We start from the raw sequence: 47001 nt of genomic DNA on the forward strand, positions 1-47001 counted from the left end.
ATGCCCTTCGGCGTAGCTGCACAGGCCGTAGTCCGGGTCTTCCAGGGCAAAGCGGCAATCGAGGATTACCAGCCCGCCGGACTTCTGGCGCTCGGCCAGTTGCTGGGGGCTGATCAGTTGGGCAAGCGGCATGACTGACTCCTGTGGCTAGGTTAGCGTTCGGGAAACATCCTACTTCACTTCTTCCAGCGCCTGATTCAACGGCACGTAAAACTCTTTGAACAGTGCATCCACCGCGTCCTTGGCCTTGGGGGTGATAAACCCGGCTTCCAGCACCAGCACCTGATACACCCCGCGCTTGATCGCCTCGGCGCTCAGGTGCGTGGACTTTTCATTGGTGGTGCACAGGAAGCGCACCCACGAGGTGAGGATGATCCAGGCGTTGAGGGTCAGGGCTTCGGTTTGTACCGGGTCCATGTTCAGGATGCCGGCATCGACAAAACCCTGGTAGATGGCTGCGCCCTGGATCAGGCAACGCTGGGAGAACCGCCGGTAGCCGGTGGCCAGCTCCGGGTCGCTTTCCAGCAGGTGTTCGAGGTCGCGGTGCAGGAAGCGGTAGCGCCACATGCCGGCCAGCACCGCCTGCAGGTAGAAGCGCTTGTCTTCCACGGTCACCGCACGGCCCTGGGGCGGGCGCAGGAAGCTGTCCACCAACGCTTCGTACTCACGAAACAGCACTGCGATAATCGCCTGCTTGTTGGGGAAGTGGTAGTACAGGTTGCCCGGGGAAATTTCCATATGGGCAGCGATATGGTTGGTGCTGACACTGCGCTCGCCCTGCTGGTTAAACAGCTCCAGGCTGGTTTGCACAATGCGCTCGCTGGTCTTTACTCGTGGTGCCATGGGAAATCAACTTCTAGACCCGTGATGGCGGCATCTTACGGACTATCCTTGTCCGGATAAATCGGCACGTTGTGCAATGTTATTTGACAATTTAGAGCAATGACTCTAAAAACTGAAGCATTCCAATAACAATCGGGAACTTCGCCATGTCTGCCAACGTTGCCTACCTGCAAGATTCCCAGGCGCTGGACCAGCTCCAGGAACTGTTCGACGCCCAGCGCCAAGCCTACGCCGCCAACCCGATGCCGCCGGCCGCCCAGCGCCAGCAATGGCTCAAGGCCTTGCGCGAGCTGTTGAGTGACGAGCGCCAGGCGCTGATCAACGCCATCAGCAGTGATTTCAGCCACCGCAGCGCCGACGAAACCCTGTTCGCCGAACTGATGCCCAGCCTGCATGGCATTCACTACGCCAGCAAACACCTCAAGGGCTGGATGAAACCTTCCCGCCGCGCTGTAGGCATTGCCTTCCAGCCCGCGTCCGCCAAGGTCATCTATCAACCCCTGGGTGTGGTCGGGGTGATCGTGCCCTGGAACTACCCGTTGTACCTGGCCATCGGCCCGCTGGTGGGTGCATTGGCGGCCGGCAACCGGGTGATGCTCAAGCTCAGCGAATCCACCCCCGCCACCGGCCAGTTGCTCAAGGCGCTGCTGGCGAAGATCTTCCCCGAGGACCTGGTGTGCGTGGTGCTCGGCGAGGCTGAAGTGGGCATGGCGTTTTCCAAGCTGCGCTTCGACCACCTGCTGTTCACCGGCGCCACCAGCATCGGCAAGCACGTGATGCGCGCGGCGGCCGAACACCTGACGCCGGTCACCCTGGAACTGGGCGGCAAATCACCGGCGATTGTTTCCGCCGACGTGCCGCTCAAGGACGCCGCCGAACGCATCGCCTTCGGCAAGGCGCTGAATGCCGGGCAAACCTGCGTGGCGCCGGACTATGTGCTGGTGCCGGAAGACCGTGTAGACGGCTTCGTCGAGGCCTACAGCAAGGCGGTCCGCGGGTTCTATCCGACCCTGGCCGACAACCCGGACTACACCGCCATCATCAACGAACGACAGTTGGCCCGGCTCAACGGCTACGTGAAAGACGCCACCGACAAGGGTGCCACCCTGGTCCCACTGTACGACCAGGGCCAGGACCGCCGCATGGCCCACAGCCTGCTGCTGAATGTCAGCGACGAGATGACCGTGATGCAGGACGAAATCTTCGGCCCGGTGCTGCCGATCGTGCCGTATCGCGGCCTCGACCAGGCCTTTGCCTACATCAATCAGCGCCCTCGCCCACTGGCGCTGTATTACTTCGGCTACGACAAGGCGGAACAGAACCGCGTACTGCACGAAACCCATTCCGGCGGCGTGTGCCTGAACGACACGTTGCTGCACGTAGCCCAGGACGACATGCCCTTCGGCGGCATCGGCCCGTCGGGCATGGGCCATTACCACGGCCATGAAGGTTTCCTGACCTTCAGCAAGGCCAAGGGCGTGCTGATCAAGCAACGCCTGAACGCGGCCAAGCTGATTTACCCGCCCTATGGCAAATCCATCCAGAAGTTGATCCAGAAGCTGTTCGTCCGCTAACAAACCCATCACCGGGATAACAATAAGAATGAACCCTAGCCTGACTGAATCACCCGCGCTGTCACGGCGCGGCGTCTTGAAACTCGGCCTGTGCGCCAGCGCCTTCCTGGCCACCGCCGGGCTGGGCGCCAGCCTCAGCGGCTGCTCCAGCAGCACCCCGGCCAGCGGCTTTGCGATGTTGCGCAGCAGTGACCTGCCGTTTTTGCGGGCAGTGATTCCGGTGCTGCTGGAGGGCGTGGCCAGCGCCGAGATAGTGGTGGCCGGCATCGACGACACCCTGAAAAAGCTCGACTTCAGCCTGCAACACCTGTCGCCCGAGATGTTCAAGCTGACCCAGCAACTGTTCGACGTCTTGGGCATGGCCATCACCCGTGGGCCCCTGACCGGCGTGTGGGGCAGTTGGGAAAACGCCAGCGCCGAGCAGATCCGCAACTTCCTGCACCGCTGGGAAAACAGCTACCTGAACCTGCTGCGCATGGGCCAGGGCTCGTTGCTCAAACTGGTGATCATGGCCTGGTATTTCCGCCCCGAGTCCTGGGCGCATTGCGGCTACCCCGGCCCACCGAAAATCTGATTCGCATCCCGATAAAAACAAGAGACGACCCTGATGCCCGTACCTGATCTGTTCCGCGATGGCATGGCCCGCGGCTGGAAAACCCACAATGGCGCCGCCCTCGACCAGGACCTGACCCTGGAAGCCGACGTCGCAATCATCGGCAGCGGTGCCGGCGGCGGCACCACCGCCGAAATCCTCAGCGCCGCCGGCTACAAGGTGCTGTTGATCGAAGAAGGCCCGCTGAAAACCAGCAACGACTTCAAGCTGCTGGAGGACGAGGCCTACGCCACCCTGTACCAGGAAGGCATCGGACGCATGAGCAAGGACGGCGCCATCACCATCCTGCAGGGCCGAGCGGTCGGCGGCACCACGCTGATCAACTGGACCTCCAGCTTCCGCACCCCGGACCCGACCCTCGCCCACTGGGCCAGCGAATACGCGGTCAAGGGCCACAGCAGCGCCGAGATGGCGCCCTGGTTCGAAAAAATGGAACAACGCCTGGGCATCGCGCCTTGGGCCATGCCACCGAATGCCAACAATGACGTGATCCGCAAGGGCTGCGAAAAGCTTGGCTACAGCTGGCACGTGATCCCGCGCAATGTGCGCGGCTGTTTCAACCTGGGGTATTGCGGCATGGGTTGCCCGGTCAACGCCAAGCAATCAATGCTGGTGACCACCATTCCGTCCACCCTGGAGAAAGGCGGCGAGCTGCTGTACCTGGCCCGCGCCGAACGCCTGAAGTTCAGCGGCGACACCATCACCAGCCTCGAATGTGTGGCCATGGATCAGTATTGCGTGGCACCCACCGGCCGCAAGATCACAGTCAAAGCCAAGCATTACGTACTGGCCGGCGGCGGCATCAACAGCCCGGCGCTGCTGCTGCGCTCGGACGCACCCGATCCCCACTCGCGCCTGGGCAAGCGAACCTTTTTACACCTGGTGAATTTTTCCGCCGGGTTGTTCGACGAGGTGATCAACCCGTTCTACGGCGCGCCGCAGTCGATTTATTCCGATCACTTCCAATGGCAGGACGGCACTACCGGCAAAATGTCCTACAAGCTCGAAGTACCGCCGCTGCATCCGGGCCTCGCCAGTACCTTGCTTGGCGGCTATGGCACGCAGAACGCGCTGGATATGGGTCAACTGCCGAAAACCCACGCCATGCTGGCGCTGCTGCGGGACGGCTTCCACCCCGACAGCCCGGGTGGCACAGTCGAATTACGCGGCGATGGCACACCGGTGCTCGATTATCAGGTTTCGCCCTACGCCTGGGACGGCCTGCGCCGGGCATTCCACAGCATGGCGGAGATTCAGTTTGCCGGCGGCGCCAAGTCGGTCATGCCGCTGCACGGCGATGCGCGCTACGTGAACACCTTGGCTGAAGCCCGCAGCATGATCGACGGGTTGAACCTCGAATTGCACCGAACCCGGCTCGGCAGCGCTCATGTAATGGGCGGTTGCGCGATGGGGGAAGAACCGAAAAGCGCCGTGGCCGACAGCCTGGGGCGCCATCATCAACTGCGCAACTTGTCGATCCACGATGGCTCGCTATTCCCCACCAGCATTGGCGCTAACCCGCAGTTATCGGTGTATGGATTGACGGCGCAACTGGCGACGGCATTGGCCGAACGTCTGAAAACGGCCTGAAAAAACCGGGTATTCGCGGTGTCTATAGTGCTTTCTTCTGAATAAGTTGACTTGGCCGACCGGGATGGCTGCGATACCATCCGGTTCCCCAACGGACTCCGCCAGGACGACGCGATGAACCGAGTGTTGTACCCAGGTACCTTCGACCCAATCACCAAGGGCCATGGCGATCTGGTCGAACGCGCCTCGCGCTTGTTCGACCATGTGATTATCGCGGTCGCTGCCAGCCCCAAGAAAAACCCGCTGTTTCCCCTGGAACAGCGCGTGGAGCTGGCCCGTGAGGTCACCAAGCATCTGCCCAACGTTGAAGTGGTCGGCTTCTCGACGCTGCTGGCGCACTTCGCCAAGGAACAGAACGCCAATGTGTTCCTGCGCGGCCTGCGGGCGGTGTCGGACTTCGAATACGAATTCCAGCTGGCCAACATGAACCGCCAACTGGCGCCGGACGTGGAAAGCCTGTTTCTTACGCCTTCGGAACGTTATTCGTTCATTTCCTCGACGTTGGTCCGGGAAATCGCGGCGTTGGGCGGGGATATCACCAAGTTCGTGCACCCGGCTGTGGCGGATGCGCTGACGCTGCGCTTCAAGAAATAATCCCGGACTGCAGGAGCTGGCTTGCCAGCGATCCAGGCGCCACGGTGCAACTGACCCATCGCCATCGCCGGCAAGCCGGCTCCTACTGTCCATCGCTGTGACTCGCACTGCGGGCGCCAATGCGGCACAATTGCGCGCATTAGTTTTCAGATGCCTTGGCTGACAGCCCTGGCAGGAGTTTCCATGTCCCTGATCATCACCGACGATTGCATCAACTGCGACGTCTGCGAACCCGAGTGCCCGAACGCTGCCATTTCCCAGGGTGAAGAGATCTATGTGATCGACCCCAACCTGTGCACCCAGTGTGTCGGCCACTACGACGAACCCCAGTGCCAGCAGGTTTGCCCGGTGGATTGCATTCCGCTGGACGAGGCTCATCCGGAAACGGAAGAGCAACTGATGGAGAAGTACCGGTTGATTACCGGGAAGGCCTAAGTCCCTTGGCGCTTCATTAAGCCCCTTCGCGAGCAAGCCCGCTCCCACATTCCACTGCATTCCAAAGGTGGAACTCGGTCGAATGTGGGAGCGGGCTTGCTCGCGAAGAGGCCATCAGCAGCACCACAAATTGTCAGCTCTGACACTTCGGGCAAAACACACTCGCCCGCTGCCCCAGCATCACGTTGCGCAATTCGGTCCCACAGACCTTGCACGCCTCGCCACCACGGCCATAGACGAACAATTCCTGCTGGAAATACCCCGGCTGTCCGTCGCCACCGATAAAGTCCCGCAGCGTGGTGCCGCCGCGCTCGATGGCCGCCGCCAGGATGCGTTTGATCTCGATCGCCAGCTTCAGGTAACGCCCACGGGAAATGCCCTTGGCTTCCCGGCGCGGATCAATCCCGGCGGCAAACAGCGCTTCCGTCGCATAGATATTGCCCACGCCCACCACCACCGCGTTGTCCATGATGAACGGCTTCACCGCCATCGAGCGTCCACGGGACAGCTGGAATAGCCGCTCGCCGTCGAACAGGTCGGTCAACGGCTCCGGCCCCAGGCGGATCAGCAGCTCGTGGTTCAGCGGGTCGAGGCTCCAGAGCATCGCGCCAAAGCGTCGCGGGTCGGTGTAGCGCAGGGCCAGGCCCGACTCCAGCTCGATATCCACATGCTCATGCTTGGCCGCCGGGCTGCCGGCCTCCACCAGGCGCAGGTTGCCCGACATGCCCAAGTGGCTGATCAGGGTGCCGACCTCGGCATTGATCAACAGGTACTTGGCCCGCCGTTCCACCAGCACGATCCGTTGCCCGGACAGCCGCACATCCAGGTCTTCCGGGATCGGCCAGCGCAGGCGCCGCTCACGCACCACCACACGGCTGACCCGCTGGCCTTCCAGGTGCGGCGCAATTCCGCGCCGGGTGGTTTCGACTTCCGGTAACTCGGGCATGTGTACCTCTTGGAAAAAGGGTTAGTGCGCGCCCAGCTCGCGGATCGACAACTTCAAGCTCTCGAAGTCGTAGTCCGACAGGCCGATATGGTCCAGCACCAGCGGGCCGATGGCGTTCCACTCATGGTCATCCACCTGGTTGCCCAGCACGCGGTACGACGCACAAATGTGCTCGGCCATCTTCAGGATCGCCAGCAGGTTTTTCAGCTGCGGCTTCTGGTTGGACTCGTCGCTGAAAATCGCCAGGGCATTGTGGTGATTGGCGATGGCATCGGTCACATGTTCCGGCAGGCGCCAGGATTTGGCGGTGTAGTAACCCACCACGGCATGGTTGGTGTTGAACGCCTGGTTCTCGGTGTCGACCACACGGCACTCCGGGCCGGCGTTGGCATAGGCCTCTTCCAGCACACTCATGTAGTTCGGGAAACGCTTGAGCATCAACGGCACGCCACAATCGTGGAACAGCCCCAATGCGTAGGCTTCATCGACCGCCTGGCTGCCGGTGCGCTTGGCCAGGGCCAGGCAGGTCATGGCCACGTCCTGGGCGGTGTCCCAGAAACGGTTGAGGGTGACGATCGTGTCGTCGCTCATCTCGCCCTTGATCGACTGCGCGTTGATCAGGTTGACGATGGAGCGGCTGCCCAGCAGGTTCACCGCGCGCTGGATCGAGACGATCTTGTTGCTCAGACCGTAATACGGCGAATTGACGATCTTCAGCAGCGAGCCGGAGAGGCCCGGGTCCTGGGCGATCAACCGGGCGATCACTTCCAGGTCCGGATCGGGCATGTACTGCTCCATCTGCAAATCCACCATGATTTGCGGTTGAGGCGGCACACTGATGCCTTGGAGGCTCTGTTGGATCTGTTCGGCGGATAGCTCTTGGGACATAGGGGGCACACTCTGGACTAGGCGGCGATTCTAACCTTTATGGCAACCAGGCTGACACCTCAAAAACCCGAACTGAACCGCTTCCACATGTCCGGCGGCACCGCCAAGTACTGCACAACACGGTATACTCCCGCTCTTTTTTCCGGAGCGACGTCATGTCCCTGCCAAGCCTGCGTCTCAAAGCCAACGCCGATCGTCGTTTGCGCAACGGCCACCTGTGGGTCTACAGCAACGAAATCGATGTGGCCGCCACACCTCTTCACGGCTTCCAGGCAGGCGACCAGGCGATCCTGGAAGCAGCCGGCGGCAAGACCCTCGGCATCGTGGCCATGAGCCCGAACAACCTGATCTGCGCCCGCCTGCTGTCCCGCGACATCAAGTTGCCGCTGGACAAGTCGCTGCTGGTGCACCGCATCAACGTCGCCCTGTCCCTGCGTGACCGCCTGTTCGACAAGCCGTTCTACCGCCTGGTGTACGGCGATTCCGACTTGTTGCCAGGCCTGGTGGTCGACCGTTTCGGCGACATCCTGGTGGTGCAGATCGCTTCGGCGACCATGGAAGCCCACAAGGAAGACGTGATTGCCGCACTGACCCAAGTGCTCAAGCCAAGCGGCATCCTGTTCAAGAACGACTCCGCTGCGCGTGATGCCGAAGGCCTCAACCGCTACGTCGAAACCGTATTCGGCCTGGTGCCGGAGTGGGTTGCCCTCGAAGAAAACGGCGTGAAGTTCGAAGCGCCGGTGATCCAGGGCCAGAAGACCGGCTGGTTCTACGACCACCGCATGAACCGCGCCCGCCTGGCCCCGTATGCCAAAGGCAAACGCGTACTCGACCTGTACAGCTACATCGGCGGCTGGGGCGTGCAAGCGGCCGCCTTCGGTGCCAGTGAAGTGTTCTGCGTCGACGCCTCCGCCTTCGCCCTCGACGGCGTGGAGCGCAACGCGGCACTGAACGGCGTTGCCGAGAAAATGACCTGCATCGAAGGCGACGTGTTCGAAGCCCTCAAAGAGCTGAAAGCCAGCGAAGAGCGTTTCGACGTGATCGTGGCCGACCCGCCTGCCTTCATCAAGCGCAAGAAAGACATGAAGAACGGCGAAGGCGCCTACCGCCGCCTGAACGAGCAAGCCATGCGCCTGCTCAGCAAGGACGGCATCCTGGTCAGCGCTTCGTGCTCGATGCACTTGCCGGAAGACGACCTGCAAAACATCCTGCTGACCAGCGCCCGTCACCTGGATCGCAACATCCAGATGCTGGAACGCGGCGGCCAGGGCCCGGACCACCCGGTGCACCCGGCGATTGCCGAGACCCGGTATATCAAGAGCATTACTTGCCGGTTGTTGCCGAATAGCTAAGTTATTCCCGCGATGCTGCCCGACTGGCTCCGGGCAGCATCAATTCACAAAGCCGCGCCTTCAAATAAAAGCAAACTTTTTAATTTCTTGTACAACGTCAAAAACCACATATAGCTTCATCGTTACAGCAAAAACATACTACAACGCCAGCAGAATCCTCCTACGCCTCCTGACTAGATAAATCTAAAACCAGCGCCTAGCCTAGTTTCTGTCACAATCATTTTGTGTGACAGCCATTTAACTTAATGAAATGGAGAGCTGATATGAAGGCAATCGTTCTTGAGTCAAAAGCACTGGCAGCATTCGCATTGATTGGAATGCCTAAATAAGTCGTTGATGACAAGCTGGGTTGTACGCCAACCCAGCCCTAAGAACGGGAAGAAAACAATGCACATAAATCCCAACTTATTTTTCTTAACCAAATCACAACATCTGATCATCTGGAACTACAAAACTCATGAGCAATTTGAATTAGATCGCGCGCACTCGCAGCGACTGCTAGAACTAATATACGACCTTTCGCTTTATAACCCTGAGTTTGAGATCGACTCGACGTTCACTCACCATGCAATTATTCAACAAGGTGCGCCAACGTTAGATAACCAGTGGGGGTGGGATGACTTGTCGAGGATATTCCACATCGGTACAAAAGACTTATCAGACGCTGATCAACCTACAGACAGCGTCAGTTGGGCAGCTCATTATTTGGCCCACTGCCAGGGCGCAATGCGCAAGAGTCCTCCTGACTCGAATCGGTTCGCCCATCTCCAATCAGAAGACTTTATCAGTCTGCCGCAACCCTCACCAAACGAATCTCTCAGAACATACCCGTTACTGCAACACACGTTAATTAAGCGAAAAACCTGCCGCACCTATTTAAACAAAAGCATTTCTTTAGAAGACCTGAGTACGCTGCTCTACCTGTCTCTAGGGCACTTGAAAGAACGCCTGCAAGACACCTCACATTTAACGCCCCCCTCTTTCCGCGCTAGACGAAGCAGCCCGTCAGGTGGTGGATTAAGCTCCAGCGAAGGTTATGTGTATGCGTACAACATAAGAGGCGTAAATCCCGGACTTTATTATTACCACCCGGAGTTACACGCACTCAGGCTGATTCGTCGAATACAAGAGCCTCTTGGAAACTACCTTAACGGCCAGCACTTCATCGACAATCTTCCGTTTGGTATTTTCATTACATCACGATTCGACAAACTGTGGTGGAAGTACCCACACTCCAGAGCCTACCGAGTTGCCCTGATAGAGGCCGGACACATCTCACAAACCGCTCAGCTCATTTCAACCGCCATGGGGCTTAATACTTGGATTTCCTCCGCTCTCAACGATACCAAGATCGAGAAAGCCCTTGGCATACAGGACCTTAAAGAGCAGTTGGTACTTTTCGTAGGCGCCGGTTACAGCGACGGTCAGGTTTTCAGCGATGAATTCGAAAAGCTTTTGAGGACTGATTGAGGCCTTGGCGATGCAGCCTTTTACAGCATGCCTTTGGAAGAGAATGGCTCCACCTTTATTGATTGAATTCTCGCCACCCAAGGCTAATATCGGTTTTTGGCACCCCACCGGAAATAAAAACAATGTCTGAGTCTTCCTGCTCGCCCTTACTCGGCAGCGAGATAAAACGCCACCAATTCTCACGCTTCATCCTCATCACTTGCATCTCACTTATCAGCTTCTTCCCGATCAACATCCTGCTGCCCTCCTTCCCCGCCTTGGCTGAAAGGTTCGATACACCCACCGCCGATGTGGCGCTGTCCATCAGCCTGTTCACCCTGGTTTTTTCGATTTCCCAACTGGTCGCCGGACCGCTGTCGGATAAATGGGGCCGCAAGGAAGTCCTGCTCGGTTGCATCACGCTGTCGATCCTGGGTGCGATAGGTTGCGCATTATCGACGGACTACCTGAGCTTCCTGCTGTTTCGCTCGGTCCAGGCCATGGGTTGCGGCTTCTTCGTACTGGGCCACGCGTTAGTGGAGGACCTGTTCGAAGAACAGGATCGCGCCCGTGTGCGCCTCTACTACATGACCCTGAGCGGCTCGTTCGTCGCCTTGTCACCGCTGATCGGCTCCTGGTTGCAAACCACCTTCGACTGGCAAGGTAGTTTCTATGGGTTCGCACTGATGGCGTCGGGCATGTTGATCCATGCGTTCTGCATACTGCCCTCCAAGTCCGCCAGCCCGCACCGCACGCAGGTGTCGATCATCGGCACGCTGAAAGATGTCGCAACCAATCGCGACTTCCTGCGTTACTGGTGGATCGCCGCGTTGGTGTTCGCCTGCTACTTCGCCTTGATCAGCGTGACACCGTTGATTTTCATGGACTCGCTGAAACTCTCCGAATACCAGTACGCACTGGTACTCATGGTGTATGGCGTGGCCTATCTGCTCGGTGGCTTGGCGGCGTCGTATCTTCAAAAACGCATCTCGCTGTCCCGGCAAATCAACATCGGCCTTGGATTGCTGCTTGTCGCAGGCGTGCTTCTGATGCTGATCGTCGGTCTTGGAGCTATCACCACCATCACCCTGCTGATCCCGATGCTGATCAGCGCCCTGGCCGTGACCCTGGTACGCCCCGCCGCGATTTCCGCGGCCATGTTGCTGTTCTCCAGCAGCGCCGGCACCGCCGCGTCGGCCGGCAACAGCATCATGTTCATCACCGCCGCCGTCAGCAGCGCCGCCCTCGCCCAAGCCGGGGCAAACCTGCTGATGACCATCGCCATCAGCTTCATCGTGTTCAGCGTTTGGGGCGTGGTGACGAACGCCCGGGTCGGTCGCTGACCATGAAACTTGCACACCCACACGTCTCGTAAGCGCTATCTACACGCTGGCGGCCATTCCCTCCGGCCGCCAGCGGTGTAGAATCGGACCTATTCATCGCCAGTCATCCCCCGGCGGGTTTATGAGCTCGAGGCCCAAGCAAGCGGCGATCCCGCGACGCGAGTGGCAACTTCCGGACACACGGCCATTTATCGGGTGTTCCAGTCGTCAATTAGAAGCTCACTCCCCTTTAGTACTTGATTAGCCGCCCGGAGTGCTCCAATGCCTGATTACCGCTCGAAAACATCCACCCACGGCCGCAACATGGCCGGCGCCCGCGCACTGTGGCGCGCCACGGGGATGAAAGATGACGACTTCAAGAAGCCGATCATCGCGATTGCCAACTCGTTCACCCAGTTCGTACCCGGCCACGTCCACCTCAAGGACCTGGGCCAACTGGTCGCCCGCGAGATCGAACGCGCCGGCGGTGTAGCGAAAGAATTCAACACCATCGCCGTGGATGACGGCATCGCCATGGGCCATGACGGCATGCTGTATTCCCTGCCGAGCCGCGAGATCATCGCCGACTCCGTGGAATACATGGTCAACGCCCACTGCGCCGACGCCATCGTGTGCATCTCCAACTGCGACAAGATCACCCCCGGCATGCTGATGGCCGCCCTGCGCCTGAACATCCCGGTGATCTTCGTCTCCGGCGGCCCGATGGAAGCCGGCAAGACCAAGCTCGCCTCCCACGGCCTCGACCTGGTGGACGCCATGGTCATCGCCGCCGATTCCAGCGCTTCTGACGAGAAGGTCGCGGAATACGAGCGCAGCGCCTGCCCTACCTGCGGTTCGTGCTCCGGCATGTTCACCGCCAACTCGATGAACTGCCTGGTGGAAGCCCTGGGCCTGGCGTTGCCGGGCAACGGCTCCACATTGGCCACCCACAGCGACCGCGAGCAGCTGTTCCTGCAGGCCGGCCGCACCATTGTCGAGCTGTGCAAGCGTTACTACACCGAGAACGATGAGTCGGTGTTGCCGCGCAACATCGCCAACTTCAAGGCGTTCGAAAACGCCATGACCCTGGACATCGCCATGGGCGGTTCCACCAACACCATCCTGCACTTGCTGGCCGCCGCCCAGGAAGCCGAGATCGACTTCGACCTGCGGGACATCGACCGCCTGTCGCGCCACGTGCCGCAACTGTGCAAAGTCGCGCCGAACATCCAGAAGTACCACATGGAAGACGTGCACCGCGCCGGCGGGATCTTCTCGATCCTCGGCTCCCTGGCCCGTGGCGGCCTGTTGCACACCGACCTGCCGACCGTGCACAGCAAATCCATCGCCGAAGGCATCGCCAAGTGGGACATCACCCAGACCACTGACGAAGCCGTGCATCACTTCTTCAAGGCCGGCCCGGCCGGCATCCCGACGCAGACCGCGTTCAGCCAGTCGACCCGTTGGGAAACCCTCGACGACGACCGTGAAAACGGCTGCATCCGCAGTGTCGAGCATGCCTATTCGAAAGAGGGCGGCCTGGCCGTACTGTACGGCAACATCGCCCTCGATGGCTGCGTCGTGAAAACCGCCGGTGTCGACGAATCGATCCACGTGTTCGAAGGCCGCGCCAAGATCTACGAAAGCCAGGACAGCTCGGTACGCGGCATCCTCGCTGACGAAGTGAAGGAAGGCGACATCGTCATCATCCGTTACGAAGGCCCGAAAGGCGGCCCGGGCATGCAAGAGATGCTCTACCCGACGTCGTACCTGAAATCCAAGGGCCTGGGCAAAGCCTGCGCCTTGCTCACCGACGGCCGCTTCTCCGGCGGTACCTCGGGCCTGTCCATCGGCCACGCTTCGCCGGAAGCCGCTGCGGGCGGTGCCATCGGCCTGGTGCAGGATGGCGACAAGGTACTGATCGACATTCCGAACCGTTCGATCAACCTGTTGATCAGCGATGAAGAACTGGCGGCACGCCGGGTTGAGCAGGACAAGAAGGGTTGGAAACCGGTTGAGAAGCGTCCGCGCAAAGTTACTACCGCGTTGAAGGCTTACGCCCTGCTGGCCACCAGTGCCGACAAAGGTGCTGTGCGTAACAAGGCGATGCTTGACGGTCTGTAAACCTCGCCCATAAAAATGCCCCGCCATGTGCGGGGCATTTTTTTGCCTGGAGATAATTCCCCAAACAAAGGAGATCAACTGTGGGAGCGGGCTTGCTCGCGAATTGCGGTGTGCCAGTTACTGAATAAGCTGGCTGATCCACCGCCTTCGCGAGCAAGCCCGCTCCCACATTTTTGACCGAGTCCAGCCGTACTTACTGAATCTCGTCCGGCTTGACGATCACCCAGTTTTTATCCGCCGTCACCGGCAACCCTTCCTTGGCCTGGGCCGCAGCGTGCTTGGCCATCATGCCGTTGAGCTGGGTCATGTATTTGTCTTTACGGTTGATCCACAGGTGGATGCCGCCCTTGGCCACGTCCACGTCATGGAACAGCATGTAGCCGTCACTGGTCGGCGTGTCGCCACCGACGATCACCGGTTTTTTCCACTCGTCGATATAGGTCAGGATCGCTGCGTGCTTGCCGGCCATCCAGGTGGCCGGGGTCCACAGGTACGGGGTCAGCTCCAGGCCGAGGTTGGCCTTCTCGTCATACTTGCCGGCGGCAATCTGCTTGCGGGCGGTGGTCAGCTCGCCGGTCTTGCGGTCCTTGAGCAAGGTGCTCACGCCGATGACATTCTCGGGTTTGACGTTGTAGCCGTACTTCGGATCGGCCGCGACCATGCGCACCAACTCTTCGGACGCGGCGGTCATCACGTAGACCTCGATGCCGTTTTCCATCAGCTTGTTGAACAGCTCAGCCTGGCCGGTGAAGACCTTCGGCGGCTGCACTTCCATGTTCTTGACCACGTCACCGTCGTAATAGGTGACCGGCACCGGCTTGCCCGACGCCATCATCTCGTCGACGTAGCCCTTGAGTTCCTTGAGGGTGAAGCCGGAGAAAATCTGCGCGACCCACGGGTAGCAGACCATGTCGTCGACTTCGCAGAGGCGGTAGTAGTAGCTGAAGAGGCTTTCCTTGTGGTCGGCGGTGTCTTTGAACGGGATCAGCTTCAGGGAAGGGTCCATGGTGTCGCGGGTGATCAGGCCCTTGTTTTCCAGGTACGGCAGCAATGACTCTTCAAGGTCGTAGCGATAACTGGTGTTGTCCATGTCGAACACCGCGAAGTTGCCCTTATTGGCATTGGCAGCAATCATCGTGTCCAGTTGCTTGGCGGCAGCCGCAGGCCAATGTTTCAACTCGGTGGCGGCAAAGGCCTGGCTCGCGAGGCCCAGGCACAGCGCGGCGGCAAACAGTTTCGGCGCTAGCTTCATGTGCGTTTTCTCCCTGAGTGAAAGACATCGACGCTAACAAATCTGTATGACAGTTATCGCCCGAGCGCGACCGCTTTCGTCGTGATCGCGCCAATGCCATACGCCTGCGCGTCATCCGCTTATTCCAAAAACGACAGTCACCATGCGATAACGTTATTAAATCAATATATTTCAAGCTGTTAGGCTTGCCGGTTCGCAATCGCAGGCTCCTGCGATTGGCTGCCTTCTCAACGGAGCTTCAATGAATCTGCCCCTGATTCTCAACTTACTGGTGTTCGTGGCCTTGCTGCTGGGCCTGGCACAAACCCGCCGAACCAACTGGAGCCTCGCCAAGAAGGTGTTGTTCGCGTTGGTACTCGGCGTGATCTTCGGTGTGGTGCTGCACGCGATCTACGGTGCCGGCAACCCGGTGCTCAAGGCCTCGATCGGCTGGTTCGACCTGGTCGGCAACGGTTACGTGCAGTTGCTGCAAATGATCGTGATCCCGCTGGTGTTCGCCTCGATCCTCAGCGCCGTGGCCCGTCTGCATAACGCCTCGTCCCTGGGCAAGATCAGCTTCCTGACCATCGGCACGCTGCTGTTCACCACGGCGATTGCGGCGCTGATCGGTATCGGCCTGACCAACCTGTTCGGCCTCACCGCCGAAGGCCTGGTGGCCGGCACCCAGGAAATGGCGCGCCTGCAAGTGATCCAGAGTGATTACGCGGGCAAGGTCGCCGACCTGAATATCCCGCAACTGCTGCTGTCGTTCATCCCGCAGAACCCGTTCGCCGACCTGGCCCGGGCCAAGCCGACGTCGATCATCAGTGTGGTGATCTTTGCCGCATTCCTCGGGGTTGCCGCGCTGCAACTGCTCAAGGATGACGTGGAAAAAGGCCAGAAAGTCCTCAACGCCATCGACACCCTGCAAGCCTGGGTGATGCGCCTGGTGCGCCTGGTGATGAAGCTGACCCCGTACGGCGTATTGGCGCTGATGACCAAAGTGGTCGCCAGCTCCAACCTGCAAGACATCATCAAGCTCGGCAGTTTTGTGGTGGTGTCGTACCTGGCCCTGGGCCTGATGTTTGTGGTGCATGGCCTGCTGCTGTCGCTGGCCGGGATCAACCCGCTGCGGTTCTTCCGCAAGGTCTGGCCGGTGCTGACGTTTGCCTTCACCAGCCGCTCCAGCGCCGCCAGCATCCCGCTGAGCATTGAAGCGCAGACCCGTCGCTTGGGGATTCCGCAGTCCATCGCCGGCTTTGCCGCCTCGTTTGGCGCGACGATTGGCCAGAACGGTTGTGCCGGCCTTTATCCGGCGATGCTGGCGGTGATGGTTGCGCCGACCGTGGGTATCAACCCGCTGGACCCGCTGTGGATCGCAACACTGGTGGCGATTGTGACCTTGAGTTCGGCCGGTGTGGCGGGCGTGGGCGGCGGTGCGACGTTTGCCGCGCTGATCGTGCTGCCGGCGATGGGCTTGCCGGTGTCACTGGTGGCGCTGCTGATTTCGGTTGAGCCGCTGATCGACATGGGCCGTACGGCATTGAACGTGAACGGTTCGATGACGGCCGGGGCGATTACCAGCCAGATCATGCAGCAGACGGATAAAGAGCTGCTCAATGCCGATGAGCATGCGGAACTGGCGCAGGCCTGACAGACCGCTATCGCAGGCAAGCCAGCTCCCACATTGAACCGGTTTTTTCAGTAATACTCGGTCAACTGTGGGAGCTGGCTTGCCTGCGATGCTCTTAGGCTTTTTCCCAGACTTCGAAGTTGTACGCCGGCTTGTCACCCTCAGCCGCATTCTCGACATTCGACACCAGCTTCCACTGGTTCAAATCAAACTCGGGAAACCACGCATCCCCGTCCGGGCTCAACGCCACCCGCGTCAAATACAGACGATCCGCCTGCTCCAGCCCCTGGGCATACAACTGCGCGCCGCCGATCAGCATCAGCTCATCCACGCCCTGCGCCTTGGCCCATTCCTCAGCCCGCTCCACGGCCGCGTCCAGTGACGGAAAAACTTCCGCACCTTCCAGCGCCAGATCGGTCTGACGGCTGACCACAATGTTCAACCGGCCCGGCAACGGTCGCCCCAGGGAATCCCAGGTCTTGCGCCCCATGATGATCGGCTTGCCCAAGGTGGTGGCCTTGAAATATTTGAAATCCCCCGGCAAATGCCAGGGCATGCTGTTGTCGACGCCGATCACACGGTTTTCACCGAGGGCTGCGATCAGGCTTAAAGGGAGAGTTTTTTTCATGGCGACGAGAATACCAGAGGCGCGCGCGGCATACCCCAACCGGCGTTCCAGCGGTTATGCTCCAACCTCACTGGCTCAACAGGACGGCGCGTGACAGCTCTGAATCCCCTGCAAACACTCTGGCTGACCGAAACCGTGCGCCTGCGCGAGGAACACGCGGGCGCCCTGGAAGACCAGGAAGCCAATCGCCTGGCCCGCAGCGTCGGCGGCGATTTGCCCACGCGCATTCAAAACCGCGCGCTGTGGCTGGCCGAACGCGATGGCCTGACCGCCGCCCTGACCCGCTGGCTGCAAGGTGCGCGCCTGGCGCTGATCCTGCTGGCGGCAGTCGCCATTATCAGCGGCGCCGGCCTGGCGTTTGCCGCGCTGGGCAACGGGTTGGCGCCGGTCAATGTGTTCTGGGCCCTGGGCAGCCTGCTGGGTTTGAACCTGATCCTGTTGTTGAGCTGGGCCCTGGGCCTGTTGTTTGCCGGCGAACACGGCGCCAGTCTTGGCCGCCTGTGGTTATGGCTCAGCGAAAAACTCGCCCGCGACGCCAAGGCCGCGCAACTGGCGCCCGCCCTGCTGCTGTTGCTGCAACGGCGCAAGCTCAATCGCTGGGCCGTCGGTGTGCTGGTCAACAGCCTGTGGCTGCTGGCCCTGCTCAGCGCCCTGGTGATCCTGCTGACGCTGTTGGCCACCCGGCGCTACGGCTTTGTGTGGGAAACCACTATCCTGCGGGCCGACACCTTTGTCGCCGTGACCCAAACCCTCGGCGCCCTGCCCGCCTTGCTCGGCTTCAATGTGCCCACTGTCGAGATGATCCGCGCCAGCGGCGATGCCGCCCTGAATATCGAAAGCGCCCGCCAGGCCTGGGCCGCCTGGCTGGTGGGCGTGCTGCTGGTATACGGCATCCTGCCGCGCCTGATCCTCGCGCTGCTGTGCCTGTGGCGCTGGAAACGCGGGCGCGCCGCCCTGAGCCTCGACCTTAACCTGCCCGGCTACAGCCAACTGCGTGAACGGCTGATGCCCAGCAGCGAACGGCTTGGGGTCAATGATGCGGCGCCCGAACAATTGCACCACGTGACCGGCGGCGTCAGTGAACTGGAAAGCAACGGCGCCCTGCTGGTGGCCATCGAGCTGGACGACCAGCGCCCATGGCCGCCGAAGCTCCCGGCCAGTGTCAAGGACGCCGGCATCCTCGACAGCCGTGAATCCCGCAAGAAGCTGCTGGAGCAACTCACCCGCTTCCCGCCCGCGCGCCTGGCCATCGCCTGCGACCCACGCCGCTCGCCGGATCGCGGCAGCCTTGCGCTGATTGCCGAACTGGCCCGCAGCGCCACCGCCACTCGGGTCTGGCTGCTGCAAGCGCCCGCCGGCCAAGCCCTGGATGCTGAGCGCCTGGGTGATTGGCACACGGCCTTGCAACAACTGGAGATACCGTTCGCCGATTGCGCGCCGCTCACCTGGCTGGAGACCGGTCATGACTAAGCCCCTGAAACTTGCGGTGGTCGGCCACACCAACGTCGGCAAGACCTCGTTGCTGCGCACGCTCACGCGAGACGTCGGCTTTGGTGAAGTCTCCCATCGTCCCAGCACCACCCGGCATGTCGAAGGTGCGCGCTTGTCGGTGGACGGCGAAGCCTTGCTGGAGCTGTACGACACGCCGGGCCTGGAAGATGCCATCGCCCTGCTCGATTACCTCGAACGCCTGGACCGCCCCGGCGAACGCCTCGACGGCCCGGCACGGCTGGCGCGTTTTCTGGAAGGCAGCGAGGCCCGGCAACGCTTCGAACAGGAAGCCAAGGTGCTGCGCCAACTGCTCGCCTCCGACGCCGGGCTGTATGTGATAGACGCCCGGGAGCCGGTGCTGGCCAAGTACCGCGATGAGCTGCAAGTGCTCGCCAGTTGCGGCAAACCGTTGCTGCCAGTGCTCAATTTTGTCAGCAGCGCCGACCACCGCGAACCGGACTGGCGCGAAGTCCTCGCCCGCCTCGGCCTGCATGCGCTGGTGCGTTTTGACAGCGTGGCGCCGCCGGAAGACGGCGAGCGCCGCCTCTATGAAAGCCTCGCCCTGCTGCTGGAAAACTCCCGTGGGCAACTGGAACGGCTGATCCTTGATCAGGAAGCCCAGCGCCAGGCCCGCCAGCAAAGTGCGGCGCGGCTGATCGCCGAACTGCTGGTCGACTGCGCCGCCTGCCGCCGCAGCGTGGTCAGCGAAGCCGAGGTAGAACAGCAAGCCATCAGCGAACTGCGCAAAGCCGTGCGCCAGCGCGAACAGCGTTGCGTGGAAGCCTTGCTCAAGCTGTTCGGCTTCCGCCCGCAGGACGCCGCCGCCAGCGATTTACCGCTGCTGGACGGGCGCTGGGGCGATGACCTGTTCAACCCCGAGACCCTCAAGCAACTGGGCGTGCGGGTCGGTGGCGGTATCGCAGCCGGCGCGGCGGCCGGTGCAGGTGTGGATCTACTCGTAGGCGGCCTGACCCTCGGCGCCGCCGCCCTCGCCGGAGCCATCGCGGGAGGCGCGCTGCAAACTGCCCGCAGTTATGGCAGCCGCCTGCTGGGCAAGATCAAGGGCCAGCGCGAGCTGACCGTCGACGACAGCGTGCTGCGCCTGTTGGCCCTGCGCCAGCGGCAACTGCTCAAGGCCCTGAACCTGCGGGGCCATGCGGCGATCCACAGCATCAAGGTCGACACGCCACAGGACAAGACCTGGCGCGAAGGCAAATTGCCCGAAGCCCTGAACAAGGCCCGCGCCCATCCGCAATGGTCGTCCCTCAACCCGCACCCCAGGTTGAGCCAGGCCGAACGCCAGGAACAGATCGAAGCCCTGGCCCAGCGCCTGGACGAGACCTAAGCCGCCAACAGTTGCCGGGCCTTGGATTTCAACACTTCAAGGTCCAGCACCGGCACGTGCATTTCCTTGGCTTGTTCATCCCAGTGACGCATGCGCAGGCTGACGGCGCACAACGGGTCCTGCTCGAACGCCCGGGCTTCCTCGGCGGTCATCACGCCGCCCTGGTAACCCAGGGTGCGGCGGCTGGCCTCGCTCAACCGCGCATAGTAGTCCGGCTGGCTGAAGGTCAGGTAACGCTTGGCCTGCACGTGGTATTCCACCAGTTTTGCCAGGCGCTCGCTGAAGCCCGCCCGGCGCAGATAATCGGCGCCCAGCCGTTCATGGCTGACCACACCATAACCGCCCATGTTCTCGCCACCTTGGCCGCAGATATGCCCGATATCGTGGAAGAACGCCGCCAGCACCACTTCATCATCGAAGCCTTCAGCCATGGCCAACTGCGCGGCCTGGGACATGTGTTCGATCTGCGAGACCGGCTCGCCAATGTAATCGGCGGTGCCGTGTTGTTCGTACAGGCCGAAGACCTCGGCGATTGCCTGCTCTGCTTTCATCACGCACTCCCCCACAGCTCAGTGATATTGCGCTCGGCCATCGCCGGCCCGACGCTCATGCCCACGCCGGTGTGCATCAACGCCGCGCTCACCCCCGGCGCCGCCCGCGTGAACGAGAACGGCCCCGGCCCACGGGAACCATAGACGCCCTGCCAGCGCTCCACGACCTGGATCTTGCAGCCCAGGGTATGTTCGGCCAGTTCGATCATCCAGTTGTCCACCTGTTCGGCGTTGAACGGTGAAGGATCGCTGCCGTAATGGTGAGAATCCCCGATGATCAGTTCGCCATAGGGTGTCGGGCTGATCAGCAGGTGAATACCGTTTTCATGCAGGTGCGGTACATCCCGCAGGATTTCGGCCTGCACCGGCGCGGCTTCCGGCAAGTCAGCGAAGGCGCCGTAGTGCACGCAGCTGAGGCCGGTCAGCAGCGCGTGTTGCAGGTTCAACGCCACCGCAGGCCGGGCGCGCAGCATTTGCAGGCGGCAGATTTGCGGGTTGAGTTCGGCAATCTCCTCGGCCAGCAGCGTCTGGTAGTCGTGACCGGAGCAGACAATGATCTGCTCGCCGCGAAAGGAGCCGGCAGTGGTGTGCACCTGGCCGGGTTCGATGTCGCGCACCAGGGTGGAGAAATGAAACTCCACGTTCAGTTCGCGGCTCAGGTAGTTGATCAGCGCCGGGATGGCTTCGCGGGAATACAGTTGTTGATCATCCAGGCCGTGAAGCGCAGCGCGGTGATGGGCGAACCGGCCACCGTACAGCTCGTGCAGGGCGGCGCCTTGCAGCAACTTGACGCGATAACCGTGTTCTTGCGCGCGACCGGCGCAGAAGGCTTCAAGCAAGTGCTCTTCGGCTTCGGTGCGGGCGAACAAATAAGAGCCGTTGCGCTTGAGCTGGATGCCGGCGAGTTGCGCCCACTGGCCCCAGATCTCGCGGCTTTCCCGCGCCAGGTCGAGCATCGGCCCGGGCGGCTGGCCGGTGACCAGTGCCTGGCCGAAGTTGCGCACGGAAGCACCCAGCGGTGTGGCGCTACGCTCGAAGACCTTGACCTTGAGGCCGCGTTTGGCGGCCGCATAAGCGTGGGACAGGCCGAGGATGCCGGCGCCGATGATCAGCAGTTGTGTCATGAAGACCTCTCGTTCCCACGCTCCGCGTGGGAATGCATCCTGTGACGCTCCGCGTCACGACTACAAAAGCGGACGCAGAGCGTCCAGAGCAGCGTTCCCACGCAGCGCGTGGGAACGATCGGTGGTTATTGTTTTTCCGACTTGCCGTCATAGCGCTTGCGCCATTCGGTCAGGATGCTGTCGCGGTTTTTCGACGCCCAGGCAAAGTCATTCTTGATCAACCGCTGCTCGTAGTCCGCCGGCAACTCGGTCTGCGGCTTGGCGATGCCCGGCTGGGCCAGTACCGCGAAGTTTTCCTTGTACAGCTCCATCGCCGCGGGGCTGGCGGAGAAGTCGGCGAGTTTCTGTGCCGCGTCTGCGTGGGCAGTGCCCTTGATCACGGCAGTGGCTTCGATATCCCAGCCCAGGCCTTCTTTCGGCAGGATGATGTCCAGCGGTGCGCCCTGGCGCTTCAGCTGAACGGCCGGGTATTCGAAGGAAATGCCGATCGGGAATTCACCCGAGGCCGCCAGCTTGCAGGGTTTGGAACCGGAGTGAACGTACTGGCCGATGTTCTGGTGCAGGTCGTCCATGTACTGCCAGCCCTGCTTCTCGCCGAAGGTCTGCAACCAGGCACTCACATCCAGGAAACCGGTGCCGGACGAGGCCGGGTTGGGCATCACGATCTTGCCCTTGTATTCAGGCTTGGTCAGGTCCTGCCAGCTCACCGGCTTGCTCAGGCCCTGCTTTTCGGCTTCGACGGTGTTGAAGCAAATGGTCGCAGCCCACACGTCCATGCCGACCCAGGCCGGCGGGTTGGCGGCGTCGCGGTAGTTCGCACCGATCTTGCTCAAATCTGCCGGTGCGTAGTTTTGCAGCATGCCCTGCTGATCGAGAATCGCCAGGCTGGAAGCCGCCAGGCCCCAGACCACGTCAGCCTGCGGGCGGGCTTTTTCGGCCAGCAGCTTGGCGGTGATGATGCCAGTGGAGTCGCGCACCCATTTGATATCGATGTCCGGGTTAGCCTTTTCGAAGGCTTGTTTGTAAGTCTTCAATTGCTCGGCTTCGAGGGCCGTGTACACGGTCAACTCGGTCTTGGCGGCAAAGGCATTCAGGCTGAACGCAGTGAGCACAGCAGCGGCTAACGCCAGGGGCTTGAACATGGTGCAGTTCCTTTATGGGTGAATTATTGGCCGGGCGCGGTTTGGCGCCAGGCCTGGGAGCGGCGCAACAAGCCGCGTGAGGCCCACGCCAGCAGCAAGGACACGCCCGCCGAGGTGAACAGGATCAGGGTCGACATGGCCGCCGCACCGCCGACGTTGCCGGCGTCGTCCATGTTCAGTACGGCGACGGCGGCGAGGATGGTGTCGGGGCTGTAGAGGAAGATCGCGGCGGAGACGGTGGTCATCGCCGAGACGAACAGGTAGCGCACGATGTCCAGCAGCGCCGGCAGGCAGATCGGCACGGTGACCCGCAGGTAATGGCGGTACAGCGGCGCCTTCAGCGACAGCGCGGCGGCTTCGAATTCCGCGTCCAGTTGGCGCAGGGCCGTGGTGGCGGTCATTTGGGCGGTGGTCAAATAGTGAGCAATGGTGCACACCACCAGCAACGTCATGGTGCCGTAGAGCACATGCAGCGGGTTGCCGTTGAGGTTGAAAAAGAACACGTAGCCTAGGCCGAGCACCAACCCCGGCACCGCCATCGGCACGAAGCTGAGCATGCGCAGCGCCAGGTTCAGGCCCTTCTGGCCCTTGGTCTTTTCCATCAGGTAGGCGCCGGTGAAGATCAGCACGCTGCCGATCAACGCGGTGCACAGGGCCATGGTGATGCTGTTGCGGTAGGCCAGCCAGCCGCCGCCGGCCGTATCTTCAAACTGGTAGTGGGCCAGGGACAGCGACAGGTTGTAGGGCCAGAATTTCACCAGGGATGAGTAGACCGCCATGCCGAACACCAGCAGCAGGATCGCGCAGATCAGCAGGACGATGGCCAGGTAGCAGCCGTCCCGCAGCTTCGACGGTGCCGGCTGGAACACCTGGGCGCGGCCGCTCATGGAGTCGCCATGGCGGCGGCGCAACCAGGCGTCGACACCGAAGCTGAACAGCGCCGGCAGCAGCAGGACCATGCCGATCAAGGCGCCCCGCCCGAATTGCTGCTGGCCGACCACGGCTTTGTAGGCTTCCAGCGCCAACACTTGGTAGTCGCCGCCCACTACAACAGGCACACCGAAGTCGGTGATGGTCAGGGTGAACACCAGGCAAAACGCGGCAAACACGGCCTGGCGCGTCGCCGGCCAGGTGATGCTGCGAAACGCCCGGGCGGGACTCGCGCCCATGCTCGATGCGGCATCGAACAAACGTGCATCCGCCAGGGAAAGCGCCGACAACAGGATCATCAAGGCATGGGGAAAGGTGTAGATCACTTCGCCGAGGACGATGCCCCAGAAGCCATAGATGTTGTCCGACAGCAGCCCGCGCAACATGCCCTGGTTGCCGAACAGGTAGACCAGCGCAATCCCGGGCAACATCGACGGCGCCATCAACGGCAGCAGCGACATGCCGCGCCAGATCGCCTTGCCCGGAATAAGCGTGCGTTGCAAAGCGTAGGCAAACAGATAAGCCAGTGGTACGACGATGGCGGCAACGCTGCCGGAAACCTTCAGGCTGTTACCGAGCAGCCAGTGGAAATTGTCGCTGGTGACCAACTCCCGCGCCGCCACCAGGCCACCGCCCTGCCCGGCTTCACTGCTGAAGCCGCGCCAGAAGATCGCCAGCAGCGGCAGCAGTACCGCAACGCCCAGCAGGCACAGCCATAACAGCTTGCCGCCGACCACAAAAATACGGTCGCCGACTTCGGCACGGGAAACCTGACGAGCCACGTTATCGGGTATCGGCAGAGTCATATCGCGGGCCATCTCAGGCAAACACCTGCAGGCTGCGCGGGGGCAGCGCGACCCAGATGTCCTGGGCGCCAAGGCGCGGCATGGCTTCCGGGGCCAATTCGGCCAGCAGCGGATGGCCGGGCAGTTGGTCCAGCTCGAAGCTCATGCGGCAGCGGTTGCCGAGGAAAGTGATCTCGCGGACCTTGGCCGGGAACAGGTTTTCTTCATGCACCGGCGGGTTGACGCTGATGGCTTCCGGGCGGCAGAACAGACGGCCCGATTTCGCGACGCCTGCGTTGTCCGCCAGGCGCATATTCATGCCGCCAACCTGAGCGTGGCTGGCGCTGTTGCGACTGAACGGCAGCCAGTTGCCCTGGCCGACAAACTCGGCCACGAACGGTGTGGCCGGGCGGTCGTAGATTTCCTGGGGCGTGGCGTACTGCTCGACCTTGCCGTTGTTCATCACGGCAATGCGGTCGGCCATCAGCATGGCCTCGTCCTGGTTGTGGGTGACCATCAGGGTGGTGATGCCCAAGCGGCGCTGCAATTGGCGCAGCTCGGTGCACAGATGCTCGCGCACCCGGGCGTCGAGGGCCGACATGGGTTCGTCCAGCAGCAGCAAGGACGGCGCCGGCGCCAGGGCGCGAGCCAGTGCTACACGCTGTTGTTGGCCGCCGGAAAGTTGGCCGGGGTATTTCTTTTCGCTGCCCACCAGGCCTACGAGTTCCAGCATCTGCCCGACGCGCTTGCGCACTTCATCGCGGCCACTGCCGGTGAGGCCGTAGCCGATGTTCGCTTCGACGGTGAGATTGGGAAACAGCGCGTAGGACTGGAACAGAATGCCGTAGTCCCGAGCCTGGGGTGCCAGTAGGGAAACATCGCGGTCGCCGAGGTACAACTCGCCGCTGTCCTGGCGCTCCAGGCCGGCGATGCAGCGTAGCAAGGTGGTCTTGCCGCAGCCCGACGGGCCCAGCAGGCACACCAGTTCGCCAGCGGCGACGTCCAGGGACACGTTATCCAGCGCGGTGAAGGCGCCGAAGCGTTTCTGTACACCGCGCACCTTCATTGGCGCGCCGGGGTTTGTCATGGCTGTGTTCATGGAGGCACCTCATCAAACTGATGAAGGTCATCCTAGGCAGGCAATGCGTCCCTCTTGTGGCAGAAAGGCAAAACGTGGCGATAGTGGTATTGGTGGATTTGGGTTGTGCCAACAGATTGTTCCTACGCTCTGCGTGGGAATACATCCTGTGACGCTCCGCGTCACGACCTTAAGAGCGGACGCGGAGCGTCCAGGCCGGCATTCCCACGCAGAGCGTGGGAACGATCAGAGAGGAGACATTTCCTGCGCCAACCCCAGGAAAGCCGCCGGCAACCGGGCGCCCTTTCGCTCTTTGAGGCAGTACAAATACTCGGGAATCTGCGGCGCATTTTCGATGGTCAGCACGCGCAATTGCGGGTCGTGGGGCACTTCCTGGCGGGCAATGATGCTGATGCCGATATTGCGCAACACCGCCTCACGGATCGATTCCCGGCTGCCGATCTCCAGCAACGGCCCGTAACTCACACCGGCGCCCTGCAACATCTCTTCAGTCAATCGACGGGTGGTCGACCCCGGCTCGCGCATCAGCAAGGTATGCCCGGCCAGCGCGGTCAGCGGTACATGTTCAAGCACCGCCAGCGGATGATTGCGATGCACCGCCAGCACCAGCGGGTCCATGCCCAGTACCCGCCGGATCAGGCGCGGGTCTTCAAGCAATTGGGACGAGGCGGCGACGTCGACGCGGTAGTCATCCAGCGCTTCCAGCACCTGCTGGGAGTTGCCGATCTCCACCGAAACCTCGACCTGCGGCAGCCGCTCGCGGAAGGTCTTGACCAGGTCGAGGATGTAATAAGGTGCCGTCGCGGCAATCCTCAAGGCCCCTTGTACCTGGCCACTGTTGCGCAGGAAAAACTCGATATCCGCTTCCTGCTGCAACAGCGCCTTGACCATCGGCAACAGCCGCGCACCTTCATCACTGACGGTCAGGCGGCGCCCGCCTCGGTAGAACAGCTCCACCGAGTACTGGCTTTCCAGGTGACGAATCTGGGTGGTCACGGTGGGCTGGCTCAGCCCGAGCTTTTTCGCCGCCTGGGTAATACTGCCCAGGCGGGCGACCATGTAAAACGCCTTCAGCTCGGCACTCAGCACGCCACCCTCTCATCGACTATTTGCGCAACAGGCGCAGACCATTGAATACCACCAGCAGGCTCACGCCCATGTCGGCGAACACCGCCATCCACATGGTGGCCATTCCAAGGAAGGTCACCGCGAGGAAGATCGCCTTGATCACCAAGGCCAGGGCGATGTTCTGCTTGAGGATACTCGACGTTTGCCGCGACAGCCGAATGAATGCCGGAATCTTGCGCAGGTCATCATCCATCAGGGCCACGTCGGCGGTCTCGATGGCGGTGTCGGTACCGGCCGCCGCCATGGCAAACCCGATCTCGGAACGGGCCAGGGCCGGGGCGTCATTGATACCGTCGCCGACCATGCCCACCCGGTGGCCCTTGGCGTAGAGCGCTTCGATGGCTTGCAGTTTGTCGGTGGGCAACAAGTCGCCCTGGGCCTGGTCGATGCCCACCTGATCGGCGATCGCCTTGGCCGTGTGGGTGTTGTCGCCGGTCAGCATCAGGGTCTTGATGCCCAGGTCATGCAACTGCTGGATGGCTTCGCGGCTGGTGTCCTTCACGGTGTCGGCCACGGCGAACAGCGCCAGCGGGCCGGACTTGTCCAGCAGCAGGACCACGGACTTGCCTTGTTTTTCCAGGGCGAAGAGCTTCTTCTCCAGGGCCGGCGAGCACAGGTTCAGCTCTTCCACCAGACGGTGGTTGCCCAGGTAGTAGACCTCGCCATTGATTTCACCCTTCACACCGCGACCGGTCAGGGCCTCGAAGTTATCCACCGTGTGAACGGCGAGATTCTTATCCACAGCCGCGTTGGCGATGGCCAGGGACACCGGGTGATCGGAACGCCCGGCCAGACTGGCGGCCAGGGCCGGCGCGCTGTCTTCCATGTTCGGGAACAGCGCCAGGTAATCGGTTTGCACCGGCTTGCCGTGGGTAATGGTGCCGGTCTTGTCGAGGGCCAGGTAGTCGAGTTTGTAGCCACCCTCCAGGTACACACCGCCCTTGATCAGGATGCCTTTGCGCGCCGCGGCGGCCAGGCCGCTGACGATGGTCACCGGGGTGGAAATCACCAGTGCACATGGGCACGCGACCACCAGCAATACCAGTGCGCGGTAGACCCATTCAAACCACACACCGCCCATGAACAGCGGCGGAATCAACGCCACACCCAGGGCAAAGATGAACACCGCCGGGGTGTAGACCTTGGCGAAGGTGTCGACAAAACGCTGGGTTGGCGCGCGGGCGCCCTGGGCCTGTTCCACGGCGTGGATGATCCGCGCCAGGGTGGAGTTGTTGGCGGCTGCAGTGACTTTGTATTCCAGGGAGCCGGCCTGGTTGATGGTGCCGGCGAAGACTTTGTCGCCCACGGTCTTTTCGATCGGCAGGCTTTCACCGGTAATCGGCGCCTGGTCGATGGTGGACTGGCCGGAGGTGACTTCACCGTCCAGGCCAATGCGCTCGCCGGGACGAACCCGCACGATAGAGCCCAATTCGATAACTTTAACGTCCTGTTCAACCCAACTGCCGTCCGCTTGACGGACCGTGGCCTGTTCCGGCGTCATCTGCATCAAGCCGCTGATGGCATTACGTGCGCGGTCCAGGGACTTGGCCTCGATCAACTCGGCCACGGTGAACAGGAACATCACCATCGCCGCTTCCGGCCACTGGCCGATCAGGATCGCGCCGGTGACGGCGATGCTCATCAGGGCGTTGATGTTCAGGTTGAGGTTTTTCAGGGCGATCCAGCCCTTTTTGTAGGTGGTGAGGCCGCCACTGAAGATCGAGATCAGCGCGACCAGGGCAATCACCCACGTCGGGGCTGCGTTGGTGAAGTGCAGCACTTCAGCCCCCAGCGCGCCCACGCCGGACACGGCCAGCGGCCACCAGTGCTTCTTCGCCGGCGGCTCAGCCGGGGCGACGCCTTCTTCGATGGGGTCCGCCTGCATGCCCAGGGACTTGATGGCGTCGATGATCGGCGCGGTCGTCGGCAGGTTGTGAGTGACGCCGAGAATGCGGTTGATCAGGTTGAATTCCAGCTGCTGCACACCCGCAAGCTTGCCCAGTTTGTTCTGGATCAGCGTCTGCTCGGTGGGGCAGTCCATGGCTTCGATGCGGAAGGTGCTCAGCCGCGAGCCCGCTGTCGGGGCTTCAGTCAGCTTCACCAGCGCCGGCGCGGCCTTGCTGGAACAGCAGGAATCGCCATGGCTGCCATGGTCGTGCTTCTGCACAGGTTTGAGCTTGGGGCCGTGATCGTGCGCGTGGTCATGATCATGGTCGTGCTTGTGCGGGGTGTGGATGGAATCGCTCATTCTGTCGCGTCCGTAAAGGTGCCTGTTGCCAAGTAAAGACCCTGTAGCCACTATAGGGTCAAGCATCCTTTTGGAGATTGCTGCGATGAAGATCGGCGAATTGGCAAAATTGACGGATTGCCAGGTGGAAACCATCCGTTATTACGAGAAAGAAGGCCTGCTGCCGCCGCCTGCGCGCAGTGACGGTAATTACCGGCTGTACACCCAGGCGCACACCGAACGGCTGGTGTTTATCCGCAACTGCCGCAGCCTGGACATGACCCTTGAGGAAATTCGCAGCCTGCTGGGCCTGCGTGACAGTCCTCAGGACCAGTGCGAAAGCGTGAATGCATTGATTGACGAGCACATCCACCACGTCAAGGCGCGGATCGACGGGCTGCTGGCGTTGCAGGAACAGTTGCTCGACCTGCGCCAACGCTGCGGCGGCGGGCCGGATCTGGATCAGTGCGGGATTTTGCAGCGACTGGAAGTCAGCGGGAGTGTCGCGGCCAGCGAGGCTGAGCCCTCACATGTGGGCAGAAGCCACGGCCATTGATGTGTACACAAAAAAATGTGGGAGCGGGCTTGCTCGCGAATACGGTGTGTCAGCCACTGAATGTGTTTCTGATACACCGTATTCGCGAGCAAGCCCGCTCCCACATTTGGACCGAGATCGCTTTTAGATCGCTACATCGGCCTTGATGCTCGGATCAGCGTCATAGCCCACGATTTCAAAATCTTCGAATTTGTAATCGTAGATCGACGCGGGTTTGCGCTTGATCACCAGTTCCGGCAGCTTCTTCGGCGTGCGCGCCAGCTGGGTCTGGATCTGTTCCATATGGTTGCTGTAGGCGTGGGTGTCGCCCGTGGTGACGATGATCTCGTGAGGGATCAGGTCGCACTGCTGGGCCAGCATATGGGTGAGCAACGCCAGGGCAGCGGTGTTGTACGGCAGGCCGAGGAATACATCTGAGCTGCGGATGTACAACTGCATCGACAGATGACCGTCATGCACAAACGCCTGGTACAGCAGGTGGCAAGGTGGCAGCGCTTGCTTGCCGTCCCGGGCGTTCTGCTGCGGGCTTTTGGTCTCGTCCGGCAGGTACTCGACGTTCCAGCCGTGAAACAGGATGCGGCGGCTGTTGGGGTTGGTCTTCAGCGTCTCGACCATGTAGTCGATCTGGTTGATCTTGCCGCCGTCCTTGGTGGGCCAGGCGGTCCACTGCTCGCCGTACACCGGGCCCAGGTCGCCGTCTTCGGTGGCCCATTCGTCCCAGATACGCACGCCATTTTCGTTCAGCCACTTGATGTTGGTGTTGCCACTCAACATCCAGATCAATTCATTGGCGATGCTTTTGAAGTGAAGCTTCTTGGTGGTCAGCAGCGGGAAGCCGTCGGCCAAGCTATGCCGAAACTGACGGGCAAACACGGCCTTGGTGCCGGTGCCGGTGCGGTCGCCCTTGGTCAGGCCATTGGTCACGACATCGTTCAGTAGTTCGAGATATTGCTTCATGTGTATACCTGTATCGTTGAAGCAGGGACCCTCGGGCCCCGGCGTTCGAATTTAAAGCGCGGTGTTCTTGATGCCTTGCGGGCGATTGTAAGCCCACCACAGCAGGCCCAGGCCGGCGATGATCATCGGCAGGCTGAGAATCTGACCCATGGTCACCCAGCCCCACGCCAGGTAGCCCAGCTGCGCATCCGGCACCCGTACGAACTCGACGATAAAGCGGAAGATCCCGTAGAACAACGCGAACATCCCCGAAACGGCCATGGTCGGGCGTGGCTTGCGCGAGAAGATGTAGAGGATCAGGAACAGCGCCACGCCTTCCAGGGCGAACTGGTACAGCTGCGAGGGGTGGCGCGGCAATTGCGCCGGGTCGCTGAACGGCGGGAACACCATGGCCCACGGCACGTCAGTCGGCTTGCCCCACAGTTCGGCGTTGATGAAGTTACCGATGCGCCCGGCACCCAGGCCAATCGGCACGAACGGTGCGACGAAGTCCATCAACTGGAAGAACGACTTGCCGTTACGCCGGCCAAACCACCAGGCGGCGATCATCACCCCCACAAACCCGCCGTGGAACGCCATGCCGCCCTTCCACACCTCGAAGATCAGCGTCGGGTTGGCGATGTAGGCTGGCAGGTCGTAGAACAGCACATACCCCAGGCGTCCGCCGACGATGACCCCCATCGACATCCAGAACACCATGTCGGAGAGCTTCTCCTTGGTCCAGGTCGGGTCGAAACGGTTCAGGCGCCGGGAAGCCAGCAGCCAGGCACCGCCGATGCCGATCAGGTACATCAACCCGTACCAGTGGATTTGCAGCGGACCGATGGCCACGGCCACCGGGTTGATCTGCGGGTAAGGCAGCATTGCGACTCCTCGTTAAATCAATAGTCATGGCGCATCGGACCATGCCGGTGCGCGATTAAGCCTGCGTTACAGCAAAAAATTCAGCCCTACGCAAAACAGCAGCCCGGCGAACAGCCGCTTGAGCAAGCGCGGCGACAACCGGTGCGCCAGGCGCGCGCCGAAACGGGCCGCCACCATGCTGGTCAGGGCGATGCCCAGCAGCGCCGGCAAGTACACAAAGCCGAGACTATGATCGGGCAGCAGCGGATCATGCCAGCCCAGAATCATGAAACTTAACGCACTGGCCAGGGCGATCGGCAAGCCGCAGGCCGACGAAGTGGCCACTGCCTGCTGCATCGGCACGCTGCGCCAGGTCAGAAACGGCACGGTCAACGAACCGCCGCCGGTGCCGAAAATTGCCGACGACCAGCCGATCACGCCACCCGCCAGGGTCAGGCCAAGCTTGCCCGGCACCTGGCGGCTGGCCTTGGGCTTGAGCTCCAGAGTCATCTGCACGGCGATCACCAGGGCGAACACACCGATGATCTTCTGTAGATGCGGCCCGGAGATCGCCTCGGCGGTCAGCGCGCCAACGCCCGCGCCCAGCAGGATACCCACGGCCATCCATACGAAGATCGGCCAGCGCACGGCGCCGCGCCGATGATGCTCACGCACCGCATTCACCGACGTGAAGATAATAGACGCCAGGGACGTGCCGACAGCGAGGTGGGTCAGCACCGCGGGATCGAAGCCCTGCAAGGTGAAGCTGAACACCAGCACCGGCACAATAATGATGCCGCCGCCCACGCCGAACAGCCCGGCGAGCATGCCCGCGCAGGATCCCAGCAGCAAATACAGCAGAAATTCCATGGGAGCCCCCGAAAACAGACCGGCATGTTAACGGATGCAAAGCACAGGGTTCTATGGGTAGAGTGGGCAAAACACAAAGGGATCGCCTTATGTGCCTGATTGTTTTCGCCTGGCGGCCGGGCCACGCCCAGCCGCTGATCGTCGCGGCCAACCGTGATGAATTTTATGCCCGGCCCAGTTTGCCGTTGGCCCAGTGGCTGGATGCGCCCCATGTTTACGCGGGCAGGGACCAGGAAGCGGGCGGGACCTGGCTGGGAGTTGGCGCAGACGGGCGCTTTGCGGCGCTGACCAATATCCGTGACCCGCACCAGCCGCCGGCGCGTAAGTCGCGGGGTGAGTTGGTGGCGCGCTTTCTCAGCAGTTCGCTGTCGATTGACGACTATTTGACCGACGTTAATGGCAGATCGATTGAATATGCCGGGTTTAACCTGCTGGTCGGGACGCGGGACGAGCTTTGGCATTACAACGCCAAGGAATCTGCGCCGACACCATTGGTGGCGGGGGTTTATGGGTTATCCAATGCAGGGCTGGATACGCCGTGGCCGAAGTTGTTGAAGGCCAAGGCGGCGCTGACAGAAGTGCTGGACGATCCGCAGCCTGAAGCCTTGCTGGGGATTTTGAGCGACCCGCAGACCGCGCCGTTTGCTGACTTGCCGGACACCGGCGTGGGCTTGGCGACGGAGAGTTTGCTGTCGAGTGTGTTTATTGCCAGTCCCAGTTACGGGACGCGGGCGAGTACGGCGCTGATTGTGAATGCCGACGGGACGCGGCATATCGTGGAGCGCAGTTTTGGGCCCTATGGCGGACAGTTGGGTGAAGTTGAACTCAAAATCTGAACCTCACGCAAACCAAATGTGGGAGCGGGCTTGCTCGCGAAGGCGGCGTGTCAGCCAATACATAAGCTGACTGATGCACCGCTTTCGCGAGCAAGCCCGCTCCCACATTTCGATTGGGGACAGGCTCTGAAATCCGGTTAGAGGCTCTTTGCAGACGCCGGGTTGATCATCCGCGCCAACCCAAGGTTCTTCAGCGCCAATTGCAGCGAGCTGTGGATAACTTGCGGGTTGTCGATAGTCATCAACTCCGCCAGCAGCTCCTTGGCCCGGCTCAGGTTGATCTGGCGCAGCATCCATTTCACCTTCGGCAAGTTGGTGGCGTTCATCGACAGGCTGTCAAAGCCCATCGCCATCAACAGCACAGCCGCCGCCGGGTCACCGGCCATCTCGCCGCAGATACTCACCTGCTTGCCTTCGGCATGGGCATCGCGCACCACGTTCTGCAAGGCTTGCAGCACCGCCGGGTGCAGGTAGTCGTAGAGGTCGGCCACCCGCGGGTTGTTGCGGTCCACGGCCAGCAGGTACTGGGTCAGGTCGTTGGAGCCCACCGACAGGAAGTCCACCTGCCGTGCCAGCTCCTTGGCCTGGTACACCGCCGCCGGAATCTCGATCATCACGCCAATCGGCGGCATCGGCACGTCGGCGCCTTCGTCGCGCACTTCGCCCCAGGCCCGGTGGATCAGGTGCAGGGCTTCCTCCAGCTCGTGGGTGCCGGAGATCATCGGGAGCAGGATGCGCAGGTTGTTCAGGCCTTCGCTGGCCTTGAGCATCGCGCGGGTCTGGACGAGGAAGATTTCAGGATGGTCGAGGGTAACGCGAATACCGCGCCAGCCAAGGAAGGGGTTGTCTTCCTTGATGGGGAAATACGACAGTGACTTGTCGCCGCCAATGTCCAGGCTGCGCATGGTCACCGGTAACGGATGGAAGGCGGACAGTTGCTCGCGATAAATTGCCAGCTGCTCCTTCTCACTCGGAAAACGCTGGTTGATCATGAACGGCACTTCGGTGCGGTACAGGCCCACCCCTTCGGCGCCGCGCTGTTGTGCACGTGCCACGTCCGCCAGCAGGCCGGTGTTGACCAGCAGCGGTACGCGGTGGCCGTCGAGGGTCACGCACGGCAGTTCCCGCAGGGCGTCGAGGCCCTGGGACAGCTGGCGTTCTTCTTCCACCACTTCGGCGTATTGCTTGCGCAGCACTTCGCTGGGGTTGGTGTAGACCTCGCCGTGGTAGCCGTCGACGATCATTTCGATGCCGTCGACCTTGGAATACGGCAGGTCCACCAGACCCATCACCGTCGGAATGCCCATGGCCCGCGCCAGGATCGCGACGTGGGAGTTGCCCGAACCCAGTACCGAGACCAGGCCCACCAGTTTGCCTTCCGGCACTTCGCCGAGCATGGTGGCGGTCAGTTCTTCACTGATCAGGATGGTGTTGTCGGGGTACACCAACGTGGTCGAGCGCTCTTCCTGCAGGTAGGCCAGCAGACGGCGACCGAGGTCCTTCACGTCCGAGGCGCGCTCGCGCAGGTAGGCGTCGTCCATCAATTCAAAACGGTTGACGTGATCGGTGACCACCTGGCGCAGCGCGCCCTGGGCCCACTGGCCGGTCTTGATCACGTCCTTGACTTCGCTGCCCAGGGACGCGTCGTCGAGCATCATCAGGTACACGTCGAACAACGCCCGCTCTTCAGGCCGCAGCTGGGTGGCCAGCTTGGTCGAGAGGGTGCGCATGTCATTGCGTACGCCTTCGAGGGCGGTCTTGAACAGGATGATTTCAGCGTCGATGTCGGTGACGGTCTTGTCCGGCACCACGTCCAGGTCGGCGGGCGGCAGCATGACCACGGCGGTACCGACAGCAGCACCCGGCGAACCCGGCACGCCGACGAACTTGGCTTCCTGGATGCCCTTGCCCTGGCGCCCCAGGCCGCGAATCGAACCGGTGGCCTCGGCGTGGGCGATAACCCCGGCGAGCTGCGCGCTCATGGTCACAAGGAAGGCTTCTTCACCTTCGTCGAACTGGCGGCGTTCTTTCTGCTGGATGACCAACACGCCGACAACGCGGCGGTGGTGAATGATCGGCGCACCGAGGAACGAGGCGTAGCGCTCTTCACCGGTTTCGGCAAAGTAGCGATAACGCGGGTGATCGGCCGCGTTTTCGAGGTTCAGGGGTTCTTCACGCGTCCCCACCAGGCCCACCAGACCTTCATTGGGCGCCATGCTGACCTTGCCGATGGAGCGCTTGTTCAAGCCCTCGGTGGCCATCAGGACAAAACGGTTGGTCTCGGGGTCCAGCAGGTAAACCGAGCAGACCTGGCTGCCCATGGCTTCCTTGACGCGCAACACAATAATCCCCAACGCCGCCTTGAGATCCTTGGCGGAGTTAACTTCCTGGACGATCTTGCGCAGCGTATTGAGCATGGCTCGGGGTCGAACTCCGTCGTCAGTCGCGCGCTAAAAGGCGCGGGGCAAGCTCTTTAAGAGCGCGACGATAAACCTCGCGCTTGAATGTCACCACCTGGCCCAACGGATACCAATAACTGACCCAGCGCCAGCCATCGAACTCCGGTTTACCGGTCAAATCCATCCGCACCCGCTGCTCATTGGAGATCAGGCGCAGGAGAAACCATTTCTGTTTCTGGCCGATGCACAGCGGTTGGCTGTGGGTACGCACCAGACGTTGCGGCAAACGATAGCGCAACCAGCCTCGGGTGCAGGCCAGAATTTGCACATCTTCACGTTCAAGGCCTACTTCTTCGTTCAACTCACGGTACAAGGCGTCTTCAGGGGTTTCGTCGGGGTTGATTCCGCCTTGAGGAAACTGCCAGGCATCTTGGTTGATACGGCGAGCCCATAGCACCTGTCCGGCATCATTCGTAAGAATAATCCCGACATTAGGACGGAAACCATCGGGGTCGATCACGGCAACAACCTCGCAAACGCATGTCACCGCATTGTTCCACAAAGATTGATACAGCGGCAACGAGGCTGCTTACCTTATGTGCACTCTTGTGAAAAGACCGTATTCTGGACGCCTTTTTACAGACTTTTCAGCGAGTAACTGCAATGCGCCTGGCTTTATTCGACTTGGACAACACGCTTTTGGGGGGTGACAGCGATCACGCCTGGGGCGATTACCTCTGTGAACGCGGGATTCTCGACGCCGTGGCCTACAAGGCCCGCAACGACGAGTTCTACCAGGACTACCTGGCCGGCAAGCTGGATAACGCCGAGTACCTGAACTTCTGCCTGGAAATCCTCGGCCGCACCGAGATGGCCCAGCTGGATGAATGGCATCGCGACTACATGCGCGACTGCATCGAGCCGATCGTGCTGCCCAAGGCAGTTGAGTTGCTGGCCAAGCACCGGGCGGCGGGCGACAAGCTGGTGATCATCACCGCGACCAACCGTTTTGTGACGGCGCCGATTGCCGAGCGGCTGGGGGTTGAAACCTTGATTGCGACGGAATGCGAGATGCAGGATGGCCGTTACACCGGGCGCAGTACGGATATCCCGTGCTTTCGCGAGGGCAAGGTGACGCGCTTGAATCGCTGGCTGGAAGAGACCGGGTTTAGCCTGGAGGACAGTTACTTCTATAGCGATTCGATGAATGACCTGCCGCTGCTGGAGCAGGTGACGCATGCAGTGGCAGTGGATCCGGATCCGAATCTGCGGGCTGAGGCTGAGAAGCGTGGTTGGCCGGTGATTAGCCTGCGCGGCTGATAAAGCTTTCGCGAGCAAGCCCGCTCCCACATTTGCTCGAGTTCCACCTTTGGAATGCAGTCAAATGTGGGAGCGGGCTTGCTCGCGAATGGAGGCAACTCGGTCTCAAGCCTTAAACCGGCTTGGCCCCCATCAACCCGGCAATCGCCACAAACCCCACCAGGCTCACCACCGCCAACGCCACGGTAAAGTTCAAACTCCCCGCCCCGCCCAGCCGCAGTCGATTAAGCCGCACCACCAGCCAGAACCAGCTCAGCGCCGCCACGGTGTAGATCACGCTGGAACCCAGGATCCAGGTTTGCCCCAGCGGCCAGCCGATCAGGTGCGCCAGCCACCAGCCGGTGAACGGCATGCTCACCACGCAAATGCCCATCAACAACCACACAAACACCCACGGCCGCTGCACGGTATAGGCCGGCCCGGCACTGCGTTTGCGCCAGGCCAGCACCGCCAACGCGACGCCGCTGAGCAGCAGCAACACCGTGGCCGCGATGTGGATAACTTTAAGGGTGGTCAGCGTTTCCATGTTCTCGATTCCTTGAAGGCCGCCCAGTCAGCGTAGTCGCTCAACCGAGGAACAGCTGGTAGGCCGGGTTATCACTTTCATCCCAGTACGGGTAGCCAATGGCCTCCAGCGCCGCCGGCACCAGGTGACGCTCGTCCGCCGGTACTTGCAGGCCCGCCACCACGCGCCCATCGGCGGCGCCGTGGTTGCGATAGTGGAACATCGAGATGTTCCAGCGCCCGCCCAATTTGTTAAGGAAGTTGAACAGTGCCCCCGGACGTTCCGGGAATTCGAAGCGGAACACCACCTCGTCGCTGACGTGCGCCGCATGGCCGCCGACCATATGGCGGATGTGCAGCTTGGCCAGTTCGTTTTCCGTCAGGTCCAGCACCGGGAAACCCTGGCTGGTGAGGCTGGCGATCAGCGCGCTGCGCGGGTCGTTTTCCGGGTGGGTCTGCACGCCGACAAAGATGTGCGCCTCGCGGCCTGAGTGGTAGCGGTAGTTGAATTCGGTAATCTGGCGCTTGCCCACGGCTTCGCAAAAGGCCTTGAAGCTGCCCGGTTTCTCGGGGATGGTCACGGCGATGATGGCTTCGCGGCCTTCCCCCAGCTCGGCGCGCTCGGCCACATGGCGCAGGCGGTCGAAGTTGACGTTGGCCCCGGAATCGATGGCCACCAGGGTTTGCCCGGTGATGCCACGGGTCTCGACGTATTTCTTGATACCCGCCACGCCCAGGGCGCCAGCAGGTTCTGTGATGGAGCGGGTGTCGTCGTAGATGTCCTTGATCGCCGCGCAGATTTCATCGGTGCTGACGGTAATCACTTCATCCACGTAATCCTTGCAGATGTCGAAGGTGTGCTGGCCGATCTGCGCCACCGCCACGCCGTCGGCGAAGATGCCCACGGTCGGCAGTACCACGCGCTCGCCCGCCGCCATGGCGGCTTGCAGGCAGTTGGAGTCGTCCGGCTCGACGCCGATGATCTTGATTTCGGGCCGCAGGTATTTCACGTAGGCCGCGATACCGGCAATCAGGCCGCCGCCGCCCACCGGGACGAAAATCGCGTCCAACGGCCCCGGGTGCTGGCGCAGGATCTCCATCGCCACGGTGCCCTGCCCGGCAATGGTGTGCGGATCATCGTAGGGGTGAATGTAGACGTAGCCTTTTTCGTCGACCAGCTTCAGCGAATACGCCAGGGCTTCCGGGAAAGAATCCCCGTGCAGCACCACTTTGCCGCCACGGGAACGCACGCCTTCGACCTTGATCTCGGGGGTGGTCTTGGGCATCACGATGGTGGCCTTGACCCCCAGCACCTTGGCCGCCAGGGCCAGGCCCTGGGCATGGTTGCCCGCCGAAGCGGTGACTACGCCGCGCGCCCGTTCTTCGGCGCTCAGTTGGGTCAGCTTGTTATAGGCACCGCGAATCTTGAACGAGAACACCGGCTGCAAGTCTTCGCGCTTGAGCCAGACCTTGTTGCCCAGCCGCTCGGAGAGCTGGCGGGCGGTCTGCAGCGGGGTTTCTACGGCAACGTCGTAAACGCGCGAGGTGAGGATCTTTTTGACGTACTGTTCAAGCATCGGAAAGCATCACTGGGCGGGTTGGGCAGGGCCAAGGAGTCTAACCCAGCGTTTGGCCGGGCGACCACACGAAAACCGAGGTTTTGTTGGGTTATACTCGCGCCCCTCTTTACTCCCCGCCCGTTCCGGAGCCCGCATGACCCAGGATCAACTCAAACAGGCAGTGGCCCAGGCCGCCGTCGATTTAATCCTTCCTAAACTCGACGATAAAAGCATCGTCGGTGTCGGCACCGGTTCCACCGCCAATTGCTTTATCGATGCGCTGGCCCTGCACAAGGGCGCGTTCGACGGCGCGGTTGCCAGCTCCGAAGCCACCGCTGCGCGGCTCAAGGGCCACGGTATTCCGGTGTACGAGCTGAACACCGTCAGCGACCTGGAGTTCTATGTCGACGGCGCCGATGAAAGCGACGCACACCTGAACCTGATCAAGGGCGGCGGCGCAGCCCTGACCCGCGAGAAGATCGTTGCGGCCGTGGCCAAGACCTTCATCTGCATCGCCGACGCCAGCAAACTGGTGCCGGTACTCGGCGCGTTCCCGCTGCCGGTGGAAGTGATCCCGATGGCCCGCAGCCACGTGGCCCGCGAACTGGTGAAACTGGGCGGCGACCCGGTGTACCGCGAAGGCGTGCTGACCGACAACGGCAACATCATCATCGACGTGTTCAACATGCAGATCACCAACCCGGTGGAACTGGAGCGCCAGATCAACGCGATCGTCGGCGTCGTCACCAACGGTTTGTTTGCGGCCCGTCCGGCTGACGTACTGCTGCTGGGCACCCCGGAAGGCGTAAAAACGCTTAAGGCGTAATGCAAAACCCGTGTGGGAGCGGGCTTGCTCGCGAATGCGCAGTGTCAGTCACTGAATATGGCGCCTGATACACCGCATTCGCGAGCAAGCCCGCTCCCACATTTGTTCTGCACATGACTCAAGACTTGGTTTTTTTGAATACATAGAAAAGATTGGGCTCACTGACCATGTACAACGTGCCGTCGTTGTCCATGGCGATCCCCTCGGCCTGAGGCACGCGCTGCTTCAGGCCATGGCGCCCCTTGAGCAGCGACAGGCTGCTCAGGGGGCGACCGTCGATATCCAGTTCCAGCACCAAAAATGACTCATCCGACAGCGCCAGCAGATGACCGCTACGCTCGTCGTATTGCAGGCTCGACAGGTCGCGCACAAACAACCCGGCATCGCGCTTGGGGTTGTTGATCACGTGCACCGAGTAGGTTTTTTCCGGTTTGAAATGCGGAAAGCCGTGGACCTCGTAGATCAGCATCGGGTCGCGTTCCTTGGCCACAAACAGGCGCTTGCCCACCGAGTCATAGGCCAGGCCTTCGAAGCCCTTGTTGCCGCCCAGGTGCACGCCGAGGGTCATTTGCTCGGCGTCGGCGGCATCGAGGAATTGGGTGTCGTCATCCACATGGACCTTGATCAGCCGCTGCTGGCGTTCGTCGCTGATCACGTAGGTGTTGTCGCTGATGTACTCCACGGCCTCGGCATCGCCAAACCCCACCAGCGCAATGCGCCGCAGGATTTTGCCGTCCAGGGACAGTTCGACCAGCTCAGCGTTCTTGTTGGTCACGGTAAACAGGCTGTTGCGCACCGGATCAAAGGTCAGTGCCGAGACATCATCGTTGAGGCCGTCGATCACCTGCGCCTCCAGGGCCACCCGGTAATCCCCAAGGCCAATGGAGTGCTCCCCGGCGGGATTGCGCCAGGATTGCCAGTTGAACCAGGCACGCTCGAACAGGCGCAATTGCTGGGCAACCACACCGCACGCCACCAGGGCGATCAGGATCAGGATAAAAAAAGCAGGTTTGGGGCGGGCAAGTCGACGCATCGGGCGGGGCTCAGAGTAAAAACTGGCGAATGAATATCACGGTCGCCTGAATTTAAACTTAAACGCCCCGGGTGTCTGGCTTATGCCGCAGATAGAGAAAAATCTGACGTAATCGAACTACTGCGCCTGCTTCTCGAAGCGATAGAACAGGTTCGGCTCGCTGACCATATACAGCGTGCCGTTCTCGTCCATGGTCACGCCTTCGGCACGCGGGATGGTCTTTTTCAAGCCATTGAAGCCACCCAGCAAGGTCATGAAGCTGACCTGCTCGCCCTTCTCGTCCAGTTCCAGCAACAGATGGGAGTCCGCCGACAGCGCCAGCAGGTGGCCGGTACGCGGGTCGACGGTCAGCGCCGACAGGTTGCGCATGTCCAGTTCAGTGCTGGCGAGCTTTTGCTTGGCGCCGGAGAGGGTCTGGCTGCCGTCGCTTTTCCAGGTGAACAGGGCCGGTGGGCGTTCTTCGCCGAGGATCAGCTGTTGGTTGCGCTTGTCCCAGGTGACCGCCTCAAAGGCTTTGTTCTGGTCCTTGGACGGGCCCAGGTCATAGGACGGGAAGTCGGCTTTGTTCAACTGCTGGGTCTGCGGGTCGACCTTGACGATGGTCAGGCTGTGCTGGCGCTCATCGACCACGGCCATCAGGCCGTTTTCCATCATGGTCACGCCTTCCGGGTTGTTCCAGCCGTTGAGCGGCATCTTGCGCAGCACGTCGCCTTGCAGGGTCAGTTCAACCAGGAACGGGTTCTTGCCCATCACCGAGAACAGGGTCTTGGTCAGCGGGTTGTAGGTGAGGTCCGAGGCTTCGTCCTTCTCCATGCCGGGCAGCAGCTTGGCGTCGATCACCGCGTGGTAGTCCGGGAGCCAGACGCTTTCCAGGCGCTCGGCCGGGGTTTCGAAACCCTCCGCCAGCCACAACACACCGCGGTCGTCCCAGTGCATCGCCCAGGCCACGCCGTAAATGATCGCGCCGGCGAGGAACAGCCAGGAATACCAGCGCATGGCAAGGCGTGAACGAAACGTGGGTTTTACGGATGGGAGAGGCACGGCCATTACGCTTTCCAGAAAGTCAGCTTTAGGGGATAGCACAGGATCAAAAGGTCCGCGCGCAGGAGGCTGAGGATTATCCGGATGGGGTGTGAAAAAAATGCAAAAACCCGATTGGGTGGCAGTACACAGATCAAATGTGGGAGCGGGCTTGCTCGCGAATGCGGAGTATCAGTCACTGAATCTGTCACTGATACACCGCTTTCGCGAGCAAGCCCGCTCCCACATTTTTGACCGCGTTTCGCCAGGTATTCAGCGAACGCTGCTTTCGAAGCGGCTCACACCCGGCAATTCCAGCACCAGCTCGTCACCCACATTCAGCGGGCCCACGCCTGCCGGCGTACCGGTGAGGATCACATCCCCGGCCTGCAACGAGAAGCAGCCGGCCATGTACTGGATCATCGGGATGATCGGGTTGAGCATGATCGCGCTGTTGCCGTCCTGGCGCACTTCGCCATTGATGGTCAGGCGAATGCCGATATCCGTCACATCCGGGAAGGTGCTGCCGACCACGAACGGGGCAATCACCGCCGCACCGTCAAACGACTTGGCGATTTCCCACGGCAGGCCCTTGGCTTTCAGCTCGGCCTGTTTGTCCCGCAGGGTCAGGTCCAGGGCCGGGGCGAAGCCGGAGATGGCGTCCAGCACTTCCTCGCGGCTCGGTTTGGCCGACAACGGCTTGCCGATCAACACCGCGATTTCCGCTTCGTAATGCACCGAACCGCGCTCGGTAGGGATGGCAAAACCGCCTTCCAGTGCCACTACGCAACTGCCGGGCTTGATAAACAGCAGCGGCTCGGTGGGTACCGGGTTATCCAGTTCCTTGGCGTGTTCGGCGTAGTTACGCCCGATGCACACCACCTTCCCCAGGGGAAAGTGAATATTGGTGCCGTCGACATACTTGTGCTGGTAGCTCATGGACCGACTCCTTCAGGGACTGTTAAACAGCGAAAATCTTGCCCGGGTTCATGATCCCGTTCGGGTCGAACACCGCTTTCACTGCCTTCATGTATTCAATTTCAACCGGCGAACGGCTGTAGGTCAGGTAATCGCGCTTGGTCATGCCCACGCCGTGTTCGGCGGAGATCGAGCCGTTGTACTTCTGCACGGTCTCGAACACCCACTTGTTGACGGTGGCGCACTTGGCGAAGAACTCGTCCTTGCTCAGGTTTTCCGGCTTGAGAATGTTCAGGTGCAGGTTGCCGTCGCCGATGTGGCCGAACCAGACGATTTCGAAGTCCGGGTAGTGTTCGCCGACGATCGCGTCGATTTCCTTGAGGAAGGCCGGTACTTTCGACACAGTCACCGAAATGTCGTTCTTGTACGGCGTCCAGTGGGAGATCGTCTCGGAGATGTACTCGCGCAGCTTCCACAGGTTGTGCAGTTGGGTTTCGCTCTGGCTCATCACGCCGTCCAGCACCCAGCCCTGCTCGACGCAGTGTTCGAACGTGGCCAGGGCATCGTTGGCCACTTCTTCGGTGGTCGCTTCAAATTCCAGCAGCGCGTAGAACGGGCAGTCGGACTCGAACGGCGCCGGCACGTCGCCGCGACCGAGGACTTTGGCCAGGGCCTTGTCGGAAAAGAATTCGAAGGCGGTCAGGTCCAGCTTGCTCTGGAAGGCGTGCAACACCGGCATGATCGAGTCGAAGTCGGTGGTGCCGAGCACCATCGCGGTAAGGTTTTTCGGCGCACGGTCCAGGCGCATGGTCGCTTCGACCACAAACCCCAGGGTGCCTTCAGCGCCGATGAACAGCTGGCGCATGTCGTAGCCGGTGGCGTTCTTGATCAGGTCTTTGTTCAGTTCCAGCAGGTCGCCCTTGCCGGTGACGACTTTCATACCGGCGACCCAGTTACGGGTCATGCCGTAGCGAATGACCTTGATCCCGCCGGCATTGGTGCCGATATTGCCGCCAATCTGGCTGGAACCCGACGAGGCGAAATCCACCGGGTAGTACAGGCCTTTTTCTTCGGCGACGTTCTGCAATTGCTTGGTGACCACACCCGGCTGGCACACGGCGGTGCGGTCGGTGAGGTTCACGTCGAGAATCTGGTTCATATAGTCGAACGACACAACCACTTCGCCATTCGCAGCGACGGCAGCGGCCGACAGGCCGGTACGACCACCGGACGGCACCAGCGCGACCTTGTGCTCATTGGCCCAACGGACGATGGCCTGCACCTGCTCGGTGGTCTTCGGGAAGACGATGGCCACCGGGGCCGGCGCGAAATGCTTGGTCCAGTCCTTGCCATAAGCCTCAAGGGAGTCAGCATCGGTCAGGACCTTGCCAGGCTCAACCAGGGTCTTCAGCTCATCAATCAGGGCAGGATGGGTCATCGACAGAACTCTCGAACAATTCATGGTCATCCTGAGAACGCTTCACGTCGCAGGAATGGGTGTTTAGCGGGGCACGTATGCTAGCATACCGCCCCCGCAGGATAGTGCCCAAGGGCGTTCTGCGGTGACGGCTTTCCTGCCGTCCGGGTCAGCTTACGTGATCCGATTCCCTGCCATTTTTCTCCGGGATACAGGTTTACGCAGATGAGCAAGACTTCTCTCGATAAGAGCAAGATCAAGTTCCTTCTTCTGGAAGGCGTCCACCCATCGGCCGTCGAAGTCCTGAAGGCCGCCGGGTACACCAGCATTGAGTACATCACCAGTTCTCTGCCGGAAGCCCAGCTCAAGGAAAAGATCGCCGACGCGCACTTTATCGGCATTCGCTCCCGCACTCAGCTGACCGAAGAGATCTTCGATCACGCCAAGAAGTTGGTAGCTGTCGGCTGTTTCTGCATCGGCACCAACCAGGTCGACCTCAACGCAGCGCGCGAGCGCGGCATCGCGGTGTTCAACGCACCGTACTCCAACACCCGCTCCGTTGCTGAGCTGGTATTGGCCGAGGCGATCCTGTTGCTGCGCGGTATTCCCGAGAAGAACGCTTCCTGCCACCGTGGCGGCTGGATCAAGAGCGCAGCCAACTCCTTCGAAATCCGCGGCAAGAAGCTGGGTATCGTCGGTTACGGTTCGATCGGTACTCAACTGTCGGTATTGGCCGAAGGCCTGGGCATGCAGGTGTTCTTCTACGACACCCTGACCAAGCTGCCATTGGGTAACGCCACTCAGGTGTCGAGCCTGACCGAGCTGCTGGGCATGTCCGACATCGTGACCCTGCACGTACCGGAAACCGCTGAGACCCAGTGGATGATCGGCGAGAAGGAAATCCGCGCCATCAAGAAGGGCGGGATCCTGATCAACGCTGCACGCGGCACCGTGGTCGAGCTGGACGCCCTGGCCGACGCGATCAAGGACAAGCACCTGATCGGCGCCGCCATCGACGTGTTCCCGGTTGAGCCGCGCTCTAACGACGACATCTTCGAAAGCCCGCTGCGTGGCCTGGACAACGTGATCCTGACCCCGCACATCGGCGGTTCCACCGCTGAAGCCCAAGCCAACATCGGCCTGGAAGTGTCGGAGAAACTGGTCAAGTACAGCGACAACGGTACGTCGGTGTCCTCGGTCAACTTCCCGGAAGTGGCTCTGCCGGCGCACCCTGGCAAGCACCGTCTGCTGCACATCCACCAGAACATCCCTGGCGTGATGATGGAGATCAACAAGGTCTTCGCGGAAAACGGCATCAACATTTCCGGTCAGTTCCTGCAGACCAACGAGAAAGTCGGCTACGTGGTTATCGACGTAGACGCCGAGTATTCGGACCTGGCGCAAGAGAAGCTGCAGCACATCAACGGCACTATCCGTAGCCGCGTGTTGTTCTAATCGCTAAACGCGCATAAAAAAGGGAGACCCTCGGGTCTCCCTTTTTTTGTCTGAACAAATCTTACTTGACGTTAACCGTGATGACTTTCGAGGCTACAGTCGGGTTGAACTGCATGTGCAGTTTGTCGCCGGCTACCAGTTGCAGCGTGTGCTTGCCTGGGGTGAGGGTCAGCTCGGTTTCGGTCTGGGCCTTGCCGTAGTGGATCACGGTGTCGGTGGCCGGGATCGGCACGCTGGCATCCGGCAATTCTTTCTGGTCGATCAGCAGGTGGTGGTGGCCGGTGCCCGGGTCCTGGCTGGTTGCCGGGGCCAGTTTCAGGCCTTCCATGCCGAATTTGACGGTGAAGGTTTTATCGACGGTGGCGCCATCTTTGGGCGACACGATGAACACTTTGGCACCTTCTGGTGGAGCGCTGCGCGGGATGCCATCAGCAGCGGTCGCCAGCATCGAAGCGCCCAGCAATAGGCTGGCCAGGGTTGCACGGGTCAAAAAGGCTTTCATTCACTTCTCCAGTTTTTCCGGGAAATCTGTAGGGTTATGACAACTTCGCGACAAATTGCTGTCCAAGGCATTCAACACCATAGCAAAGCGAGCCTGAACAACGCTTCGCTCATTCGAATTCTTTAGGAGCGACCATGCGTTTCCTGCCTGGCCTGTTACTTTTACTGCCCCTTGCAAGTCCCTTGGCCCATGCCGAACTGATCGACGATGTATTTGACCGCGGGGAACTGCGCATCGCAATGGAAGCCAACACCCCGCCCTTCAACTTCAAGGAAGGCGACAAACTCACCGGTTTTGAAGTGGAGCTGGGTGAGTTGCTGGCCAAGGAAATGGACGTACGCCCCTCCTTTATCACTGTCGATGCCGCCGAGTTGCTGCCCGGCGTGGAAAGCGCCAAGTACGACGTGGCCATCAACCATATCGCTATGACTCCTGAACTGGCGGATCGTTTCGACTTCAGCGAGCCCTACAGCTACTCCAGCGCACAGCTGATCGTGCGCAAGCAGGAACAGCGCCCGTTGGGCAGCTTTGCGGCGCTCAAGGGCAAGGCGTTGGGCGTGGCCCAGGGCAGCCAGTTTGTGGAGCAGGCGCGCACCGCCGAGGGCGTTGATTTGCGCAGCTATGCCGATGCCAGGCAGCCGCTCAAGGACGTTGCCGATCAACAGATCGATGCCGCCATCAGTGACCGGCTGCTGATTCCCTACGCGATTCGCGACAGCCAGCTGCCGGTGAAGGAAGGCGCAGACGTCGGCCCGACGCTGAGCCTGGCGATTCCGTTCCAGAAGGGTAACCCGGCGTTCAAGGCCAGCCTGGACAAGGCCTTGCAACGAGTGAAGGCCGATGGCCGGCTGGCGGCGTTGTCGGAGAAGTGGTTCGGGATGGATGCGAGCAAGCCGGTGAAAAAGGCCGAATAAACGACTCGGTCAATGTGGGAGCGGGCTT

General features: G+C 61.2%; 43 protein-coding genes (1 of these 43 running past the window's edge). 18 read left to right on the forward strand and 25 right to left on the reverse strand.

Translation table 11 applies throughout. The features are described 5' to 3' along the window. Together HX801_RS15470 and HX801_RS15475 are read right to left on the reverse strand one after the other, a co-directional pair. Positions 1 to 132: the 5' end (the start) of a sulfurtransferase gene (locus HX801_RS15470; RefSeq protein WP_087693253.1), read on the reverse strand. The gene continues 723 nt to the left of window position 1, outside the view; the window shows 132 of its 855 coding nt (coding positions 1–132); the start codon lies at positions 130 to 132; its stop codon lies off the left edge, out of view. A gap of 39 nt (positions 133 to 171) precedes the next feature. Next, positions 172 to 843 (reverse strand): TetR/AcrR family transcriptional regulator, encoded by a 672-nt coding sequence (locus HX801_RS15475; protein ID WP_003213791.1) that lies wholly within the window; start codon positions 841 to 843, stop codon positions 172 to 174. A 146-nt stretch (positions 844 to 989) separates the two neighbouring features. Between HX801_RS15475 and HX801_RS15480 the strand changes: the two genes are divergently transcribed. From HX801_RS15480 to HX801_RS15500, 5 genes are all read left to right on the forward strand, one after another. Then, entirely contained in the window at positions 990 to 2417 is a 1428-nt protein-coding gene (locus HX801_RS15480; RefSeq protein WP_134327473.1) for a coniferyl aldehyde dehydrogenase, read from the forward strand. 28 nt (positions 2418 to 2445) lie between these two features. After that, positions 2446 to 2991, forward strand: coding sequence for a hypothetical protein (locus tag HX801_RS15485; RefSeq protein ID WP_003213794.1), 546 nt, complete (start codon positions 2446 to 2448; stop codon positions 2989 to 2991). 33 nt (positions 2992 to 3024) lie between these two features. After that, the gene (locus HX801_RS15490) at positions 3025 to 4620 is read left to right on the forward strand and encodes a GMC family oxidoreductase (protein ID WP_177022337.1); all 1596 of its coding nucleotides are present in this window, start codon (positions 3025 to 3027) and stop codon (positions 4618 to 4620) included. 114 nt (positions 4621 to 4734) lie between these two features. Further along, complete coding sequence (coaD, locus tag HX801_RS15495; protein WP_003176711.1) at positions 4735 to 5214, forward strand: pantetheine-phosphate adenylyltransferase; 480 nt, start codon at positions 4735 to 4737, stop codon at positions 5212 to 5214. A 183-nt stretch (positions 5215 to 5397) separates the two neighbouring features. Then, on the forward strand, positions 5398 to 5649 hold the full coding sequence (locus HX801_RS15500) for a YfhL family 4Fe-4S dicluster ferredoxin (RefSeq protein ID WP_003213796.1): 252 nt from the start codon (positions 5398 to 5400) through the stop codon (positions 5647 to 5649). Between the two features lie 133 nt (positions 5650 to 5782). Here the strand turns inward: HX801_RS15500 and mutM are convergent, their stop codons facing one another. Together mutM and HX801_RS15510 are read right to left on the reverse strand one after the other, a co-directional pair. Further along, positions 5783 to 6595 (reverse strand): bifunctional DNA-formamidopyrimidine glycosylase/DNA-(apurinic or apyrimidinic site) lyase, encoded by an 813-nt coding sequence (gene mutM, locus HX801_RS15505; RefSeq protein WP_008438968.1) that lies wholly within the window; start codon positions 6593 to 6595, stop codon positions 5783 to 5785. A gap of 21 nt (positions 6596 to 6616) precedes the next feature. Continuing rightward, on the reverse strand, positions 6617 to 7429 hold the full coding sequence (locus HX801_RS15510; RefSeq protein WP_174717803.1) for an HDOD domain-containing protein: 813 nt from the start codon (positions 7427 to 7429) through the stop codon (positions 6617 to 6619). Between the two features lie 209 nt (positions 7430 to 7638). Here HX801_RS15510 and HX801_RS15515 point away from each other — a divergent pair, with 209 nt between their 5' ends. The 4 genes from HX801_RS15515 (at position 7639) to ilvD (ending at position 13730) form a co-directional block, all read left to right on the forward strand. Further along, complete coding sequence (locus tag HX801_RS15515) at positions 7639 to 8835, forward strand: class I SAM-dependent rRNA methyltransferase (protein ID WP_003213799.1); 1197 nt, start codon at positions 7639 to 7641, stop codon at positions 8833 to 8835. A gap of 387 nt (positions 8836 to 9222) precedes the next feature. Then, positions 9223 to 10305, forward strand: coding sequence for a SagB/ThcOx family dehydrogenase (locus HX801_RS15520; protein WP_177022338.1), 1083 nt, complete (start codon positions 9223 to 9225; stop codon positions 10303 to 10305). A gap of 122 nt (positions 10306 to 10427) precedes the next feature. After that, the gene (locus HX801_RS15525; protein ID WP_177022339.1) at positions 10428 to 11627 is read left to right on the forward strand and encodes an MFS transporter; all 1200 of its coding nucleotides are present in this window, start codon (positions 10428 to 10430) and stop codon (positions 11625 to 11627) included. 261 nt (positions 11628 to 11888) lie between these two features. After that, on the forward strand, positions 11889 to 13730 hold the full coding sequence (gene ilvD / locus HX801_RS15530) for a dihydroxy-acid dehydratase (protein ID WP_003213802.1): 1842 nt from the start codon (positions 11889 to 11891) through the stop codon (positions 13728 to 13730). A 193-nt stretch (positions 13731 to 13923) separates the two neighbouring features. Here ilvD and HX801_RS15535 read toward each other — a convergent pair whose 3' ends face one another. Then, complete coding sequence (locus HX801_RS15535) at positions 13924 to 14982, reverse strand: phosphorylcholine phosphatase (RefSeq protein WP_003213803.1); 1059 nt, start codon at positions 14980 to 14982, stop codon at positions 13924 to 13926. A 241-nt stretch (positions 14983 to 15223) separates the two neighbouring features. Between HX801_RS15535 and HX801_RS15540 the strand changes: the two genes are divergently transcribed. Beyond that, positions 15224 to 16615: an L-cystine transporter gene (locus HX801_RS15540; protein WP_003213804.1), complete on the forward strand. Its 1392-nt coding sequence runs from the start codon at positions 15224 to 15226 to the stop codon at positions 16613 to 16615. 94 nt (positions 16616 to 16709) lie between these two features. Here the strand turns inward: HX801_RS15540 and HX801_RS15545 are convergent, their stop codons facing one another. After that, positions 16710 to 17222: a dihydrofolate reductase gene (locus HX801_RS15545; protein ID WP_008438965.1), complete on the reverse strand. Its 513-nt coding sequence runs from the start codon at positions 17220 to 17222 to the stop codon at positions 16710 to 16712. Between the two features lie 90 nt (positions 17223 to 17312). Here HX801_RS15545 and HX801_RS15550 point away from each other — a divergent pair, with 90 nt between their 5' ends. Together HX801_RS15550 and HX801_RS15555 are read left to right on the forward strand one after the other, a co-directional pair. Beyond that, positions 17313 to 18692 (forward strand): DUF2868 domain-containing protein, encoded by a 1380-nt coding sequence (locus HX801_RS15550; RefSeq protein WP_177022340.1) that lies wholly within the window; start codon positions 17313 to 17315, stop codon positions 18690 to 18692. Continuing rightward, positions 18685 to 20058, forward strand: coding sequence for a DUF3482 domain-containing protein (locus tag HX801_RS15555; RefSeq protein ID WP_177022341.1), 1374 nt, complete (start codon positions 18685 to 18687; stop codon positions 20056 to 20058). The genes HX801_RS15550 and HX801_RS15555 overlap by 8 nt, the downstream gene beginning before the upstream one ends. Here HX801_RS15555 and HX801_RS15560 read toward each other — a convergent pair. From HX801_RS15560 to HX801_RS15590, 7 genes are all read right to left on the reverse strand, one after another. Continuing rightward, on the reverse strand, positions 20055 to 20609 hold the full coding sequence (locus HX801_RS15560) for a phosphonate degradation HD-domain oxygenase (protein WP_102604113.1): 555 nt from the start codon (positions 20607 to 20609) through the stop codon (positions 20055 to 20057). The genes HX801_RS15555 and HX801_RS15560 overlap by 4 nt on opposite strands. Further along, positions 20609 to 21733 carry a TIGR03364 family FAD-dependent oxidoreductase gene (locus HX801_RS15565; protein WP_177022342.1) on the reverse strand — a complete coding sequence of 375 codons (1125 nt, stop codon included), beginning with the start codon at positions 21731 to 21733 and terminating at the stop codon, positions 20609 to 20611. The genes HX801_RS15560 and HX801_RS15565 overlap by 1 nt, the downstream gene beginning before the upstream one ends. Positions 21734 to 21858: 125 nt before the next feature. After that, entirely contained in the window at positions 21859 to 22875 is a 1017-nt protein-coding gene (locus HX801_RS15570) for a putative 2-aminoethylphosphonate ABC transporter substrate-binding protein (RefSeq protein WP_177022343.1), read from the reverse strand. 23 nt (positions 22876 to 22898) lie between these two features. Further along, positions 22899 to 24623, reverse strand: a complete 1725-nt coding sequence (locus HX801_RS15575; protein WP_063026460.1) for a putative 2-aminoethylphosphonate ABC transporter permease subunit — start codon at positions 24621 to 24623, stop codon at positions 22899 to 22901. 1 nt (position 24624) lies between these two features. After that, positions 24625 to 25689, reverse strand: coding sequence for a putative 2-aminoethylphosphonate ABC transporter ATP-binding protein (locus HX801_RS15580; RefSeq protein WP_023659299.1), 1065 nt, complete (start codon positions 25687 to 25689; stop codon positions 24625 to 24627). A 225-nt stretch (positions 25690 to 25914) separates the two neighbouring features. Next, complete coding sequence (locus HX801_RS15585; RefSeq protein ID WP_008438952.1) at positions 25915 to 26778, reverse strand: LysR family transcriptional regulator; 864 nt, start codon at positions 26776 to 26778, stop codon at positions 25915 to 25917. 16 nt (positions 26779 to 26794) lie between these two features. Continuing rightward, positions 26795 to 29065, reverse strand: a complete 2271-nt coding sequence (locus tag HX801_RS15590) for a heavy metal translocating P-type ATPase (protein WP_177022344.1) — start codon at positions 29063 to 29065, stop codon at positions 26795 to 26797. An 85-nt stretch (positions 29066 to 29150) separates the two neighbouring features. Between HX801_RS15590 and cadR the strand changes: the two genes are divergently transcribed. Continuing rightward, on the forward strand, positions 29151 to 29600 hold the full coding sequence (cadR, locus tag HX801_RS15595; protein WP_017476559.1) for a Cd(II)/Pb(II)-responsive transcriptional regulator: 450 nt from the start codon (positions 29151 to 29153) through the stop codon (positions 29598 to 29600). 123 nt (positions 29601 to 29723) lie between these two features. Here the strand turns inward: cadR and HX801_RS15600 are convergent, their stop codons facing one another. The 3 genes from HX801_RS15600 to HX801_RS15610 all read right to left on the reverse strand — a co-directional run bounded on the left by HX801_RS15600 (position 29724) and on the right by HX801_RS15610 (position 32270). Beyond that, positions 29724 to 30557, reverse strand: coding sequence for a thymidylate synthase (locus tag HX801_RS15600; protein ID WP_003213821.1), 834 nt, complete (start codon positions 30555 to 30557; stop codon positions 29724 to 29726). 51 nt (positions 30558 to 30608) lie between these two features. Then, complete coding sequence (lgt, locus tag HX801_RS15605) at positions 30609 to 31421, reverse strand: prolipoprotein diacylglyceryl transferase (RefSeq protein WP_003213823.1); 813 nt, start codon at positions 31419 to 31421, stop codon at positions 30609 to 30611. Between the two features lie 66 nt (positions 31422 to 31487). After that, positions 31488 to 32270 carry a sulfite exporter TauE/SafE family protein gene (locus HX801_RS15610; protein ID WP_003213825.1) on the reverse strand — a complete coding sequence of 261 codons (783 nt, stop codon included), beginning with the start codon at positions 32268 to 32270 and terminating at the stop codon, positions 31488 to 31490. Between the two features lie 89 nt (positions 32271 to 32359). Here HX801_RS15610 and HX801_RS15615 point away from each other — a divergent pair, with 89 nt between their 5' ends. After that, positions 32360 to 33106, forward strand: coding sequence for an NRDE family protein (locus tag HX801_RS15615; protein ID WP_177022345.1), 747 nt, complete (start codon positions 32360 to 32362; stop codon positions 33104 to 33106). Between the two features lie 137 nt (positions 33107 to 33243). Here HX801_RS15615 and ptsP read toward each other — a convergent pair whose 3' ends face one another. Both ptsP and HX801_RS15625 read right to left on the reverse strand, forming a co-directional pair. Continuing rightward, entirely contained in the window at positions 33244 to 35523 is a 2280-nt protein-coding gene (ptsP, locus tag HX801_RS15620; RefSeq protein WP_003213828.1) for a phosphoenolpyruvate--protein phosphotransferase, read from the reverse strand. Positions 35524 to 35545: 22 nt separating this feature from the next. Beyond that, positions 35546 to 36025: an RNA pyrophosphohydrolase gene (locus tag HX801_RS15625; protein ID WP_003176750.1), complete on the reverse strand. Its 480-nt coding sequence runs from the start codon at positions 36023 to 36025 to the stop codon at positions 35546 to 35548. A 143-nt stretch (positions 36026 to 36168) separates the two neighbouring features. On the opposite strand from HX801_RS15625, the gene HX801_RS15630 reads away from it, so the two are divergent. After that, positions 36169 to 36825: an HAD family phosphatase gene (locus HX801_RS15630; protein WP_008438940.1), complete on the forward strand. Its 657-nt coding sequence runs from the start codon at positions 36169 to 36171 to the stop codon at positions 36823 to 36825. Positions 36826 to 36937: 112 nt separating this feature from the next. Here HX801_RS15630 and HX801_RS15635 read toward each other — a convergent pair whose 3' ends face one another. Both HX801_RS15635 and ilvA read right to left on the reverse strand, forming a co-directional pair. Further along, on the reverse strand, positions 36938 to 37351 hold the full coding sequence (locus HX801_RS15635) for a DUF2269 family protein (RefSeq protein ID WP_177022346.1): 414 nt from the start codon (positions 37349 to 37351) through the stop codon (positions 36938 to 36940). A gap of 40 nt (positions 37352 to 37391) precedes the next feature. Beyond that, positions 37392 to 38906, reverse strand: coding sequence for a threonine ammonia-lyase, biosynthetic (ilvA, locus tag HX801_RS15640; protein WP_003213834.1), 1515 nt, complete (start codon positions 38904 to 38906; stop codon positions 37392 to 37394). 136 nt (positions 38907 to 39042) lie between these two features. On the opposite strand from ilvA, the gene rpiA reads away from it, so the two are divergent. Further along, the gene (gene rpiA, locus HX801_RS15645) at positions 39043 to 39714 is read left to right on the forward strand and encodes a ribose-5-phosphate isomerase RpiA (RefSeq protein ID WP_008438935.1); all 672 of its coding nucleotides are present in this window, start codon (positions 39043 to 39045) and stop codon (positions 39712 to 39714) included. Between the two features lie 118 nt (positions 39715 to 39832). Here the strand turns inward: rpiA and HX801_RS15650 are convergent, their stop codons facing one another. From HX801_RS15650 to HX801_RS15665, 4 genes are all read right to left on the reverse strand, one after another. Continuing rightward, positions 39833 to 40747, reverse strand: a complete 915-nt coding sequence (locus HX801_RS15650; RefSeq protein WP_003213837.1) for an SdiA-regulated domain-containing protein — start codon at positions 40745 to 40747, stop codon at positions 39833 to 39835. A gap of 117 nt (positions 40748 to 40864) precedes the next feature. Next, positions 40865 to 41794 (reverse strand): SdiA-regulated domain-containing protein, encoded by a 930-nt coding sequence (locus HX801_RS15655; RefSeq protein WP_177022347.1) that lies wholly within the window; start codon positions 41792 to 41794, stop codon positions 40865 to 40867. Between the two features lie 246 nt (positions 41795 to 42040). Beyond that, the gene (locus HX801_RS15660) at positions 42041 to 42706 is read right to left on the reverse strand and encodes a fumarylacetoacetate hydrolase family protein (protein ID WP_003213842.1); all 666 of its coding nucleotides are present in this window, start codon (positions 42704 to 42706) and stop codon (positions 42041 to 42043) included. 22 nt (positions 42707 to 42728) lie between these two features. Then, complete coding sequence (locus HX801_RS15665) at positions 42729 to 44123, reverse strand: FAD-binding oxidoreductase (RefSeq protein WP_003213844.1); 1395 nt, start codon at positions 44121 to 44123, stop codon at positions 42729 to 42731. A gap of 204 nt (positions 44124 to 44327) precedes the next feature. Between HX801_RS15665 and serA the strand changes: the two genes are divergently transcribed. Beyond that, positions 44328 to 45557 carry a phosphoglycerate dehydrogenase gene (gene serA / locus HX801_RS15670; RefSeq protein ID WP_003213846.1) on the forward strand — a complete coding sequence of 410 codons (1230 nt, stop codon included), beginning with the start codon at positions 44328 to 44330 and terminating at the stop codon, positions 45555 to 45557. A 61-nt stretch (positions 45558 to 45618) separates the two neighbouring features. Here serA and HX801_RS15675 read toward each other — a convergent pair whose 3' ends face one another. Then, positions 45619 to 46059 carry a DUF4399 domain-containing protein gene (locus HX801_RS15675; protein ID WP_003213848.1) on the reverse strand — a complete coding sequence of 147 codons (441 nt, stop codon included), beginning with the start codon at positions 46057 to 46059 and terminating at the stop codon, positions 45619 to 45621. A 134-nt stretch (positions 46060 to 46193) separates the two neighbouring features. Here HX801_RS15675 and HX801_RS15680 point away from each other — a divergent pair, with 134 nt between their 5' ends. Beyond that, positions 46194 to 46973 (forward strand): transporter substrate-binding domain-containing protein, encoded by a 780-nt coding sequence (locus tag HX801_RS15680; protein ID WP_177022348.1) that lies wholly within the window; start codon positions 46194 to 46196, stop codon positions 46971 to 46973. Positions 46974 to 47001 lie beyond the last annotated feature (28 nt).

The sequence above is a fragment of the Pseudomonas sp. G1002 genome, assembly GCF_013385455.1.
Classification (GTDB): domain Bacteria; phylum Pseudomonadota; class Gammaproteobacteria; order Pseudomonadales; family Pseudomonadaceae; genus Aquipseudomonas.

What these genes read in the sequence shown, in the direction of transcription:
- HX801_RS15630 (WP_008438940.1), top strand. Translation starts at nt 36,169, where the DNA reads ATGCGCCTGGCTTTATTCGACTTGGACAACACGCTTTTGGGGGGTGAC.
- HX801_RS15610 (WP_003213825.1), bottom strand. Translation starts at nt 32,270, where the DNA reads ATGGAATTTCTGCTGTATTTGCTGCTGGGATCCTGCGCGGGCATGCTC.
- HX801_RS15500 (WP_003213796.1), top strand. Translation starts at nt 5,398, where the DNA reads ATGTCCCTGATCATCACCGACGATTGCATCAACTGCGACGTCTGCGAA.
- HX801_RS15565 (WP_177022342.1), bottom strand. Translation starts at nt 21,733, where the DNA reads ATGACACAACTGCTGATCATCGGCGCCGGCATCCTCGGCCTGTCCCAC.
- HX801_RS15635 (WP_177022346.1), bottom strand. Translation starts at nt 37,351, where the DNA reads ATGGAAACGCTGACCACCCTTAAAGTTATCCACATCGCGGCCACGGTG.
- HX801_RS15480 (WP_134327473.1), top strand. Translation starts at nt 990, where the DNA reads ATGTCTGCCAACGTTGCCTACCTGCAAGATTCCCAGGCGCTGGACCAG.
- HX801_RS15560 (WP_102604113.1), bottom strand. Translation starts at nt 20,609, where the DNA reads ATGAAAGCAGAGCAGGCAATCGCCGAGGTCTTCGGCCTGTACGAACAA.
- HX801_RS15580 (WP_023659299.1), bottom strand. Translation starts at nt 25,689, where the DNA reads ATGAACACAGCCATGACAAACCCCGGCGCGCCAATGAAGGTGCGCGGT.
- HX801_RS15665 (WP_003213844.1), bottom strand. Translation starts at nt 44,123, where the DNA reads ATGACCCATCCTGCCCTGATTGATGAGCTGAAGACCCTGGTTGAGCCT.
- HX801_RS15515 (WP_003213799.1), top strand. Translation starts at nt 7,639, where the DNA reads ATGTCCCTGCCAAGCCTGCGTCTCAAAGCCAACGCCGATCGTCGTTTG.
- cadR (WP_017476559.1), top strand. Translation starts at nt 29,151, where the DNA reads ATGAAGATCGGCGAATTGGCAAAATTGACGGATTGCCAGGTGGAAACC.
- HX801_RS15575 (WP_063026460.1), bottom strand. Translation starts at nt 24,623, where the DNA reads ATGGCCCGCGATATGACTCTGCCGATACCCGATAACGTGGCTCGTCAG.
- HX801_RS15600 (WP_003213821.1), bottom strand. Translation starts at nt 30,557, where the DNA reads ATGAAGCAATATCTCGAACTACTGAACGATGTCGTGACCAATGGCCTG.
- HX801_RS15590 (WP_177022344.1), bottom strand. Translation starts at nt 29,065, where the DNA reads ATGAGCGATTCCATCCACACCCCGCACAAGCACGACCATGATCATGAC.
- HX801_RS15655 (WP_177022347.1), bottom strand. Translation starts at nt 41,794, where the DNA reads ATGGCCGTGCCTCTCCCATCCGTAAAACCCACGTTTCGTTCACGCCTT.
- coaD (WP_003176711.1), top strand. Translation starts at nt 4,735, where the DNA reads ATGAACCGAGTGTTGTACCCAGGTACCTTCGACCCAATCACCAAGGGC.
- HX801_RS15660 (WP_003213842.1), bottom strand. Translation starts at nt 42,706, where the DNA reads ATGAGCTACCAGCACAAGTATGTCGACGGCACCAATATTCACTTTCCC.
- HX801_RS15535 (WP_003213803.1), bottom strand. Translation starts at nt 14,982, where the DNA reads ATGAAGCTAGCGCCGAAACTGTTTGCCGCCGCGCTGTGCCTGGGCCTC.
- HX801_RS15570 (WP_177022343.1), bottom strand. Translation starts at nt 22,875, where the DNA reads ATGTTCAAGCCCCTGGCGTTAGCCGCTGCTGTGCTCACTGCGTTCAGC.
- HX801_RS15545 (WP_008438965.1), bottom strand. Translation starts at nt 17,222, where the DNA reads ATGAAAAAAACTCTCCCTTTAAGCCTGATCGCAGCCCTCGGTGAAAAC.
- HX801_RS15525 (WP_177022339.1), top strand. Translation starts at nt 10,428, where the DNA reads ATGTCTGAGTCTTCCTGCTCGCCCTTACTCGGCAGCGAGATAAAACGC.
- HX801_RS15520 (WP_177022338.1), top strand. Translation starts at nt 9,223, where the DNA reads ATGCACATAAATCCCAACTTATTTTTCTTAACCAAATCACAACATCTG.
- mutM (WP_008438968.1), bottom strand. Translation starts at nt 6,595, where the DNA reads ATGCCCGAGTTACCGGAAGTCGAAACCACCCGGCGCGGAATTGCGCCG.
- lgt (WP_003213823.1), bottom strand. Translation starts at nt 31,421, where the DNA reads ATGCTGCCTTACCCGCAGATCAACCCGGTGGCCGTGGCCATCGGTCCG.
- HX801_RS15680 (WP_177022348.1), top strand. Translation starts at nt 46,194, where the DNA reads ATGCGTTTCCTGCCTGGCCTGTTACTTTTACTGCCCCTTGCAAGTCCC.
- HX801_RS15490 (WP_177022337.1), top strand. Translation starts at nt 3,025, where the DNA reads ATGCCCGTACCTGATCTGTTCCGCGATGGCATGGCCCGCGGCTGGAAA.
- ilvD (WP_003213802.1), top strand. Translation starts at nt 11,889, where the DNA reads ATGCCTGATTACCGCTCGAAAACATCCACCCACGGCCGCAACATGGCC.
- HX801_RS15475 (WP_003213791.1), bottom strand. Translation starts at nt 843, where the DNA reads ATGGCACCACGAGTAAAGACCAGCGAGCGCATTGTGCAAACCAGCCTG.
- HX801_RS15675 (WP_003213848.1), bottom strand. Translation starts at nt 46,059, where the DNA reads ATGAAAGCCTTTTTGACCCGTGCAACCCTGGCCAGCCTATTGCTGGGC.
- serA (WP_003213846.1), top strand. Translation starts at nt 44,328, where the DNA reads ATGAGCAAGACTTCTCTCGATAAGAGCAAGATCAAGTTCCTTCTTCTG.
- rpiA (WP_008438935.1), top strand. Translation starts at nt 39,043, where the DNA reads ATGACCCAGGATCAACTCAAACAGGCAGTGGCCCAGGCCGCCGTCGAT.
- ilvA (WP_003213834.1), bottom strand. Translation starts at nt 38,906, where the DNA reads ATGCTTGAACAGTACGTCAAAAAGATCCTCACCTCGCGCGTTTACGAC.
- ptsP (WP_003213828.1), bottom strand. Translation starts at nt 35,523, where the DNA reads ATGCTCAATACGCTGCGCAAGATCGTCCAGGAAGTTAACTCCGCCAAG.
- HX801_RS15650 (WP_003213837.1), bottom strand. Translation starts at nt 40,747, where the DNA reads ATGCGTCGACTTGCCCGCCCCAAACCTGCTTTTTTTATCCTGATCCTG.
- HX801_RS15555 (WP_177022341.1), top strand. Translation starts at nt 18,685, where the DNA reads ATGACTAAGCCCCTGAAACTTGCGGTGGTCGGCCACACCAACGTCGGC.
- HX801_RS15540 (WP_003213804.1), top strand. Translation starts at nt 15,224, where the DNA reads ATGAATCTGCCCCTGATTCTCAACTTACTGGTGTTCGTGGCCTTGCTG.
- HX801_RS15615 (WP_177022345.1), top strand. Translation starts at nt 32,360, where the DNA reads ATGTGCCTGATTGTTTTCGCCTGGCGGCCGGGCCACGCCCAGCCGCTG.
- HX801_RS15485 (WP_003213794.1), top strand. Translation starts at nt 2,446, where the DNA reads ATGAACCCTAGCCTGACTGAATCACCCGCGCTGTCACGGCGCGGCGTC.